The organism is Nocardiopsis codii, assembly GCF_036327455.1.
Lineage (GTDB): Bacteria > Actinomycetota > Actinomycetes > Streptosporangiales > Streptosporangiaceae > Nocardiopsis > Nocardiopsis codii.
In genome coordinates this window covers 1-56,334 of sequence record NZ_JAUZMY010000017.1, presented here as the reverse complement: position 1 = coordinate 56,334, position 56,334 = coordinate 1, and the positions used below count along the sequence as shown (strand labels likewise).

53 protein-coding genes and 1 pseudogene (1 of these 54 only partly in view) are annotated in these 56,334 nt (G+C 72.1%); 23 read left to right on the top strand and 31 right to left on the bottom strand.

The annotated features are described in order from the left end of the window. Positions 1-1,323, top strand: partial view of a dihydrolipoyl dehydrogenase gene (gene lpdA, locus Q8791_RS17730; RefSeq protein WP_330092836.1) — the 3' portion only. Its footprint begins 84 nt before the window's first position; only the last 1,323 of its 1,407 coding nucleotides appear in the window; its start codon lies beyond the left edge, outside the window; its stop codon occupies positions 1,321-1,323. Between the two features lie 72 nt (positions 1,324-1,395). Here lpdA and Q8791_RS17725 read toward each other — a convergent pair whose 3' ends face one another. From Q8791_RS17725 to Q8791_RS17690, 8 genes are all read right to left on the bottom strand, one after another. After that, on the bottom strand, positions 1,396-1,911 hold the full coding sequence (locus Q8791_RS17725; protein ID WP_330092835.1) for a 2,4'-dihydroxyacetophenone dioxygenase family protein: 516 nt from the start codon (positions 1,909-1,911) through the stop codon (positions 1,396-1,398). Between the two features lie 293 nt (positions 1,912-2,204). Continuing rightward, a complete protein-coding gene (locus Q8791_RS17720; protein ID WP_330092834.1) occupies positions 2,205-2,954 on the bottom strand; it encodes an SDR family NAD(P)-dependent oxidoreductase in 750 nt (249 codons plus the stop codon). A gap of 344 nt (positions 2,955-3,298) precedes the next feature. Continuing rightward, the gene (locus Q8791_RS17715) at positions 3,299-3,655 is read right to left on the bottom strand and encodes a hypothetical protein (RefSeq protein ID WP_330092833.1); all 357 of its coding nucleotides are present in this window, start codon (positions 3,653-3,655) and stop codon (positions 3,299-3,301) included. Continuing rightward, on the bottom strand, positions 3,621-4,439 hold the full coding sequence (locus Q8791_RS17710; protein ID WP_330092832.1) for an ABC transporter ATP-binding protein: 819 nt from the start codon (positions 4,437-4,439) through the stop codon (positions 3,621-3,623). The genes Q8791_RS17715 and Q8791_RS17710 overlap by 35 nt, the downstream gene beginning before the upstream one ends. Next, a complete protein-coding gene (locus tag Q8791_RS17705) occupies positions 4,436-5,302 on the bottom strand; it encodes an ABC transporter permease (RefSeq protein ID WP_330092831.1) in 867 nt (288 codons plus the stop codon). The genes Q8791_RS17710 and Q8791_RS17705 overlap by 4 nt, the downstream gene beginning before the upstream one ends. Next, a complete protein-coding gene (locus tag Q8791_RS17700) occupies positions 5,299-6,153 on the bottom strand; it encodes an ABC transporter permease (protein ID WP_330092830.1) in 855 nt (284 codons plus the stop codon). The genes Q8791_RS17705 and Q8791_RS17700 overlap by 4 nt, the downstream gene beginning before the upstream one ends. After that, a complete protein-coding gene (locus Q8791_RS17695) occupies positions 6,150-7,289 on the bottom strand; it encodes an ABC transporter substrate-binding protein (RefSeq protein WP_330092829.1) in 1,140 nt (379 codons plus the stop codon). The genes Q8791_RS17700 and Q8791_RS17695 overlap by 4 nt, the downstream gene beginning before the upstream one ends. Positions 7,290-7,499: 210 nt before the next feature. Next, a complete protein-coding gene (locus Q8791_RS17690) occupies positions 7,500-8,501 on the bottom strand; it encodes a LysR family transcriptional regulator (RefSeq protein WP_330092828.1) in 1,002 nt (333 codons plus the stop codon). Positions 8,502-9,139: 638 nt separating this feature from the next. Between Q8791_RS17690 and Q8791_RS17685 the strand changes: the two genes are divergently transcribed. Beyond that, positions 9,140-9,844, top strand: a complete 705-nt coding sequence (locus tag Q8791_RS17685) for a hypothetical protein (protein ID WP_330092827.1) — start codon at positions 9,140-9,142, stop codon at positions 9,842-9,844. Between the two features lie 112 nt (positions 9,845-9,956). Here the strand turns inward: Q8791_RS17685 and Q8791_RS17680 are convergent, their stop codons facing one another. Next, the gene (locus tag Q8791_RS17680; protein ID WP_330092826.1) at positions 9,957-10,193 is read right to left on the bottom strand and encodes a hypothetical protein; all 237 of its coding nucleotides are present in this window, start codon (positions 10,191-10,193) and stop codon (positions 9,957-9,959) included. A gap of 400 nt (positions 10,194-10,593) precedes the next feature. Continuing rightward, positions 10,594-12,198 carry an OmpA family protein gene (locus tag Q8791_RS17675; protein ID WP_330092825.1) on the bottom strand — a complete coding sequence of 535 codons (1,605 nt, stop codon included), beginning with the start codon at positions 12,196-12,198 and terminating at the stop codon, positions 10,594-10,596. A 521-nt stretch (positions 12,199-12,719) separates the two neighbouring features. Here Q8791_RS17675 and Q8791_RS17670 point away from each other — a divergent pair. From Q8791_RS17670 to Q8791_RS17645, 6 genes are all read left to right on the top strand, one after another. Continuing rightward, positions 12,720-12,992, top strand: a complete 273-nt coding sequence (locus Q8791_RS17670) for an HU family DNA-binding protein (protein WP_330092824.1) — start codon at positions 12,720-12,722, stop codon at positions 12,990-12,992. A gap of 265 nt (positions 12,993-13,257) precedes the next feature. Further along, positions 13,258-14,979 (top strand): molybdopterin-dependent oxidoreductase, encoded by a 1,722-nt coding sequence (locus tag Q8791_RS17665; protein WP_330092823.1) that lies wholly within the window; start codon positions 13,258-13,260, stop codon positions 14,977-14,979. A 77-nt stretch (positions 14,980-15,056) separates the two neighbouring features. Continuing rightward, on the top strand, positions 15,057-16,856 hold the full coding sequence (locus Q8791_RS17660) for a molybdopterin-dependent oxidoreductase (RefSeq protein ID WP_330092930.1): 1,800 nt from the start codon (positions 15,057-15,059) through the stop codon (positions 16,854-16,856). Positions 16,857-16,925: 69 nt separating this feature from the next. Beyond that, on the top strand, positions 16,926-17,573 hold the full coding sequence (locus tag Q8791_RS17655) for a fasciclin domain-containing protein (protein WP_330092822.1): 648 nt from the start codon (positions 16,926-16,928) through the stop codon (positions 17,571-17,573). A gap of 128 nt (positions 17,574-17,701) precedes the next feature. Next, entirely contained in the window at positions 17,702-18,316 is a 615-nt protein-coding gene (gene sigK / locus Q8791_RS17650) for an ECF RNA polymerase sigma factor SigK (RefSeq protein WP_330092821.1), read from the top strand. Further along, the gene (locus tag Q8791_RS17645) at positions 18,313-19,053 is read left to right on the top strand and encodes an anti-sigma factor (protein WP_330092820.1); all 741 of its coding nucleotides are present in this window, start codon (positions 18,313-18,315) and stop codon (positions 19,051-19,053) included. Before sigK ends, Q8791_RS17645 begins: the two co-directional genes overlap by 4 nt. A 231-nt stretch (positions 19,054-19,284) precedes the next feature. Here the strand turns inward: Q8791_RS17645 and Q8791_RS17640 are convergent, their stop codons facing one another. The 3 genes from Q8791_RS17640 to Q8791_RS17630 form a co-directional block, all read right to left on the bottom strand. Then, positions 19,285-19,575 carry a hypothetical protein gene (locus Q8791_RS17640; protein ID WP_330092819.1) on the bottom strand — a complete coding sequence of 97 codons (291 nt, stop codon included), beginning with the start codon at positions 19,573-19,575 and terminating at the stop codon, positions 19,285-19,287. Between the two features lie 228 nt (positions 19,576-19,803). After that, complete coding sequence (locus Q8791_RS17635) at positions 19,804-21,096, bottom strand: MFS transporter (RefSeq protein WP_330092818.1); 1,293 nt, start codon at positions 21,094-21,096, stop codon at positions 19,804-19,806. 388 nt (positions 21,097-21,484) lie between these two features. After that, the gene (locus Q8791_RS17630) at positions 21,485-22,801 is read right to left on the bottom strand and encodes an MFS transporter (protein WP_330092817.1); all 1,317 of its coding nucleotides are present in this window, start codon (positions 22,799-22,801) and stop codon (positions 21,485-21,487) included. Positions 22,802-22,992: 191 nt separating this feature from the next. Here Q8791_RS17630 and Q8791_RS17625 point away from each other — a divergent pair. The 5 genes and pseudogenes from Q8791_RS17625 to Q8791_RS17605 form a co-directional block, all read left to right on the top strand. Continuing rightward, a pseudogene (locus Q8791_RS17625) lies at positions 22,993-23,133 on the top strand (Lrp/AsnC family transcriptional regulator); the annotation flags it as partial. A gap of 3 nt (positions 23,134-23,136) precedes the next feature. Next, positions 23,137-23,475 (top strand): Lrp/AsnC family transcriptional regulator, encoded by a 339-nt coding sequence (locus tag Q8791_RS17620; RefSeq protein ID WP_330092929.1) that lies wholly within the window; start codon positions 23,137-23,139, stop codon positions 23,473-23,475. 156 nt (positions 23,476-23,631) lie between these two features. Next, positions 23,632-24,471 carry an EamA family transporter gene (locus Q8791_RS17615; RefSeq protein WP_330092816.1) on the top strand — a complete coding sequence of 280 codons (840 nt, stop codon included), beginning with the start codon at positions 23,632-23,634 and terminating at the stop codon, positions 24,469-24,471. Between the two features lie 196 nt (positions 24,472-24,667). Continuing rightward, a complete protein-coding gene (locus tag Q8791_RS17610) occupies positions 24,668-25,552 on the top strand; it encodes an amidohydrolase family protein (protein ID WP_330092815.1) in 885 nt (294 codons plus the stop codon). A gap of 43 nt (positions 25,553-25,595) precedes the next feature. After that, the gene (locus tag Q8791_RS17605) at positions 25,596-27,167 is read left to right on the top strand and encodes a long-chain-fatty-acid--CoA ligase (RefSeq protein ID WP_330092814.1); all 1,572 of its coding nucleotides are present in this window, start codon (positions 25,596-25,598) and stop codon (positions 27,165-27,167) included. Positions 27,168-27,250: 83 nt separating this feature from the next. On the opposite strand, the gene Q8791_RS17600 is transcribed toward Q8791_RS17605, so the two are convergent. The 7 genes from Q8791_RS17600 to Q8791_RS17570 all read right to left on the bottom strand — a co-directional run bounded on the left by Q8791_RS17600 (position 27,251) and on the right by Q8791_RS17570 (position 31,653). Further along, positions 27,251-28,039 carry a VOC family protein gene (locus Q8791_RS17600; RefSeq protein ID WP_330092813.1) on the bottom strand — a complete coding sequence of 263 codons (789 nt, stop codon included), beginning with the start codon at positions 28,037-28,039 and terminating at the stop codon, positions 27,251-27,253. 86 nt (positions 28,040-28,125) lie between these two features. Further along, positions 28,126-28,920 carry a VOC family protein gene (locus Q8791_RS17595; RefSeq protein WP_330092812.1) on the bottom strand — a complete coding sequence of 265 codons (795 nt, stop codon included), beginning with the start codon at positions 28,918-28,920 and terminating at the stop codon, positions 28,126-28,128. Between the two features lie 204 nt (positions 28,921-29,124). Continuing rightward, positions 29,125-29,643 (bottom strand): GNAT family N-acetyltransferase, encoded by a 519-nt coding sequence (locus Q8791_RS17590; protein WP_330092811.1) that lies wholly within the window; start codon positions 29,641-29,643, stop codon positions 29,125-29,127. An 82-nt stretch (positions 29,644-29,725) separates the two neighbouring features. After that, the gene (locus tag Q8791_RS17585) at positions 29,726-30,004 is read right to left on the bottom strand and encodes a type II toxin-antitoxin system RelE family toxin (RefSeq protein WP_330092810.1); all 279 of its coding nucleotides are present in this window, start codon (positions 30,002-30,004) and stop codon (positions 29,726-29,728) included. Beyond that, complete coding sequence (locus Q8791_RS17580; RefSeq protein ID WP_017572915.1) at positions 30,004-30,282, bottom strand: type II toxin-antitoxin system prevent-host-death family antitoxin; 279 nt, start codon at positions 30,280-30,282, stop codon at positions 30,004-30,006. Before Q8791_RS17580 ends, Q8791_RS17585 begins: the two co-directional genes overlap by 1 nt. Before the next feature lie 49 nt (positions 30,283-30,331). Beyond that, positions 30,332-30,583 carry a Smr/MutS family protein gene (locus Q8791_RS17575; protein WP_330092809.1) on the bottom strand — a complete coding sequence of 84 codons (252 nt, stop codon included), beginning with the start codon at positions 30,581-30,583 and terminating at the stop codon, positions 30,332-30,334. 80 nt (positions 30,584-30,663) lie between these two features. Then, the gene (locus Q8791_RS17570; protein WP_330092808.1) at positions 30,664-31,653 is read right to left on the bottom strand and encodes a hypothetical protein; all 990 of its coding nucleotides are present in this window, start codon (positions 31,651-31,653) and stop codon (positions 30,664-30,666) included. A gap of 99 nt (positions 31,654-31,752) precedes the next feature. On the opposite strand from Q8791_RS17570, the gene Q8791_RS17565 reads away from it, so the two are divergent. Further along, positions 31,753-32,394 (top strand): MerR family transcriptional regulator, encoded by a 642-nt coding sequence (locus Q8791_RS17565; protein ID WP_330092807.1) that lies wholly within the window; start codon positions 31,753-31,755, stop codon positions 32,392-32,394. A gap of 24 nt (positions 32,395-32,418) precedes the next feature. Here Q8791_RS17565 and Q8791_RS17560 read toward each other — a convergent pair whose 3' ends face one another. Further along, positions 32,419-33,234 (bottom strand): TIGR02452 family protein, encoded by an 816-nt coding sequence (locus tag Q8791_RS17560; RefSeq protein ID WP_330092806.1) that lies wholly within the window; start codon positions 33,232-33,234, stop codon positions 32,419-32,421. 224 nt (positions 33,235-33,458) lie between these two features. Between Q8791_RS17560 and Q8791_RS17555 the strand changes: the two genes are divergently transcribed. Then, positions 33,459-34,019 carry an RNA 2'-phosphotransferase gene (locus Q8791_RS17555; RefSeq protein ID WP_330092928.1) on the top strand — a complete coding sequence of 187 codons (561 nt, stop codon included), beginning with the start codon at positions 33,459-33,461 and terminating at the stop codon, positions 34,017-34,019. 27 nt (positions 34,020-34,046) lie between these two features. Here Q8791_RS17555 and Q8791_RS17550 read toward each other — a convergent pair whose 3' ends face one another. The 3 genes from Q8791_RS17550 to Q8791_RS17540 all read right to left on the bottom strand — a co-directional run bounded on the left by Q8791_RS17550 (position 34,047) and on the right by Q8791_RS17540 (position 36,938). Continuing rightward, positions 34,047-34,883, bottom strand: a complete 837-nt coding sequence (locus tag Q8791_RS17550; RefSeq protein ID WP_330092805.1) for a class I SAM-dependent methyltransferase — start codon at positions 34,881-34,883, stop codon at positions 34,047-34,049. A 29-nt stretch (positions 34,884-34,912) separates the two neighbouring features. Next, a complete protein-coding gene (locus tag Q8791_RS17545; protein WP_330092804.1) occupies positions 34,913-35,728 on the bottom strand; it encodes an SURF1 family cytochrome oxidase biogenesis protein in 816 nt (271 codons plus the stop codon). A 172-nt stretch (positions 35,729-35,900) separates the two neighbouring features. Then, positions 35,901-36,938, bottom strand: coding sequence for a chaplin family protein (locus tag Q8791_RS17540; RefSeq protein WP_330092803.1), 1,038 nt, complete (start codon positions 36,936-36,938; stop codon positions 35,901-35,903). Between the two features lie 995 nt (positions 36,939-37,933). On the opposite strand from Q8791_RS17540, the gene Q8791_RS17535 reads away from it, so the two are divergent. Further along, positions 37,934-39,067, top strand: coding sequence for a CapA family protein (locus tag Q8791_RS17535; protein ID WP_330092802.1), 1,134 nt, complete (start codon positions 37,934-37,936; stop codon positions 39,065-39,067). A gap of 123 nt (positions 39,068-39,190) precedes the next feature. Here Q8791_RS17535 and Q8791_RS17530 read toward each other — a convergent pair whose 3' ends face one another. Both Q8791_RS17530 and add read right to left on the bottom strand, forming a co-directional pair. Then, positions 39,191-41,296: an APC family permease gene (locus Q8791_RS17530; protein WP_330092801.1), complete on the bottom strand. Its 2,106-nt coding sequence runs from the start codon at positions 41,294-41,296 to the stop codon at positions 39,191-39,193. A gap of 404 nt (positions 41,297-41,700) precedes the next feature. After that, complete coding sequence (add, locus tag Q8791_RS17525; protein ID WP_330092800.1) at positions 41,701-42,753, bottom strand: adenosine deaminase; 1,053 nt, start codon at positions 42,751-42,753, stop codon at positions 41,701-41,703. Positions 42,754-42,890: 137 nt separating this feature from the next. Between add and Q8791_RS17520 the strand changes: the two genes are divergently transcribed. Next, positions 42,891-43,583, top strand: coding sequence for a hypothetical protein (locus Q8791_RS17520; RefSeq protein WP_330092799.1), 693 nt, complete (start codon positions 42,891-42,893; stop codon positions 43,581-43,583). A 70-nt stretch (positions 43,584-43,653) separates the two neighbouring features. On the opposite strand, the gene Q8791_RS17515 is transcribed toward Q8791_RS17520, so the two are convergent. After that, positions 43,654-45,111 carry an aldehyde dehydrogenase (NADP(+)) gene (locus tag Q8791_RS17515; protein WP_330092798.1) on the bottom strand — a complete coding sequence of 486 codons (1,458 nt, stop codon included), beginning with the start codon at positions 45,109-45,111 and terminating at the stop codon, positions 43,654-43,656. 473 nt (positions 45,112-45,584) lie between these two features. Between Q8791_RS17515 and Q8791_RS17510 the strand changes: the two genes are divergently transcribed. The 3 genes from Q8791_RS17510 to Q8791_RS17500 all read left to right on the top strand — a co-directional run bounded on the left by Q8791_RS17510 (position 45,585) and on the right by Q8791_RS17500 (position 47,871). Continuing rightward, entirely contained in the window at positions 45,585-46,175 is a 591-nt protein-coding gene (locus Q8791_RS17510) for a TetR/AcrR family transcriptional regulator (protein WP_330092797.1), read from the top strand. After that, positions 46,169-47,044 carry an alpha/beta hydrolase family protein gene (locus Q8791_RS17505; protein WP_330092796.1) on the top strand — a complete coding sequence of 292 codons (876 nt, stop codon included), beginning with the start codon at positions 46,169-46,171 and terminating at the stop codon, positions 47,042-47,044. Before Q8791_RS17510 ends, Q8791_RS17505 begins: the two co-directional genes overlap by 7 nt. 203 nt (positions 47,045-47,247) lie before the next feature. Next, positions 47,248-47,871 carry an HD domain-containing protein gene (locus Q8791_RS17500; RefSeq protein WP_330092795.1) on the top strand — a complete coding sequence of 208 codons (624 nt, stop codon included), beginning with the start codon at positions 47,248-47,250 and terminating at the stop codon, positions 47,869-47,871. Between the two features lie 139 nt (positions 47,872-48,010). On the opposite strand, the gene Q8791_RS17495 is transcribed toward Q8791_RS17500, so the two are convergent. From Q8791_RS17495 to Q8791_RS17485, 3 genes are all read right to left on the bottom strand, one after another. Then, positions 48,011-48,769 carry a sulfite exporter TauE/SafE family protein gene (locus tag Q8791_RS17495; RefSeq protein ID WP_330092794.1) on the bottom strand — a complete coding sequence of 253 codons (759 nt, stop codon included), beginning with the start codon at positions 48,767-48,769 and terminating at the stop codon, positions 48,011-48,013. 225 nt (positions 48,770-48,994) lie between these two features. Continuing rightward, positions 48,995-49,918: an SPFH domain-containing protein gene (locus Q8791_RS17490; RefSeq protein WP_330092793.1), complete on the bottom strand. Its 924-nt coding sequence runs from the start codon at positions 49,916-49,918 to the stop codon at positions 48,995-48,997. Positions 49,919-50,207: 289 nt separating this feature from the next. Beyond that, positions 50,208-50,993, bottom strand: a complete 786-nt coding sequence (locus tag Q8791_RS17485; RefSeq protein WP_330092792.1) for an ABC transporter ATP-binding protein — start codon at positions 50,991-50,993, stop codon at positions 50,208-50,210. A 56-nt stretch (positions 50,994-51,049) separates the two neighbouring features. On the opposite strand from Q8791_RS17485, the gene Q8791_RS17480 reads away from it, so the two are divergent. Then, entirely contained in the window at positions 51,050-51,832 is a 783-nt protein-coding gene (locus tag Q8791_RS17480) for a hypothetical protein (RefSeq protein ID WP_330092791.1), read from the top strand. A gap of 104 nt (positions 51,833-51,936) precedes the next feature. Here Q8791_RS17480 and Q8791_RS17475 read toward each other — a convergent pair whose 3' ends face one another. After that, entirely contained in the window at positions 51,937-53,544 is a 1,608-nt protein-coding gene (locus tag Q8791_RS17475) for a serine hydrolase domain-containing protein (RefSeq protein ID WP_330092790.1), read from the bottom strand. A 279-nt stretch (positions 53,545-53,823) separates the two neighbouring features. On the opposite strand from Q8791_RS17475, the gene Q8791_RS17470 reads away from it, so the two are divergent. Both Q8791_RS17470 and serB read left to right on the top strand, forming a co-directional pair. Next, positions 53,824-54,480, top strand: a complete 657-nt coding sequence (locus Q8791_RS17470) for a DUF1707 SHOCT-like domain-containing protein (protein ID WP_330092789.1) — start codon at positions 53,824-53,826, stop codon at positions 54,478-54,480. 113 nt (positions 54,481-54,593) lie between these two features. Continuing rightward, a complete protein-coding gene (serB, locus tag Q8791_RS17465) occupies positions 54,594-55,847 on the top strand; it encodes a phosphoserine phosphatase SerB (protein ID WP_330092788.1) in 1,254 nt (417 codons plus the stop codon). Positions 55,848-56,334: the final 487 nt, after the last annotated feature.

Sequence of the window (56,334 nt, the reverse complement as noted above, 5' to 3'; positions counted from 1 at the left end):
CTCAAGGCCGCCGTCGTCGAGGAGAAGTACTGGGGCGGCGTCTGCCTCAACGTAGGCTGCATCCCCTCCAAGGCGCTCCTTCGCAACGCCGAACTGGCCCACCTCTTCAACAACGAGGCCGACTTCTTCGGCATCAAGGTCGACGGCAAGGTCGAGTTCGACTACGGCAAGGCGCACAGCCGCAGCCGTGAGGTGGCCGACGGGCGCGTCAAGGGCGTCCACTACCTCATGAAGAAGAACAAAATCACCGAGATCGAGGGGCGCGGCACCTTCACCGACGACCGCACCATCGAGGTGCGCGGCGGCGACGGCTCCACCGAGACCGTCACCTTCGACCACGCGGTGATCGCGTCGGGCTCCTCCACCAAGCTGCTGCCCGGCACGGAGCTGTCCGAGCGGGTCGTCACCTACGAGCAGCAGATCCTCGACGAGAACCTGCCCGGGAGCATCGTCATCGCGGGCGCGGGCGCCATCGGCGTCGAGTTCGCGTACGTCCTGGCCAACTACGGCGTGGACGTCACCATCGTCGAGTTCCTCGACCGCATCGTCCCCATGGAGGACGAGGAGGTCTCCAAGGAGATCGCCCGCGCGTACAAGAAGCTCGGCGTCAAGGTCATGACCTCCACCCGCGTGGAGTCGGTCGAGGACACGGGCAAGGGCGTCCGCGTCCACGTCACCACCACCGACGACAAGAAGCAGACCCTGGAAGCCGACAAGCTCCTCCAGGCCATCGGCTTCGCCCCCAACGTCGAGGGCTTCGGCCTGGACAAGACCGGCGTGGAGCTCACCGACCGCGGGGCGATCGCCATCGACGGCCGGGGTCGCACCAACGTCCCGCACATCTTCGCGATCGGCGACGTCACCGCCAAGCTCATGCTGGCCCACACGGCCGAGGCGATGGGCATCGTCGCCGTGGAGACCATCGCGGGCGCGGAGACGCAGGAGATCGACTACAAGTTCATCCCCCGCGCCACGTACTGCCAGCCGCAGATCGCCAGCTTCGGCTACACCGAGAACGAGGCGCGTGAGGCCGGATACGACGTCCAGGTCGCCAAGTTCCCGTTCATGGCGAACGGCAAGTCGCACGGGCTCGGCGACACCCGCGGCTTCGTCAAGGTGCTCTCCGACGCCAAGTACGGCGAGATCATCGGCGCCCACATGGTGGGCCCGGACGTCACCGAGCTGCTGCCCGAGCTGACGCTGGCCCAGCAGTGGGACCTGACCGTGCACGAGGTGTCGCGCAACATCCACGCGCACCCCACGCTCAGCGAGGCCGTCAAGGAGGCCGTCCACGGCCTCTCCGGGCACATGATCAACCTGTAGCCCGCACACACGGAACCGCGCAGTGGTCCCCCGCCCCGCCCCCGAGCGACGGCGGGGGACCCTGCCGCGCGGTCAGCGGATCAGGTCGTCGACGACGTTGCCCAGCCCGACGCTCTCGTAGTGCGCTCGGGCCATCTCGATCTTGGTGAACACGTCCTCGTAGCCGGTCTGGACGCCGTCGTCGTCCACGTAGACCATGGCCCCGCTGATGTTGAAGAACGTGACCATGTAGTCGCAGTCCTCGGGGACCGCGAGCGTGTGGATCTCACCCGGCGGCTCGTACACGAAGTGCCCGGCCTCGGCCACCCAGGGGTGCTCGTGGTAGTGCCACTTGCCCTCGATGACGTAGCCGAACACGGCGCCGGGGTGGCGGTGCCGGGACACGATCCCGGACGCGGTGACCTTGAGCAGGTTGCACCACTGGCCCGTGACGGTGTTGAGCATCAGCGGCCGGAACCAGACGTTCGGCGCCTGCGGGACCCACATGCGCGGGTCCTCGGGGACCGCGGGGATCGCGATCTCGGCGGGGATGCCCGGCGACGGTGCGATGCGCACGGGCTCGTTGGCGGATGCGGCGTTCGGTGACACGGTGTCCTCCCTGGTGTGCCACCCGGCCCTGGGGCCGGGATGGCGCGGTGCGGCTGGGTTCTCTGGTGCTGCGTCCTGCGTTGTCGCGCCTGCCGTTGCTGCTTCGTGGAAAGCACCTGAGGAGCTGTCCGCCCCGCCCCACCGGGTGACCCGGTGATGGTGGGAGCTCCCCAGGGCGTCTGTGGTGCGCGGTTCAGGGACCGCGCCGCCCCCGCGGTGCGGGCGCGTGCGCCCGTCAGCCGGTCCGGGGATCTGCGGGGACCGCGGGCCCGGGGCGGCCGCGGTCCGGCCGCTCAGGCGGCCAGGTACCCGCCGTCGACGGGTATGACCGCGCCCGTCACGAACCCGGCGTCGGGCCCGCACAGGAAGTCCACGGCGCCCGCGACCTCGCTCGGGCGGCCCCAGCGGCCCATCGGCGTCCGGTCGAGGATGCGCGCCTGGGCCTCGTCGTTCTCCCGGATCCCCGCGGTGAGGTCGGTGCTGATCCACCCCGGCGCGACCGCGTTGACCCGGACGCCCTCCGCCGCCCACGCGACCGCGAGCGACCGCGTGAGCTGCGAGACGCCGCCCTTGCTCGCGCTGTAGCCGGGCACCATCGGACCGCCGAAGTAGCTCAGCATCGACGCGATGTTGACGACGCACCCGCCGGAGGCGGCCAGCGCCGGACGGGCCGCCACGCACGCGCGCATCACGGACGTCAGGTTGACCTCCACGACCCGCGCGAACACGGCCGGGTCGAACTCGTCCCCGCGCCGGATGATCCCGACCGCGTTGACCAGGGCGTCGATCTCCGAGAACCCCGCCAGGTACGCCTCCAGGGCGTCGCCTCCGGTCACGTCGACCTCGGTGACCGCCGCCCGCTCGCGGAGCGCGGGCGGGGCGTCGGCGGCCCGCAGCCCGCCGACGGCGACGCTGTCACCGCGCTCGACGAACCGCTCCGCTATCGCTGCGCCGATGCCGCTCGTGCCGCCGACGACGACGACCGTGCGGGGGCGGCGTGCGTCGCCCCGGCTCCCTTCGGGGCCCGGGTGCTGGCCTTCCATGGCTCCTCCGACTCTGCGGCCGGCGGTCTCCCGCCGGCGTGGGGTGTGTGGGGATCTCGGTGCTGGGGGTCTGGGGTGGTGGTCTGGGGTGGTGGCCTCCGTGGGGTTCCACCGCGTGGCCGCCGGGCCCGTCCTCCCGCGGCAGCGGTCCACTGGGAGCCCGGTACCGCTGGGGGTACCGGGTGTCTCTCGACGTCGATGTCGTTGTGGTCGGGGTCGGTGGGGGTTCGACGGGCCGCCGTGCCCGGTGCGGGCGCGGCCGTCGGGGGGCGCCCGCCGGCGCTGTCAGGAGCACCGGCGGGCGTCCTCGCCGGCGTGGACGGTGCCGGCGGGTTCGTGGGGTCCTACTCGGGTTCGGGGGCGACCAGGGCGTCGATCCAGTACTCGCGTGCCAGGGCGTCCACCCCCGAGGGCGAGACGCCGCGCAGGTGGACGACCATGTCGTCGGTACCGGCGATGCGCCCGTGGTTCTGGAGTTGGAGGATGTGGTAGCGCTCGGGCACGAACCCGAGGACCACGTCCACGTCGAACCTGCCTCGCTCGTCGGGGGTGTCGCCCAGTCCCGGCTCGGCCTTGCCGATCGCCTGGAACCCGATCCACCCCTGGTAGAGGAGCACCGCCAGGACCACCACGGCGATCCTGCGCAGGGTCGCGCTCCTCAGAGCCCTAGCCCACGTCGACGGGGCTGTCCGAGTCGACACGGGCCCCACCCCCCGTCCCCGCCCCGCCCGAGAGCAGGTCGTTGATCCGGGCGACCTTCTCCCGGAACTCCGGGAGGTCCACCGCCTCGCGCCAGGTGCGCGGGCGGGGGAGGTCCACCGTGACGATCTCCTGGACCGTGCTCGGCCGTCCGGAGAGGACCACCACCCGGTCGGAGAGGAACACCGCCTCGTCGATGTCGTGCGTCACGAAGAACACCGTCGGCCGCCGCTCCTCGAAGATCCGGGTCAGGTCCTCCTGGAGCCTGCGCCGGGTCTGCGCGTCGATGCTCGCGAACGGCTCGTCCATGAGCATGACGGCGGGCTCGTTGGCCAGGACACGGGCGACGCCGAGCCGCTGCTGCATGCCGCCGGACAGCTCGTGCGGGTACTTGCGCTCGAACCCGCCCAGGCCCACCAGTTCCAGGTACTCCCGGCCGCGGCGCTCGCGCTCGGCGCGCGGGACGCCCTTCATGCGCAGGCCGAACACGGCGTTCCCGAGCACGGTCTTCCACGGGAAGAGGGCGTGGCTCTGGAACACCACCCCGCGGTCGGGCCCCGGATCTGACACCGGGCTCCCGTCCACCTCGACCACGCCGCCGGTGGGCTTGACGAAGCCCGCGACGGTGTTCAGCACCGTGGTCTTGCCGCAGCCGCTGGGGCCGAGGACGGAGACGAACTCACCGCGCTCCACGGCGAAGGACACGTCGCCGATCGCGGTGACCTCCTCCCCCGAGTAGGCGTCCGTGTAGACCTTGTTCAGGTTCTCGATCACCAGTGCGGTCATCCGTCACCCTCCATGCTTCGCACCATCCCCCACCGTTCGACGGTGGCCTTCTCGAACGGCGCCAGGATGAGCGCGTCGAGCATGTACCAGAGGATCCCGAGCACGATCATGCCCAGGAAGACCTGGCTGACGTCCCCGACCCGGCGGGCGTCGAACATCATGAATCCGATACCGCTGGTGCCCACGATGATCTCCGCGGCCACGAGCGCACGCCATCCGTAGCCGAGCCCGGTGCGGACACCGCTCGCGACCGCGGGCAGCGCCCCGGGGAGGATGACCTCCACGAACACCCTGATGCGTCCCGCGCCGAGGCTGCGGGCCGCGCGGATCAGTTCGCCCGGGACCTGCTCGACCCCCGCCACCACGCTGAGCATGAGCGGGAAGACGATCGTGTACACGATGACGAACGTGACGGAGGTCAGGCTGAAGCCGAACCACACGATCACGATCGGCAGCCACGCGATGTCCGCGATGGCCTGGAAGAACAGCAGGATCGGCCAGACGGCCTTGCGGACCCGCAGGGACATCGCGGTCAGGAACCCCATCGGCAGGCCGATGAGCAGACCGAACCCGACCCCGTAGCCGAGCCTGGTCAGGGAGTCCGACAGGTAGCCGGGCAGGATGCCCTTGCGGAGCAGTTCGCCGATCTCGGCGACGACCCGGTCGGGGCCGACGAAGAAGGCGTCCGGGAAGACCCCGGCCTCGGCGACCAGCCACCACAGGGCCACGACGGGCACGAACGGCCCGAGGGTGCGGAACGCGCTGTTGCGGGACAGCACCGCCCAGAACCGCTTCGCCAGGGGCGCGCGGCGGATCCCCGGGCGGGCGCCCGCGGGCGCCCCCCTCTCGCGGGTCGCGGTCATCGCGCACCTCCCGTCATGCCCCAGCGTTCGATGGTGCGCCTCTCCAGCGGGGCCAGGAGGAGCCGGTCCATGATCAGCCACAGGACGCCGATGATGACCATCGACGCGATGATGACGTCCGTGGAGAAGGTCTTCTGGGCCAGGAAGAGCGCGTACCCGAGACCGGCGCTGCTCGCGATGATCTCGGCGGCCACCAGGCCGCGCCAGCCGTAGCCGAGCCCGATCCGCAGTCCGCTGACCACGCTGGGCAGCGCCCCGGGCAGGAGCACCTCCCAGAACATCCGCCACCGGCTCGCGCCCATCGACCGGGCCGAGCGCAGCAGGGTCGTGGGGATGCGCCGGACGCCCAGCATCGTGTTGTAGGCCAGGGCGAAGAACATGGCGTTCCACACGATGAAGATGACGGCGCCGTCCCCGTATCCCAGCCACAGGGTGGCGATGGGGATCCACGCGATCCCCGCCAGCGCCACGGAGAACCGCAGCAGGGGCGAGAAGAACGCGGACAGGGCCGGGCTGGCGCCGAGCGCGATACCGAACGGGAGTCCGGTCGCGATGGCGATGGTGCTTCCCATGAGCACCCGGTACAGGCTCGCGCCCAGGTGCTCGGCCAGCTCACCGCTCGCCGCCATGTCCGCCAGGGCGAGGGCGACGTCGTCGACCTGCGGGAAGATCCGTTTGGGGACGCCGGTGACCTCGACGATCACGGCCCAGACGGCGACCAGGACCACGAACGGGAGCAGGAACCACAGCGTGGGTCCGACGAACCCGGCCCGGGGGCCGCGCCGGGCCCTCCGGGCCGCCCGGCCGCCGGGCGCGTGACGCCCGGCGGCGGGCACAGGGTCGGGGGTCATACCGCGCACGACTCCTGGGCGATCTCACGCACGAAGTTGTAGTCGGCGTCGACGGCCGCGGCCTGGGGGATCTCCGCGAGGTCCTCGAAGAGCTCGGGGTTCTCCTCCATGACCGACACGATCGGGCCGGGCTCGAAGTAGTCGTTGATGTCGAAGTCGAAGTCGATCTGGCCCTGGTTCGCGAGCAGCTGGCCGACCGTGTCGAGCGCCAGGTAGTTGCAGGCGGAGAAGCGGGGGTCGAGCTGCGCGACGTTGTACTGCATGGCCTCCTGGGCGACCTCGGGGTCGGTGCCGGTGAGCCACTGGACGGCCGAGGACGCGGCGTCCTCGGGGTTCTCACGGATCCACTGGTCGGAGGCGGCCCGCGCGGCGAGGAACTCCTCGACGGCCTCGGGGTTCTCCTCCAGGAAGGTCGGCGTGGTCACGATGTAGCCGATGAACGGGATGTAGCCGCCGCCCCTGAGGATGATCTCCGAGCCCTCGACCTGCTCGGTGATGGTGATCGGCCAGGGGTCCCAGATGACGGCCGCGTCGATGCCGCCGGTCTCCAGGGCCACGGCCATGTCCGGCGGGGCGGTGTTGACGAGCTCCACGTCGTCCGTGTCGATGCGGAGGTCCTCCAGCAGCCCGAGCAGGTAGAGGTGGTTGATCGAGCCGACGGAGACGCCGATCGACTTGCCCTCCAGCGTGGACAGGTCCTCGGAGTCGATCTCGGAGCCCTCGGCGGCGACGATCGCCGCGGTCTCGTCGATGCTCCGCTGGGTGGCCGAACCGGTGTAGTTGCCGATCAGGCTGAGCTCGGCGCCCTCCTGGGCGGCCGCGATGGCCGGGGTGCCGACCTGGATGATGTCGACGTCACCCGCCTCCAGGGCGTTGATCGCGTCGACGCCGGTGGGGAAGGGCTCGGCGAGGGTGACGTCGAGGTTGCGCTCCTCGAACAGCCCCTGCTCGGTGCCGATCGGCAGGCCGATCTGGTCGATCGCGGAGACGTATCCGGCGTTGATGCTCGTCAGGGAACCCGCGCCCGCGTCGGCGCCCTCGACGTCGTCGTCGACGGTCGAGCCCCCGGTACATGCGGTGAGCAGAAGCACCGACGAACACGTCGCGGCGAGGGACAGCTGGGAAAGTCGAGGCATGGACTTCTTCCGATCACGCAGGGTGGCACCCTCGCAGACCCCGGTGGACCACGACCTACCAGGGGAGATCGAGGAATGGCTGTCGCCAACCACGAACGGGGGTAGCGGAGAGTGAAAAAGGGGGAGCTCGGAAGGGGATGACGGTTCACGCCGGTCTGAATCCCCTCCGCCGTTTCGCGTGCATGACGCTACATCCGCACAGCCTCGGCGTTAAGTCCTATTCCTTGATGACGGTATTCGAGAAGTGAATACTGTGTCTGTTGCACGTTTACGGGGCGCGATGACCCTCACGGTGCCTTTGGGACTCGGCTGCTCCGTGATGGTCCGCAGGACACTGCGGGCGGCCGGCGTGAGCGGGCGGGTCGAGTCCCAGCACACGGCGACCCTGCGCTCCGGCGGCCCCTCCAGACGCCTGATCCTGACACCGCTGGTGTCGGCGATCGACGCCGCCAGCCAGTTGGTGACGCCGACGCCGATGCCCTCGGCGACCATCGACACCAGCGTCTGCGGCTGGTTGGTGGCCTGGATCGGGTCGATCTGCAAACCCCGCTCCTGGAACACCCGGTAGGACTCGAACTCCGAGGTCTCCGGGGCGTCGAGCCGCCCGATGGACACGATGGGGTGCTCCGCGACCGCCTCGACGGGAATGGGGTCGGGAACGCTCCCAAGTGGATGGCCGTCCGCGTGCAGGACCACGAGCGGCTCGGACCACAGGGGAAGGCTGGTGACCGAGGGGGACGTGGGCCGGGGCGACATCGGGCGCAGGTAGAGGTCGATACCCCCGGACGCGAGGGCCTCGTCGAGTTCGAGGGTGGAGCGCTCCACCAGGACCACCTTGACGTCGGGGTCCTCGGCGATGAGGTTCTTGAGGAGGCCGGGGACGAACGCGGCGCTGGCACTCGGGTAGGAGCCGAGGGAGACGATGCCGCGCGTGCCGCCGCGCCAGGGCGCCATGGCGGACTCGGCGGCCTCCAGGGCGCGGAGCACGTTGCGGGCCTGGACGGCGAGGGCGTGGCCCGCCTCGGTGAGGCGGACCGGGCGCTTCTTCCGGTCGAACAGGGGCTGGCCGATCTCGCGTTCGAGCGCGGCCACGTGCTGGCTGACACGCGGCTGCGATCTGCGGGTGGACTCGGCTGCGGCGACGAAGCTTCCGGTGTCGATGACGGCCAGGAAGGAGACGAACCACTCCAGCCGGATGTCCGCGTCGAGCACGGTCGGATCTCACTCTCGAAGATGTTCGGGCGGGCGGGCGCGGGGCCGCGGCTCCGCCCGGGGCGGCGACCGGAGGCTGCGCGTCCGGGAGGGGCGGAGCCGGGAGTCGGGGAAAGAGGCGCGGCAGAACTCGGAAAAGCCGAGATCAGAGGCGTGGAAAAGGGGGTCGGGGGGTTCGGGAAGGGGCGTTGCGGCGCTCGGGGAATCGGACTTCCGGGCCCCGGGAAGGGGGACGCGGGGGAGGTTTCGCGTGGGTCGGGCGTGACACACGTTATATCCATCAGAAGCAGAAAGTGTTCACCGTTTCGCCCCATAAGTACATAAAACGGACTTCTCTCGTCAACGGTGTCGACTATCCAGGATCCTGATCCCGGTATGCCGAAAACAGGCACGGAATCCTCCGCCGCGGGCCGGTGCAGCGGGCCGGTGCCGGGCCCTCCGCCCGCCCCCGCGCGACCGGTCGCCGGAGGACGACACGGCCGAACCCCCGTTCGCCCGCCCCCGCGCGACCGGCCGCCCGCAGCGGGGGGCGTGACGGCGTCCGCTCGATGGGGGGACGGGGAACTTGCTAGGTTTCCGTGTGTCCCCCGTCGGCGCCACTCCCGTCAGCCCGGCGCTCCCCGAACCGAAAGCCACCCATGCGACTGATCCCGTCCTCTCCCCTGTCGTGCCTGGGCACGGCCGTCGTCGCCGTCGTCGTCGGCGGATTCGTCCTCGTCGGCTGCGACGTGGTCGACACCGACGAATTCGACATGGACTTCAGCTTCTTCTCCGGAGACGGCGAGGAGTCACCGGACGAGGACCCCAGCGCCGGCCCCAGCCCCGGGGAGGGCGAAGAGGAGGAGGCGGACCAGGAGGCCTCGTCCTACGGGCTCCCCGAGTCGTGCGAGGCCGCCGGCGCCGCCGAGGTCGTCGGGGACCTGGCCCCCGGCCCCGTCCTCGCCGAGGACGTCGGCCCGGTGGAGGGGATCGACGACGCCGAGCAGGTGGTGTGCTCCTTCAGCGACGGCAGCGGGACGGCGGGCTCCCCCTCGCTCACCCTGGTGTTCACGGCCAACGCCGACCCGAGCACCAACCCGGACGTCGTCCAGGTGCCCGGCGCCGAGGAGGAGATGAACTGGGAGGTGGACATCGACGTGGACGTGGACAGCTACCACACCGACGAGTCCGACTCCCTGGGCGGCGACCTGGAGTACGTGGGCACCGTGGACGGGTCGAGCCGCAACCTGTACCTGTCGCTGCCGGGCGACCTGTACGTGACCGTGATCGCCTACGGCGAGGAGGTCCCCCGCGAGGACCTGGAGCGGATCGTCATGCAGGCCGCCGAGCGCGTCCGCGGCTGACCGGGGACGGGGCGGGACCTCCCGGGCCGGCGGGTCGCGGACCGGGGCCACCGGCACAGCCGGTGGCCCCGGCGGCGTCCCTCGGGCGCTCAGCCACCGGAGATCGGCCGTCTCACAGCTGATCGGCCGGATCGGCCTTCGCGGAGGGGTCGGACGGCTCGGACGGCTCGGGCTGCTCGGACTGCTCGGACCGCGTCTCCCCCTCGACCGACCCGTACCCGCCACCACCGCCGTCGGAGCCCGATCCGGGACAGCCCGCGGTGAGGATGGTGACGGCCGCTGCGGCCAGCGCCCCACCGAGGACCCGGGACGCGCTCCGGAGCAGGGCGCCCCGCCGATCGTCGTACATGACTCTTCCCGTCCGTGGCCTGCCGGTGTTCCGGTCACGCGGGCGGGACACCATCGAACGCCACCAATAGTAGTTAATGCACTACTGATCGTAATCACACGGGGTGCGGTGACCCCGGACGGACGCCCCGTGTCGGGGTCCGGTATCGGCCGCGGCCTCGAAACCCACCCCGGGAAACCCGCGAGGGGCCGCCGGCGCGATGCTGACGACCCCTCTCGGACCTCCGTGGCCCCCGGGCCGGGCCTGGTCCACCCCGGGGCTCCCGAAGCTCTCAGAAAGCCTCACAAACTCCCGAAGCCCCGGGAGTCACACATTCCGCGTGGAAACGGATGTCTCCCGGAGGGCCCGAGCCCTCGGCCCCGGCCCTCACGTCACACGGGCGACGTCTCCGGCCGACCCGCTAGTACTCGACGGGGACCTCCTCGAACTCACCGAACGGCCCTGCCCGCAGGGTCAGCTCCTCCACGTCCACCGGCGGAGCCGGGAAGACCGCGACGAGGTTGTAGGTGTTGCCCGGCTGGAGCATGTGGACCTCCTCGGCGAAGCTGCTGTAGCGGCCCTCCCCGAAGTCCATCTGCGCCACGTAGCGCACCAGCCCGCTCTCCGGCTCCAGGAGCTGGAAACCGCCGAGCGTGCCCTTGTTGAACTGCTCCGGACCACCGGCCTGGACGGCCTCCTGGCCGCCCATGTCCGGGATGGTCGGCTCGTCGGTGGTGTTGGTCAGCGCCACGGTGCCGATCACGTACGCGCCGTCGCGGCGCAGCGGGTAGACCTCCAGGCGCACGCCGTCGAGCTCACCCTCGGCCACCACGGACCCCGGGTCGGCGTCGTACGGGGCCGGCCAGGTGACGTTGCGCTGCGCGACGCCCAGCCCGTCGTCGTCGTACTCCTCTTCCTCCGTCGCCTCGACCGTCGTGTTGAACACGTACGAGAACTCGACGCGGCGGTTGCGGGCGCGGGCCTCGTCGTCGTCGGGCCCTCCCTCGCGGGCGACCGGCTCACGCTTGCCCCGGCCCTCGACCTCCAGGGTGAAGTCGGTGCCCAGCTCCTCGGCGAGGAGGTCGCGGACGCTCTCCGCCCGCTGGACCGAGAGGGTGTCGTTGTAGGAGTCGTCACCGATGCCGTCGGTGTGCCCGATGACGGTGATGGTCGGCTCGTCCGGGTCGACGTTCGAGGCCAGGGTGGTGGCGGCCCGGCGCACCACGTCCTCGGCGTCCGCCGTCAGGTCGGAGCGGTCGAACTCGAACATGACGTCCGAGTGCAGGGAGATGATCTCCCGGTCGCCGTCCCGGGTGGTGGAGGCGATCTCGGAGTCCACGAAGCTCTGCACCCAGCCCTCGTCGGCCACCGCGTCCTCGTCGGGGCGGCGGTTGACGAAGGTGAGGTTCTCACCGCGGGGCGGCGGGTTGTCCAGGCTGAGGTGGTCGGGCCCGTTGGGGCTCTCCGGGTCCGGCCGCTCCTCCTCCACGTCCTGGACGGGGATGCCCGTCATCGCGCCGAGGCCGCTGCCGACGAAGGTCACCTGCTGGACCTCGTCGGGGATACGGGGGAAGTAGCGCACGTACTCGTTGGTGACGCCGTCGTGGACCGGGTACAGGCCGTCCTCGTTCGGGCTCTCCGACCCGTACTTGAGGCCGCCGTCGTCCAGGAACTGGCGGTAGACCCGGCCGCTGAGCGGGTCGACGAGGGTGTGGGCCATGCTCAGGTTCCGGTTGGGCCCGGAGAACTCGTCGGGGTAGGTCACCTCGTAGTACATGACGGTGTAGTCGTCGGTGCGCTCCAGCCCGGTCACGGCGAAGTGCATCTCCGTGTCCTGGCCGGTGTCCTGGAAGATGCGCCCCTCGCGCACGTAGGGGAACTCCTCCCTGACCGTCGGAGGCCCCGACGCGTCTCCGAACGTCTCGGACCACCAGTCGGATATGTCCGCGGTGATCGTGCAGCCGCTGAGCAGCAGGCTGCCCGAGACCATCAGCGCGACCACGGTGATGGGCGTCTTCCGCGCCATGTGGGGGAACTCCGATCGTTGAGGGAGGCGTACCGGCAACATCCTCCAGCACTCGGAAGGCCGAACCGACCGCCCCGTCCCCGGTTGGCGGGATACCGGCCGCTCGGAGGGGGGATGTCCGGGAATCGGGAGGACGTGGCCGGGGAGGAGCACCAGGGGGCCCGGCGTCCACGCGCCCGGAGTGCGGGACCCTCTCGCGTGGCCGGGCCCGGACACCCCCGTGACGGTCGGCTCCGGTCCCTGATCCGCTCGATGAGCGCCGGACAGCCCCCGGAGCTGCACCAACCGGGGCGTCCTCGGCCGAGAACCCGCCCCGGGAACCCCGCCCGCCGATGGCAGAACATCTGTGAGCTGCGAAGACACCAAGGGCGGGTGGCATACCGCCATCAAGGTCCGCGAGTCTCCCCGGGCCCGGCGACCCGGCCGGCCACCGGCCGGGGCGAGAAACATCTCCCTACTCGCCGCAGGTCCCGGGCGTGTCGCGTCCTTCAGGGCGGCGTGAGCCCGGTAGGCAGGAGGGTATGAACAAGAACGAACTCATCGACTCCATCGCAGAATCGGCGGACCTGCCCAAGTCCGTGGCCTCCAAGACCCTGGACGCCACCATCGAAGCGATCACCGGCGCTCTCCAGCAGGGCGACGACGTCACCCTGGTCGGCTTCGGCACCTTCAGCGTCAAGGAGCGCGCCGAGCGCACGGGCCGCAACCCCCAGACCGGCGCCGCCATCAAGATCGCGGCGGCCAAGGTGCCCTCCTTCAAGGCCGGCAAGGGTCTCAAGGACTCGGTGAACTAACCCCGCAACCCGGAGATCACGGGACTGCCACGACCGGCCCCCGGCAACGCGACGTTGCCCGGGGCCGTTTCTGTGCCGTCCGCCGTGCCGGACGCTGCGCCGCCCGCTGTTCCGGACGCCGACGAGGTCCGCTCGTCAGCGGCCGGAGAACCGCCGTCGCCCCCGCGCACGTCGCCGGGCCGCGCCCCGGCGACGCCACGGATTGCGGCGGCGGCAACGGCGGCGGCCCTGGCCACGGACGCCCCGGTGGGAGATTCTTGGTGCCATGTCCACACAGAGGTCCCCCAGGTCGTCCGAGCCCCCTTCCCCGCCGTTCCCCGGGCGGTGGGCGGGGCCGGTCGTCGGCCTGCTCGTCGTCGGCGCGGCGCTGGGGACCGCCCAGCTGGCCGCCGCCGTGGTCCGGGCCTCCTCCCCCGTGGTGGCGGTGGGCGACGCCGTCGTGGACCTGAGCCCCACGTGGCTGGTGGAGACGGCGATCGGGCTGTTCGGGACCGCCGACAAGGCGGTGCTGCTCGCGGGCGTCGTGGTCCTCCTCGCGCTGTCCGGCTGCGCACTGGGGACGGTGGCGCTGCGGCGCCCCGCCGCCGGGTACGCGGGGCTGGCGGTGTTCGCGGCCGCCGGGCTGGCGGCGACCTGGGTGCGCAGGGCCGACGACCCCGGTGCGGCGCTGCCCGTGGTGTGCGCCGCCCTGGCCGGGGCCGCCGCGCTCGCGGTGCTGCTGCGGAGCCTGGGCGGGCCGACGGCGGGTTCGAGTGCGGGCCCGGGTGCCGGGGAGGTCGAGGACCGTGGCGCTGACGCCGCCGCCGGAGAGAGCGGAGCCGGTGGGGGCGACGGGACCGGGGAGAGGGCGGAGCCCGAGGGGACCGGAGGGCGGTCCGGGACCGACGGGGCAGGAGAGGCCGCGGCCGGGACAGCGCCGACCGGCACGGGGCGCCGCTTCGTCCTCACCGCCGCCGGGGTCCTCGCCGCCTCGGGCGCGGCGGGCGCGCTCGGCCTGCGACTCCCGTCCCTCCTCGGCGGGCCCGCCGGACAACCCGCCCTGGCCCTGCCCGCCGCCGCCGAACCACTGCCGGCCCTCCCTGCGGGGACGGACCTCGGCATCCCCGGCCTGGCGCCGTTCACCACACCCGCCGACGACTTCTACCGGATCGACACCGCGCTCTCCGTCCCCCGGATCGACGCGTCCCAGTGGGTTCTGAGGATCCACGGCATGGTGGACCGGCCGTTCGAGATCGACATGGACGAACTGCTCGGGCTCCCCCTCGTCGAAGCCGACATCACCCTCTCCTGCGTGTCCAACCCGGTCGGCGGCCAACTCGTCGGCAACACCCGCTGGCTCGGCCACCCCCTCGCCGACCTGCTGCGCCGCGCGGGCGTCCACGCCGGCGCCGACCAGATCCTCAGCACCTCGCAGAACGGGTGGACCTGCGGCACACCCACCGAGACCGTCATGGACGGGCGCGACGCGCTCCTCGCCGTGGGCATGGAGGGCCGGCCCCTCCCCTACGAGCACGGGTTCCCCGCGCGGATGATCGTGCCAGGCCTCTTCGGCTACGTGAGCGCCACCAAGTGGGTCACCGACATCAAGCTCACCCGGTTCGCCGACGAGGACGCGTACTGGGTGGACCGCGGGTGGGCGGAGCGCGGCCCGGTCAAGACCATGTCGCGCGTGGACGTGCCCGGTGACTTCACGCGGACCGCGGCCGGGGACGTCGTCCTGGCCGGTGTGGCCTGGTCCCAGCACACCGGGATCGAGGCCGTCGAGGTCCGCGTGGACGACGGCGAGTGGCGGCCGGCCGAGCTGGCCCGGGTCCCGGGCCCCGACACCTGGGTCCAGTGGGTCGCGGAGACACGGGTCGGCCCGGGGATGCACGCGGTGGAGGTGCGCGCCACCGACGCCACGGGGTACACGCAGTCCTCGGAGGAGGTGGAGACGATCCCGGACGGCGCCGAGGGACGCCACCGCATCCGCTTCACCGCGGAGTAACCCCAGCTCAGGGGCCTCCGCGAAAAACTCCCGAAAAAAGTTCCCGATCGACCCATCCGCCCGGCCACCGGGCCCGAATACCCCACGTGACCACCGAGACACGCGGGACGACGATCCCGCCACGCGACAGGCGACGGACCGTCGTCGGGACAGTCGTGGGGCTCCTCTCCGTGGGCGCCTCACTGGGCGCCGCCGAGTTGGCCTCCGCGCTGGCCCGAACCGCGTCACCGGTGGTCTCGGTCGGCGACGCTGTCGTCGACAACACACCGCCGGCCCTGATGGAGCTGGCGATCTCGCTGTTCGGAACAGCCGACAAGGTCGTACTGGTCTCCGGAATCGTGATCGTGCTCCTCGGTGTCGGGGCCGTGCTCGGCGTCGTGGCGCTCCGGCGCCCGGCGGCCGGGTATGCGGGGCCGGCGGTGTTAGCGGCGGCGGGGCTCGCCGCCGTGCTCCTGCGCCGCGCCGACGACCCGGGGGCCGCGGTTCCCGTGCTCGTCGGCGCGGCGGCAGGGGCCTCGGCTCTCGCGCTGCTCCTCAGGAGTGCGCGGGGCCGCCTCCGTCCGGCGCCGGCGGAGGACGGGCCGGGGGACGCGAGCGGACCGGGCGCCCCGGACGTTCCGGACGTTCCGGCAACCCCCCGAACCACACAGACCACACAGGCCGACGAGGGCGCGCAGGCGGCGGAGAACGCGCCGGGCGAGCCGGTCGCCCGCGGGGCGACGCATACGGAGAACACGCCGGACGGGCAGGACACGCCGGCCACGGCGAGGCCCCAGGACGCCGCCGACCCCCGGCCGGGACCGGCCCGGGGACCGGGGAGGCGCGGCTTCGTCCTCACCGCGACGGGGGTCCTGGCCGCGTCCGGGACGGCCGGCGCCCTCGGGCGGTGGCTGCCCCCGGTCCTCGGCGACGCGGGCGGGCCGTCCTCGCTCGCCCTCCCCGCCGCCGCGGAGCCCCTCGCACCTCTGCCCTCGGGAGTCGACCTCGGCGTGCCGGGCCTGACACCCTTCAGCACCCCCAGCGCCGACTTCTACCGGATCGACACCGCCCTCACGATTCCCCGGGTGGACGCCGAGCGGTGGACCCTCCGCGTGCACGGCCTGGTCGACCGGCCCTTCGAGATCGACATGGACGAACTCCTCGCCGCAGAGCTGGTCGAGGCCGACATCACCCTGACCTGCGTGTCCAACCAGGTCGGCGGGGACCTCGCGGGCAACACGCGGTGGCTCGGGTTCCCCCTCGCCGACCTGCTGCGCCGCGCCGGCGTCCAGTCGGACGCCGACCAGATCCTCAGCACCTCGCAGGACGGGTGGACCTGCGGCACTCCCACCGAGGTCGTCATGGACGGGCGCGACGCGCTCCTCGCCGTCGGCATGGGCGGCGAGGCACTGTCCCCCGTCCACGGATTCCCGGCGCGCATGGTCGTGCCCGGCCTGTACGGGTTCGTCAGCGCCACCAAGTGGGTCACCGACATCAAGCTCACCCGGTTCGCCGACGAGCAGGCCTACTGGGCGCAGCGCGGCTGGGGCGTGCGCGCGCCGATCAAGACCATGTCGCGCGTGGACGTGCCCGCCCCGCTGGACCGCGTCGACTCCGGCGAGGTCGTCCTGGCCGGGGTGGCCTGGGCCCAGCACCGCGGGGTGGAGGCCGTGGAGTTCCGGGTGGACGACGGCGAGTGGGAGACCGCCGAACTGGCCAAGGTCCCGGGCATCGACACCTGGGTCCAGTGGGTCGCCGAGACCGCCGTCGACCCCGGTCGGCACAGCGTCGAGGTGCGCGCGACCGACACCACCGGCCACACCCAGCCCTCGGAGCGGGTCGACCCGGTGCCCGACGGCGCCACCGGCTGGCACCGCGTCCGGTTCACCGCCGAGTAACCACACTTCCGCTGCCCTCCAGGCAGTGGTTCGAGCCAAGCGAAGTTCACACAGTTGAAGGAGAGAACCATGATCCGCAAGAACGCTCTCACTGCCACCGCAGCCGCAGCCGTCCTCGCCTTCGGTCTTTCGGCCTGCGGCGGGATGGAAGGCGACACGGAGGCCGAGACCCCGGCCGCGGGCGGCGCCGAGAGCCCGGGCACGGAGGAGAGCGAGGGCGCCGGCGGCGAGATGCAGGAGGTCGGCGAGAACTTCGGTCCCGGTTGTGCCGACGTGCCCGCCGACGGCGACGGCAGCTTCGAGGGCATGGCCCAGGACCCGGTCGCGACGGCCGCGTCCAACAACCCACTGCTCTCCACCCTCGTGACCGCCGTGGGCGAGGCCGACCTCGTCGACACCCTGAACTCGGCCGAGGACATCACCGTCTTCGCGCCCAGCAACGACGCCTTCGAGAAGATCCCGCAGGAGGACCTGGACGCCCTCCTGGCCGACCAGGAGCAGCTGACCGAGGTCCTGACCTACCACGTCGTCGAGGGACGCCAGGCCCCCGCCGACCTGGAGGAGGGCACGTTCACCTCGCTCCAGGGCGGCGACGTCCTGACCGCCGGCTCCGGCGAGGACTACACGGTCAACGACGACTCCGCCGTCGTCTGCGGCAACGTCCAGACCTCGAACGCGACCGTCTACATCGTCGACACGGTGCTCATGCCCTCCTAGGCTCCGAGCACGGAACCCCCGGGCGGCCCGCGCGTTGACGCCGGGCCGCCCGGGGCCCGTCTTTCCCACGGCCCCCGGAAGCGGAGCCGGAAGAGCACGACCGCGTACCGACCAGGAACGAGGAGCGGATGAACGAGGAAGCCACGGCACCCCGTGGTCCCCGCCGCGTGGAGGGGGCGGAGGTCTCCGGACCGTCCGACCAGGGGCTCACGCGGCTGCTCCGCGATGTGGCCCGCGGCGACCAGGACGCTTTCGGCGAGGTGTACGACCTGGTCAGCCCGGCCGTCTACGGCCTGGTGCGACGGGTCCTGCGAGATCCGGCCCAGTCCGAGGAGGTCGCGCAGGAGGTCATGGTCGAGGTGTGGCGCACCGCCTGCCGCTACGACGAGCGGCGGGGCAGCCCGCACGCGTGGGTAATGACGCTCGCGCACCGGAGAGCCGTGGACCGGGTGCGGTCCGAACAGGCGGCCACGGACAGGGAGGCCCGCGCGGCGGCCGCCGACACGCACCGCCCCTACGACGAGGTGGCCGAGGAGGCCACCAACCGTCTCGAACGGGAACGCGTGCGCCGGTGCCTGGACACGCTGACCGAACTCCAGAGCCAGTCCGTGCGCCTGGCCTACTACGGCGGGTACACCTATCGTGAGGTCGCCCGTCTGTTGTCCACACCGTTGGGCACCGTGAAGACGCGGATGCGCGACGGGCTGATCCGCTTGCGCGACTGCCTGGGGGTGGAGTGGTGAGCAGGAGACTGGGCCAGGACCAGCACATGCTCTCGGGCGCCTACGCCCTGGGGGCGCTGTCGCCGAGCGAGAGCCTGCGGTTCGAGGACCATCTGGCCGACTGCGACTCGTGCGTGCAGGAGGTGCGCGGGTTCGCCGAGACGACGGCCCTGCTGGGTTCCGCGGCGGCGCTCACGCCCCCGGCGGAGCTGCGACGCCTCGTGCTGGAGGAGGTGGCGCGGACACGCCAGCTCGCACCGCCGCCGAAACCACTGCCCGACCCCCGCCCCAGGCGCTGGGGCTGGGGGACGGGCCTGGTGCTGGCCGCGTGCCTGGCGCTCATCGTGGCCCTGGGCGCGGTGGCCGTGGACCAGGTCCGCGAGGTGGAGCAGCTGCGGCAGAACGAACGGCAGATCGCGGCCGTGCTCTCCGACCCGAGCGCCGACCACACCACCGCCGAGCCCATGGAGGGCGTGTCCGTGACCGTGGTGCACTCGGAGGCCAACGGGCAGCTGGTGTTCAGCGCGCACGGCCTGGACCGGTTGGAGGACGAGGACTACCAGCTCTGGCTGACCCGTCCCGACGGCACCGTCTCCTCGGCGGGGGTCCTGTCGGTGGACGAGTCGGGGTTCGTGCTCCCGGTGCTGGCGACCCCGGAGGACGAGGCGACCGACGGCGTGGCCGTCACGGTCGAACCGGAGGGCGGCTCCGAGCAGCCCACCTCCGAGCCGGTGATGGCGATGCCCTTCACGGGCTGACCTCCGGCCGGGGAGGCGGGGCGGCAGCGCCCCGCCGGACCCGGGTCGGGCCGATCGACGGAAGGGGCGGCCCGACCGGGGAGACGCCTGCCGGACCCGTCCGGCCGAAGGACGCGGAAGTGACCCGACCGGGGCCCGCGCGGGGGCGGGGCCCCGGTCGGGTCCCACCGTCCTCGGACGGCGTCCGGCCGGACATCCCGGCCCCGGCCACGCGCCGGGGCCGGGAACGCCTCACGGGACGTACACGCTGAAGGTGGAGAAGCTGTTCCCGAACTCCTCGGTCGCCTGCGGCCGGACCTGGCCCACGACCTCCCCCGAGCAGTCGCGTTCGTAGTAGACGGTGGCCGTCTCGTTCGTCAGGTTGGTGACGGTCTTCGGCTCGAAGGGGCGGAAGTTGTAGCACCCGCCGGGGTTCTCGAAACTCCTCTGACCGATGTCCAGCGTGCCTTCGGCGGCGTGGGCGGGTGCTGCGGTGACCAGGGCCAGCGCGGTGGCAGCGAGAACGGCGGCGATACGCTTCACGTTCGTCCAATCACAGAGTGTCATTACCTGGTGTGTTCATCCCACCGGCCCGACCCCCCGAAACCCCACCGAAAACACCCACAACACCCACCCCCACCTGCACAGATACCGGGACCACCGGGATCTCCCGCGCGCCCGGGCATCCAGCAGCCCGCCTCCGGACGCTGAACGGGGCCGGGTCACGGCGGAGGGTCGGCGCCACGGCCGGGCGGGGAACAGTCCTCGGGGTCAGGCGTCGGCCAGCTCCTCCGGGCGGGGGAGGTCGCGCATCACCGGCGAGAGGGTGAACAGGGCGGCGAGCGCCGACACGAACGCCATCGCCAGGAACACCCGGGTCGGACCCGCCAGGTCGAAGACCATCCCGATCCCGAGGATGCCGACCGGCTGGGAGACCAGCGCCATGAACATCACCGCCCCCAGCACCCGGCCCTGGTACTCGTCGGTGACCGACGCGGCGACGTAACCGTAGAACAGGGCGTTCACGCACGGCACGACGGCGAACACGAGCCCCAGCAACACCCCGAGCGACACCAGGTTCGGGGCGACCGCCAGCCCGAGAGCGCACAACGGGGCGGACCAGGCCGCGGCGAAGAACGTGGAGGACGGCCGCGCCCGCTTGACGACCGCACCGGCGGCGAGAGCACCGACCAGCCCCCCGGCCCCGGCCAGGGAGACCGTGAGCCCGATCTGCACGTGGGTGGCGCCCTGCTCCTCGGCGGTCGCGATGAGCGCCAGGAACGCACCCGACTGCGTGAAACTCAGGTTGAACCCGACGATCCACAGGATCATCGGCCGCAGGATCGGGTGCCGGGCCAGCAGGACGAACCCGCTGACGGTGCCGCGCAGGGTCCACCGTTCGCGCACCGGCGGGCGGCGTGACTGCAGCGGGCCGCGGATGAACAGCACCAGCGCCGCCGACACCAGGTAGGCGAGGGCCTCCGTCACGAAGGGCAGGGCGCGGCCCAGACCGAACAGCGAACCGGCGAGGGGCGCCCCGAGCGCCGTGGTGGTGGAGAACCGGATCTGGTTCTGGGCGGCGGCGTCGGACACCTGCGAGGCCGGGACCAACTGCTTGACGGACGCCATGGCGACCGGGGTGGAGACGCCCATCATCGCCGACGAGCCGACCGCGACCGCCACGATGACGGGAAACGTCACGTGCCCCGTGAACAGCAGGAACGCGAAGAGGCCGAGAAGTGCCAGGCGCCCGACGTCGCAGACCAGCAGGACGGCCCTGCGGTCGAACAGGTCGGCGAGGGCTCCCCCCGCGACGGCGGCGACCATGGCGGTGGCGACCTGCACGGCGCCGATGACACCCGCCTGCGTGGCCGAGCCCGCGAGGAGGAGGACGAGGAGCGGGTAGGCGACCTCACCGCTCTCCTTGCCCAGGCCGGCGAAGAAGCGGCTGGCCCAGAGCGTCTGGAAGTCGTGGTTCCGGAGGAGGGGCCGGATCCCGTCCGAGCCGATCACCGGAGGGGCCCTGTCGGGGAGCGGAGGCGTGCGGTCCCGGTCCGCCGTCATCGCGATCGACTGCCCCGCTCGCAGGCCGGTGGGAGCGGCCTGGCGAGGGGTGGAATTGCCATGCCGTCATTATGCGCATATTGCCCGCATTAGCGAGCTTTGTTGCCTTGGCGGCGGCACCGGGAACCCCCGGCAGCGTCACGAGGGCGCATGAACCGGCCCCACCGCGTCGGGGAACGGGCCGCGAGAGCCCCTCGCACGGGCTCCGACCAGCCGGTCGCCGACCACGGGCTCGGGTACCGCCGGGGTTCGTCGGGTCCTCCGGGGCGGTGGTCCGTCCTCGCCCACCACCCCCCACCAGAACCCCGGCGGCGCACCAGCCCGCGGTGCGGGAGGCCGTGCCGGTGGGGTCGGCCGCGCGGGCGCCGGGGGGACCGCGCGCCGGCGCTCAGCCGGGTCGGCGCCCGGCCGCCGCGGCCTCGATGGTCCACGGCGTGCGCTCGACGTAGGCCACGACGACCGCGACCGCCAGGGAACCACCGGCGACCAGCGCGTACGAGGCGGTCCAGCCGCCGGTCAGCTCGCCGAGCAGACCGAACAGCAGCGGGCCGCCCAAGGCCATCCCGCTGCCCGCGCCCTGCACGAACCCGGACAGGGCCGCCGACCCCTGCGCGGTGGTGCTGCGCGCGTTGATCATCGTCATGGTCACCACGAACAGACTGGTTCCCAGGCCCAGGCAGACCACCCACAGCGGCGCCAGATGCGGCGCCAGTGCCACCCCCAGGTAGCCGACCGCGTACCCGGCGAGGCCGAGGGCCACGATCGGGAAGGTGTTCACGGCGCGCAGGGTGAGGGTCGGCGCGATCAGCCCGAACAGCAGGCTGGAGCCCACCATGAGGGACACCATGGTCCCGGCCATGGCCGCGGTGTGCCCGGCGTCGGTGAGCAGCGCGGGAAGCCAGGTGAACAGGGTGAAGACGTTCCAGGTGACCATGCCGAACAGCAGCGCCATCCGCCAGGCCATGCCGACCCGCCAGATCGGACGGGCCAGGCCCGCGCCGGTGCCGGTGCCGCCGTCCGTGCTCGCGACGCCGGTCCGAGCGCCCCCGGCGCCCGGACCGGCCGCGGCGCCGACGGTGAGGGCGGCCGGGGAGTCCCGGAGGACGCGCCGCCGCTGGAGCACCCACAGCAGTGCGGCTCCCAGGGCGATCACCGACCAGGCTCCCAGGGCGAGGCGCCAGCCCACCGCCTCGGCGAGGGGCACGGCGACCAGGGGCGGGAACAGGGCTCCCGCGTGGATCGCGACCATCTGGACCGTACTCAGGGCCGCCAGGCGGTCGGGGAAGTACTGCTTGATCAGCGGCGGGAGCACGACGTTGCCCAGCGCCGCACCGGTCAGGGCGATGCCGGTGAGGACCAGCAGGGTTCCGGTGTCGGGGGCGAAGGCGCGCACGACCTGCCCGGCACCGGTGAGCAGCATGCTCAGCGCGGCGGTGGCCTCCGGGCCCAGCCTGCGCATGATCGCGGGCGTGACCAGCCCGAACACCGCGAAGGCGATCAGGGGCAGGGTGCCGAAGACACCGACGACGACGGCGGTGAAGCCGAACTCCTCCCCCACCGTGGTCAGCAGGGGGGACAGCGAGGTGACCACCAGGCGCAGGTTGAGTGCCGCGCAGATGATCGCGATGAGGGCCAGGGTGCGGCCACGGGTCTGCGGACGCGCCGACGATCGGTCGGCGGCGGTCGCGACGGAGGAAGGTCTCACGGTACGGACGTCCCTTGTGTTCTGCGGTGGCGCTTCCTCGCGCCAGAGCTGGGCCGAACGGCGGGGCGACGGTGCCTGCTCCGGAAGGATCTTCTTCCTCGGCGAGCCAAATACGACCTTTTCGCTCAAATGTTAATCATAACCCGGCTGTATACACAAGATTCCGTACTTAATACGGATACAATGCCTGCATGCCTGATCTTGACGAACTTGATACGGCGATTCTGGCCGAACTCCAGTCGGACGCACGAAAAACCAACCGGGATGTGGCCGCCGCGGTCGGCGCATCACCCACGACGACCCTGGATCGGACCCGCGCACTGCGAGAAAAGGGTGTGATTCGCGGCTCAATCCTGGACGTGGACCTGGAGAGGATCGGCCGCCCGGTGCAGGCGCTCATCACCGTGAGCGTCGTGAAGCCCTCGCGCCACAACATCGAGGCCTTCCGGGACTGGGTCCGCTCCCTGCCCGACACCCTCTCCGTGTTCGTCACCTCGGGCAGCGAGGACTTCCTGGTCCACGTCGCGCTGCCCGACAACAACAGCCTGTACGCGTTCGTCATCGACAAGCTGACCGAGCGGCCCGAGGTCGCGGACGTGCGCGCGTCGATCGTCTACGAGCACCTGCGCAACGACCGCATCGCCCCGTCCACGGCGCCCACCCGCCGACGCTGAACCCGGCCGGCCCCGGCATCGCGGTGCCGGGGCCGCGGTGCCGGGGCCGGGACCCCGGGTCGGGGCCCCCGCACCCGGCGGGGCCCCGGGTCGGAGCGGGCCGGGTACGGGGGGCTAGCCTTTCCGGGTTCCCCACCCGACCCCCGGAATCACCCAATGACCCCCTCCGTCGTGGCCGCAGTGCTGGTCGCCGCCCTGCTCCACGCCGGGTGGAACGCGATCGCCCACGCCATCACCGACCGCCTGCTCGGCTTCGCCCTCATCGGGCTCGGCGGGATGCTCGCCACCCTGCCCCTCCTCGCGGTGGTCGGCCCGCCGCCCCGGGAGGCCTGGCCCGTCCTGCTCGCGTCCCTGGCCACCCACCTGCTGTACATGACCCTGCTGATGGCGTCCTACCGCACCGGGGAGTTCGGCCAGGTGTACCCGGTGGCGCGGGGCACCGCCCCGTGGGTGGTCGCGCTCGTCGGCGTGACGCTCCTCGGCGAGTCGATGCCCCTCCCCGACCTGGTGGGAGTCCTGACCGTCTCCGCCGGACTCATGACCCTCGTGTTCGCGGGCGGGCGTCCCACCCGCGCACAGGTCCCGTCGCTGGTGGCGGCGTTCGCGACCGGGCTCGGCATCGCCACCTACACGGTGGTCGACGCCTACGGCGTACGCCTCACCGAGGACCCTCTGGGCTACATCACCTGGATCATGCTTCTCCAGGGACCGGTGTTCTTCGTGGTGGCGGTGTTCACCCGGAGGGGCGCGCTCCTTCGCCAGCTCAGACCGCTCTGGAAGGCCGGCCTCCTCGGCGGCGCCGTCAGCGCCGCCGCCTACGGGCTGGTCCTGTGGGCGCAGCTCAGCGGGGCGGTGGCGGGCATCGCCGCACTGCGCGAGACGAGCATCGTCTTCGCCGCGGCGCTGGGCGCGCTGCTGTTCCGGGAGAGGTTCGGCCCGGTGCGGATCGCGGCCTCCGCCATCGTGGTCGCCGGGGTTCTCCTCCTGGCGCTCTGAACCGCCGCCCCGACCCCCGTGTGCCCGTGCGCGGGCGGCGGTGGCGGGGGCCGACCGGAGCGCGACCGGCGCGGTGCGGGCCTCCCACGTGCGCGGCAGCGGGCACCCCGCCACGGACCCCGCGCCACCGCCCCTCCGGACGCTCCGCCCGGGGTCCGTACGGACAGCGGAGGGACAGCCACGTATCGTATTCGATGTGACCCGAGTCTCATCGCATTCCGCACCCCAGTTCGCCGCCGCCCGAGCGGTCTGGCAGAACCTGGGCCTCCCGGGGCTCATCGACGTCCACACGCACTTCATGCCCCCCAACGTGCTGCGCAAGGTGCGGAACCACTTCGACGCCCTCGGCGGGCTGTGGCCCCTGACCTACCGCGGGAACGAGGACGAATGCCTCGCCCTGCTCCGGGGGTTCGGCGTCCGGCACTTCACGGCACTCTCGTACCCGCACCGCCCGGACATGGCCGCCTGGCTCAACGGCTGGGCGGGCGGCTTCGCGGACCGGACTCCGGACTGCCTGCGCAGCGCCACCTTCTACCCCGAGCCCGACGCCCACGACTACGTGTCCGCCGCCCTCCAGGCGGGCGCCCGCGTGTTCAAGGCCCACCTCCAGGTCGGCGGCTACGACCCGCGCGACCCCCTGCTCTCCGACGTCTGGGGCACCCTCGCCGACAGCGGGACACCCGTGGTGGTCCACTGCGGTTCCGGCCCCGAACCGGGCCGCTTCACCGGACCGGGGCCCTTCGCCGAGGTCCTGGGCGAACACCCCCGGCTGACCGCCGTCATCGCACACGCCGGGGCCCCGGAGTACACCGCGTTCCTCGACCTCGCCGAGAGGTACGACCGCGTCCACCTCGACACCACGATGGTGTTCACCGACTTCGCCGAGGCACGGGCGCCCTTCCCCTCCGACGCCCTGCCCCGCCTGGCGGACCTGCACGACCGCGTCCTGCTGGGCACCGACTTCCCGAACATCCCGTACCACTACCCCGAGCAGCTCCACGCCCTCGCCGGCCTCGGCCTGAGCCCGGACTGGCTGCGGGCCGTCCTCCACGGCAACGCGGCCCGGCTGTTCGGGCTGTGAGCCTCCAGAACCCGGAGAACCGCAGACACAGAGAGAAGGCACCATGGAACTCGCCCTCACCCCCCTGGAGTTCGCCCGCCGGACACGAAGACTGCACCCGGACCGCGAGGCGGTGGTCGACCGGGACCTCCGGCTGACCTACGAGGAGTTCTTCGACCGGTGCGACCGCTGGTCGTCGGTCCTCCAGCGCATGGGGGTGGCCAAGGGCGACCGGGTCGCCTACATCTCCCCCAACACCCACGCGCAGCTGGAGTCCTTCTACTCGGTACCGCAGCTCGGGGCGGTCCTGGTGCCGGTGAACTTCCGCCTGTCCGCCGACGACTTCGTCTACATCGCCAACCACTCCGGGGCGAAGGTCCTGTGCGTGCACGCCGACCAGCTCGACGCCGTCGACGGTGTCCGCGACCAGCTGCCGGACGTGGAGCGGTTCGTCGCCCTGGAGGGGGCACGGCCCGGCTGGGAGGACTACGAGGCCCTGGTCGCGGAGGCCTCACCGGAGTTCGACCCCCCGGTCATCGAGGAGACCGACCTCCTCACCGTCAACTACACGAGCGGGACCACCGCGCGCCCCAAGGGCGTGATGATCACCCACCGCAACGCGTACATGAACTCGGTGGGCACCCTGCTGCACCTGCGGATGGGCATCGGCGACCGCTACCTGTGGACCCTGCCGATGTTCCACGCGAACGGATGGACCTACACGTGGACGGTGACGGCCGCGTCCGCCACCCACGTGTGCCTGCCCGCGATGGACCCCGCCACCGTGTACGACCTGATCCGCGACGAGGGCGTCACCTGGCTGTGCGCCGCTCCCACCGTGCTCATCATGCTGTCCAACGCCCCGGAGCGGGTGCGCGGCAAGGTGCCCTCCGGCGTGCACGTGGTCACCGCCGGGGCGTCCCCGGCCGCCGACACGATCGAACGCCTGGAGGACGGTCTCGGGTGGACCGTCACCCACGTCTACGGGCTCACCGAGACCACGCCCTTCATCAGCGTGTGCGAGCCCCGCGCCGAGCACGACGGACTGTCCGTGCGCGACCGCGCCGCCGTCAAGGCCCGCCAGGGAGTCGAGCTGATCACCTCCGGGGAGCTGCGGGTGGTCGACGGGACCGGGAGGGAGGTCCCCTGGGACGGCACGACCGTCGGGGAGATCACCGTGCGCGGAAACGTGGTCATGAAGGGGTACTACAACGACCCCGCGGCCACCGAGTCGGCGATGGGCGACGGCTGGTTCCACACGGGGGACGCCGCGGTCACCCACCCGGACGGGTACGTGGAGATCCAGGACCGGATCAAGGACGTCATCATCTCCGGCGGCGAGAACATCTCCTCCGTCGAGGTGGAAGGGGTCCTGCTGCGGCACCCGGCGGTGCTGGAGGCCGCCGTCGTCGGGGTCCCGCACGAGCGCTGGGGCGAGACGCCGAGAGCGTCCGTGGTGCTGCGCGAGGGCGGGTCGGTCACGGAGGAGGAGCTGATCGCCTTCGCGCGCGACAACCTGGCGCACTTCAAGGCGCCCACGCAGGTGGAGTTCCTGGACCGGCTCCCGAAGACCGCCACCGGCAAGATCCAGAAGTTCGTCCTGCGCGGCGGCGCCTCCGCCGTGTCACGGCAGTAGGCGGCCGGACGGGGCCGGTGGCCGGCGCGACCACCGGCCCGCGCCGACGCGCCCGGCGGGCCGCGCCACGGCGCCCGGTCGCGTCACTCCGACGGGCCGAGCACCATGAACCCGGCTCCGAAGGGGTCCGCGCAGTTCGCGATCCGCCCCACCCCCGGCGTGTCCTCCGGCTCCGTGTACACCTGTCCGCCCGCGTCCCCGACCCGGGCCACGGCCGCGTCGCAGTCGTCCACCCGGAACACCGGGATCCAGAGCGCGGTGCCCGCGGCGTCGGACAGCCTGGCCGGATCGACCGGCATGATCCCGCCGTGGACACTCTCCTTCCCGGTGCCCTCCGGCCCGACCAGCGTGTACTCGTCCGCCCCGGCCAGGGCGAAGTTCCGGAACGCCCACCCGAAGAGCCCGCCGTAGAAGGAGCGCGCCCCCGCGCCGTCGGGAGTCCACAGGTCGAGCCAGCACAGGGAGCCGGGACGGTCGGCGGCGTCGAACCCGGCGAACGTCCCCTCCTGCCAGACCGCGAAGTGCCCTCCCTGCGGGTCCAGGAAGTGGGCCATCCACCCGAGCCCCATGACGTCCAGGGGCTCGACCAGCACCGTCCCGCCGAGCCGGCGCACGGCGTGCGCCGCGGCCCCCGCGTCCGGGACGGCGAAGTAGACGGTCCACGAGGGCTGCTCGCCCTCCTCCATCAGCGGGCCGAGCCCGCCGACGTTGTTTCCGGCCAGCCGCGCGAAGCGGTAGCCGCCCGTGTTCGGCCCCGCCGAGGTGTCGGTCCACCCGAACACCTCCCTGTAGAACGCGGCGGCGGCGCCGACGTCCGGTGCGGCCAGCTCCAACCAGCAGGGCGAACCGGGTGTGAAGTGGTTGGTGATCATGGCAGTCCCCTCCGTGGTCCTCCCCGGCCGCGGCCCTCGCCGGGCCCCGGCCTCGCGGTACGGCGCACCCCGGCCGCCGGTCGGGTTCACATCGGCGAGGGGGCGAGCAGGACGAACCCCGAGCCGAACACGTCGGCGCACACGGCGAGCCGCCCCACCCCGGGCGTGCTCTCCGGCCCCATGTACACCTGTCCGCCCGCCGACCGGACCCTCTCCACGGCCGCGTCGCAGTTCTCGACCGCGAACACCGGGTGCCAGTCCGCGGCCCCGCCGGTGGCGGCGAGCCCGTCGGGCTCGACCTGCATGATCCCGCCGTGCGCCCGCTCCTGCCCCAGCCCCGCGGGGGTGAGGATCGTGTACGTCCCGGCCTCCCCCGGCAGGGCGAAGTCGGTGAAGCCCCACTTGAAGAGCTCACCGTAGAACTCCCGTGCTCCGGCGGCGTCGGGGGTCCACAACTCGACCCAGCACAGCGTCCCCGGCCGGTCGACGGCGTCGAAGCCCTGGAAGGTGGCGGCCTGCCAGGTCCCGAGGTAGCCGCTCTGGGGATCGGTGAACTGCGCCGTGCGGCCGAAGCCGAGGACGTCGAACGGCTCCACCACGAGGGTTCCGCCCAGCCGTTCCACGGCGAGGACCGTGTCGTCGACGTCGGGGTCGGCGAAGTAGACCGCCCAGGCCGGCCGCTCGCTCTCACCCATCACCGGGCCGAGCCCGGCCACGATGGTGCCGTCCAGGCTCAACATCCAGTACCCGACGCTCTCGGGGCCGGTCGGGACGACCTCCCATCCGAACAGCTCCCGGTAGAACGCGGCCGAGGCACTGGCGTCGGGCGAGGACAGCTCGATCCAGCAGGGCGAACCGGGCACGAAGTCGGTGGTGATCATCGGAATCCCTTCTCCGTTATACGCACACCACTTCCGAGTGTGACGCCGATGGCGGGCCCCCCGGGGATCGGGGCGGCAAAGTCTCCGACAACTCACCTTGGCGGGGCCACGCCCCCGGAACGCGGCCGGGAACCGCGCAGGACGGAGCCGCACGGGCCCCGCGCCCGGTGGGGACCGCGACGCCGCGCTCCGGAGCCCCGGGCGTCAGGAACGGCCGGGGAGGGCGACGTGGACGCGGTGCGGGCCGCCGTAGTGGCGCCCCTCCCCCACGGGCAGGAACCCCAGGCGGGCGGCGAGGCGGAGGCTGGGGGCGTTGTCGACGTGGACCAGCGCCCAGACCGAGCGCAGGCCCAGGTCGTCGAGGCCGTGGCGGAGCAGGACGCCGGCCGCCTCGGTGGCCAGGCCCCGCCCGCCGTGGTGGGCGGCCAGGTACCAGCCGATCTCCGGCAACCCGCCGGGCAGTTCGGCCGAGGGCCTCAGGTGCGCGAGGCCGACGAGGTCGCCGCCGAGGAGGACCGCCCAGTGGCCGAGTTCCGACGGCCCGTCGTAGGCGAGCCGGTTGCCGACCATCTGACGGGCCAGGGCCGGGTCGGAGAGGTCGGCCCCCAGGAGGGCGCTCATGGCCGGGTCGGCGAACAGGTCCACGACGGCGTCGGCGTGCCGCTCCACGAGAGGTTCCAGGACCAGGCGGTCACCGGACAGGCGCTTCTGCTTCCCCACCATGCGGCCACCCCGGACTCAGCGCTTGAAGTGGACGTACAACCGGCCGAAGTTCTTACCACGATGCACGTACGAAGGGGCCATCTCAGAGCTTGCGGTAGACCTCGCGCCGATGGGTCACACGCAGCGCCACCACAAGCAGGCGACCATCGTCGATCGAGTACACGACGCGGTGATCGCCCACGCGGATACGCCACAGTCCCGGATAGCCGCTGAGCTGACGACATCCGTCGGGACGCGGCACCTCCGCCAACGCCATCACGGCCGCGTACACCCGGCGAGCAACGGGTTTGTCCAGTTTGCCGAGCTCTTTGCGAGCTCGACCGTCGAACCCGACCTCGAACGCACGCGATCCTTCATGCATCACAAGCCGAGTTCCCTGGCCACATCCTCAGCGGACACGACTTCAGCGTCACCGGACCGGATCTCCTCCAGCCTCTGGTGGGCGATCCGCCCGTCTTCGAGATCGATCATCTCCTCGTAGGCCTCGACCAGCTCGATCGGAACGATCGCGGCGACCCGCTCATGCTTACGCCCACGTGTCACATAGGTGACCTCGTCTCCATAGGCGGCTCTGTTCACACGTTCGGAGAAGTGGTCACGGGCTTGGGCCACGGACAGCTCGACACGATCAACACTCATGCCATCATTATGCGCCAAGTTGGCCAACTTGGCGACCCTTGGGTGCGCGTCAATGACGAAAATGGATCCAAAGGCGGCCGAAGTTCTTGGAGTCCTTCTCGATCCGGTGGTAGCGCGCCTTGACGTCCTTGCGGTCGAGGTAGCGCAGGACCCGCTTCTTCAGCTGGCCCGACCCCTTGCCGGGGATGATCTCCACGGTCCTGGCCCCGGTGCGCTCGGCCTCGTCCATGATGTCGCCGAGAGCCTTGTCGATGTCACGGCCCTTGTTGAAGATGTCGTGCAGGTCGAGTTTGAGCCGCACCGTGGCCTCCTCCGCGTCCGGTCAACCGGATGATACGGGCTGCCGGACGCCGCGTCCGCTCGGGCCCGGCCGACCGCCCGTCACTCCCCACCGCCCTCACCCCCGCGTCCGCGCAGCGCCCACCACAGACCGGCCGCGGTGGCGACGGCCAGCAGCCCGGCCGCCGTGAGGGTGGCGGAGTCCGGGCGCACGACCGACTGGCCGCGCAGCGCCTGCCAGGCGGTCAGGACCAGGAGTGCGGCGTGGGCCGATCCGGCCACGACGACCACGCGCCACCGCAGGGCGTCCGGTTCCAGCCTCGGGTAGCGGCGGCCCAGCACCACCAGGACGAGGGCGAGCAGGATGAGCGTCTGCAGCCCGTGGATGCCGACGAAGTGGGCGACCCGCAGGTCCCCGGCGACCGTGCTCCAGCCGACGACGGGCAGCCCCGGCCCCCCGTCGGCCATGCCGACGGTGTGCGCTCCGATCACGTCGTCCGGGCCGCCGCCCTCCAGGGCGACCATCTGCTCGTCGGACGGGACGGTCATGAAGAAGGCGGCGGCCATCCCGGCGAGCGCGATCGCGGTGCCGATCCGGACGGCCCAGGTGGTGGAGCGCTCTCCGACGCGCTGGACCAGCAGGATGGCGCCGATCCCGAGGTTGGCTGCCCACGCGGTGACGATCATGGCGGCCATGGCGTTGTAGACGACCGCGTCGAAGGCGGTGGCGTAGTTGAAGTGGCTGAGCTCGCCCCGCCAGGCCTGGAGCCCGATCGCCGCGAGTTCGCCGAGGACCATGACGGAGACGATCGTGCCCAGCCACCAGCCGGTGCGCCGCCACCGGACGAGCATCGACAGCAGCCACGCCAGAGTGACGTTGTAGACCGCGATCGACAGGGCGAACTTGGCCGGTTTGAGCCAGATCGGCTGGCCGACGAGGGTGCGGTCGTCCACCGCGAGGCCGACGACGGCCCCCGCCAGGATGACGGCGCACAGGACCGCGGTCGCCATGAGAGGGCGGTGCCAGTCCCACCCGGTCCTCAGGAACGAGTCGGGGGCGGGCACGGCGCGGGGGATGGTCGGGGGGTTCACGCGACACCTCTTTGGATACTTAAACTATCCACTATGGATACCTTGACTATCTACCAAGGGCTGGGACCTGGCAAGGGGAATAGGCGCGAGGATGGGCCCATGCGTATCGGCGAGCTGAGTGAGCGGTCCGGAACCCCGGTGCCGACGATCAAGTACTACCTCCGCGAAGGACTCCTGCCCAGAGGCGAACGCACCGGCCCCAACCAGGCGCACTACGGAGACGAGCACCTCCACCGGTTGCGCCTGGTCCGCGCCCTGACCGACGTGGGCGGACTGCCCATCGCCACCACCCGCGAGATCCTCGCCCGGGTCGACTCCCCCGAACCGCCGATCACCCACGAACTCCTCGGCCACGCCATGCACGTGCTCCCCCCCGCCACCAAGGGCGGCTCCACGGCCGACGCCGAGGACCACGAGCGCGTGCGGGCCCTGTCCGAGCGGCGCGGCTGGCAGATCCACCCCGAGGGCCGCCCCTCCGCCGACCTGGCCGAGGTGATCGCCACCTACCGCCGTGCCGGGCACCTCCTCGACGACGACGCGCTGGACGGCTACGCGGCCACCATGGAGCAGGCGGCCAGGGTGGACCTCGACGTGATCGGAAGGGTCACCGGCACCGACGAGATCCTGGAGAGCGCCGTCGTGTACACCGTGCTCGGCGACACCCTCATGGCCGTCCTGCGCAGGCTCGCGCAGGCCAACGAGTCCGCCCGCCGGTCCGGGGCGGCACCGCAGGACGGCTGACCGCGGGCCCGCCGCGAAACCCGGTCACAGGGCGGAGGCGAAGGCCTCGCGCACCGTGTCGTCGCGGTCCAGCACCGCGAACACCACGTGCTCGAACTCCCCCGCGAACACACCGCCCCGCCGCAGATGCCCCGCGAAGGCCGCCGCCACCTCCGCCGGGTGGTTGCCGAACACGCCGCACCCCCACGCTCCGAGCACCAGCCGGGTCACCCCCTGCTCGGCGGCGACGGCGAGCACGCCGCGCGCCCGCGCCGCCAGGACGAGGGGGATGGTGTCGGCCGGTTCGACCCGGTTCCGCTCGATCATCCGGCGGTTCGGCGCCGCACAGGTGAGGAAGGAGACGGGCAGGGGCTCCGGCAGCCACCCTCCCCGGTCGTCGCGGTACACCGGCACGCCGGGCGACCAGATCACCCGGTCCGTGTAGAGCAGGCTCTCGTGGTCGCGGTGGTGGTCGTAGTACTCCGGGCACAGCACCAGTGAGGCGTACAGCGCGCTCGACCTGGCCAGGCTCTCCTCCTGCGCCCGCGCACCGTTGGCGACGCCGCCGCCGGGCTTGCGGGCGGAGGCGAAGTTCAACGCCGCCACGTGGGACGGTCCGGGCCCCGCCACCAGGCGCCCAGCGGCTTCGAGCGTGCTCTCGCGGGTCACCTCGAACCGGGTCGTGCGCCGGGCTCCCGGCGCGGACGGGGCCGCCGGCTCCCCCGGGAGGTAGAGGCGCGTGCCCTCCCTCATCGCCGCCAGCGCCCCCGACAGGTCCACCAGCCGCTCCCCGACCCGGTAGTGCCCCTCCTCGAAGGCGGCACGGGTCTCCCGCCACACGGCACGCAACCTCTGGGACACGGTCCCCTCCTCGTCCGGTCCACGGCTCCGACGCCCGCCCCGCGCCAGGACCCCGGCCCCGCCTCCGGGGCACGGGGACGGGCACCGCACAGGCCCCGGGTCGGACCTCGCAAACTACTCTCCCCGGCCCCGCGCGCCAAGCAGGTTTCCGCGTCCTGGCCCACCCCCGAAAACCCCTGGCCCGGGGGAGGCCCGCGCGGGATCATCTCCCCATGAGCAGACCCATGACCACCGGGGAGCTGGTGTGCGCCTCCAGGTTCCTGGCACGCGTCCTGCGCCACGACCCCGCCCTCGCCGGGCTGCGCCTCGATCCGCAGGGGTGGGCCGGGGTGGACGACCTCCTCGCGGGCTGTCGCGGGGCCGGGGTGCGACTCACCCGTGCGTCCCTCGCGGAGGTCGTCGAGACCAACGACAAGAGGCGTTTCGCCCTCAGTCCGGACGGCACCCGGATCCGCGCGCAGCAGGGCCACTCCGTCGACGTCGACCTGGGGTGGGAGCCGAGCGTTCCCCCCGCGCTGCTGCACCACGGGACCGTGGGCCGGTTCCTGCCCGCCATCACCGCGGAGGGCCTTCGCCCGATGACCCGCCACGACGTCCACCTGTCCCGGGACGCGGAGACCGCCCGCCGGGTGGGGGCGCGTCGGGGCGCACCCGTGGTGTTCACCGTCGCCGCCGGGCGCATGCACGCCGACGGCCACGTCTTCCGGGCGACGGGGAACGGAGTGTGGCTCGTCGCCGCCGTGCCCCCGGAGTACCTGGGCGCACCCGTCACGCCGTCCCCCTGAGACGGGGCCGCGGCACGGCCCGCCCGATCAGCCGCCGTGCTTGACCGCGGAGAAGATCGCGGTACCGGGGATCATCCGGCCGCGCACCGGGCCCCAGCCGCCCCACACCCGGTCGAGCCCCTCGGGCCACTCCGGTTCGACCAGGTCCCGCAGCGTCAGTCCCGCGCGGGCGATCCCCCGCACCCAGTCGCCCACCGTGTGGTGGTGCTCGACGTAGATCGCGTTGCCGTGGTCGTCCTCCTCCACGTAGGCGCGGCGGTCGAAGTAGGACTGGTGGACGGTGAACCCCTCCTCGCCCGGGTCGTCCGGGAAGCCCCACCGGACCGGGTGCGTCACCGAGAAGACCAGCCGACCACCCGGCCGCAGGACCCTCGCCGCCTCGCCGAGGGCGTCGTCCGCCGACGGCACGAACGGGAACGCGCCGAACGACGAGAACACCGCGTCGAACGACGCGTCGGCGAACGGCAGCCGCTGCGCGTCGGCCTGCACGGTCGGCAGCCTGTGCCCCGTCTCCCCGTCGATCCTCCGCGAGTGCTGCAACTGGCGGAACGACAGGTCGAACGCGACCACCTCGCGCACGCCCCTCGAACGCAGCCACCGTCCGCACTGGCCCGCGCCGCAGCCGACCTCCAGGACCCGGGACCCCCGCAGCTCCGAGAGGTCGCCGAGCAGGCCCGCCCGGTCCTCGGTCAGCCCCTCCGGGCACCACACGAAATCGGCGTCGCCCAGGAAGCCGCCGTGTTCGGCCTGGTAGGCGTCGGCGGCGCCGTCCCACCACAGGCGTCCGGCGCGTGAGCTCTCGCCGGCGTCCACGGTGCGGCGCTCCACGTGCCCGGGGGCCGGATAGTCGCTCTCGTCGTGCATGGGGCTCCTCGTGCCGTGGCCGTGACGGTTCAAAGGTCGGTGCCGCCGCCGGCGCCGCTCGCGGCCTCCGACGGTTCCCGCTCCCGCCCCGGAGCCTGTTCGGCCTCACGGGCGTCGCGCAGCTCGCGGCGGACGAGGAAGATCCATCCGGCGACGGCCACGACGGCGAACACCCACCACTGCACGGCGTAGGACGCGCTCATCCCGGAGTCCACCTCGCGCAGCTCGACCGGCTCGGGTGCGGGATCGGGTGCCGGGTCCTGCCGGGTGAGCTCGACGTACCCTCCGTGGACCGGGTAGGGCAGTTGCTCCGCGATCATGCCGACGTCGACCATCATGAGCTGCCCCTCGGGCAGGTCGTCGCGGTTGCGCAGGCCGCTGTTCTCCTCCGTCTCGGAGAAGTGCAGCCAGCCGGACACGTCCACGGCTCCCTCGGGCGCGGCCGGGGGCTCGGGGGCGTCCAGTGCGGTCTCACCGCGCTGGATCCAGCCGCGGTTGACCAGGACGGCCGTACCGTCCTCGCCGACCAGGGGGGTGAGGACGTGGAATCCCACTCCGCCCGAACCGTCGCGGTTGCGCAGGAGGATCTCGTGTTCGGTGTCCCAGGTGCCGGATGCCTCGACGGTGCGCCACCGGTCGTCGGGGTCGACGTCCTCGCCGACGGCGGTCAGCTCGGAGACGGGCACGGGGTCGGCGGCGAGGTTGCCCTGCTGGAGGTTGACGGACGCGCTGCGCAGCTCCCAGCGGTCCAGCTGCCAGAAGCCCAGCCAGACGAAGCTGGGCACGATCACCAGGACCAGCGCGTGGAACGCCAGCATGCGTTGCGACAACAGGACTTTGAGCACGTCTTCGAGGTTATGAGACGCTCCGGGCCGCGTCGCACCGACCCTCGGGAACGGCTGCGGGGCCGCCGGACAAGCGGCGGCCCCGCGTGGGCGACGGGTCGCGGGGAGCCTCCCCTCCCCGCTTCCCGCGCCCGTGCCCGGGGGCCGGATCGCTCCGGCTCCCGGTCCGGGGCTACTCGTCGTCGCCGGCGGCGGCGGCCTTGCGCTTGCGGGCGAAGTACAGACCGGCGCCGCCCGCGCCGATCGCGGCGACCGCGGCGGCGACGAGGCCGCCGATGGCGGTACCGGTCACGGCGAGCTGCTCGTCGGCCTGCGGCTGGGGGGTCGGCCGGTCATCGCCGGTGCTGGAGTCGTCCTCGCCCTTGTCCTCCTCGCGGGGCACCTCGGGGCCGGTGGGCTCCTCGGGGTTCTCGCCGCCCGGCTCCTCCGGGGTCTCGCCGCCCGGCTCCTCGGGCTCCTCGGGCGTCTCGGGCTCGGGGGCCTCACCGTCGGAGATGGTCTGCATGCAGGCGGCCTGGGCGAGGCCGAGCACGGAGACGGCGTTGCCGCAGATGTCGACGGCGGCGTCGACCGGGACGAGGACCTGGTTACCGCTGCCGACACCTCCGGAACCGTCGGTGGCGGGCCCGCCCTCGTTCTCGGGGGAGGCCTGGATGATGTTGATGATGGTGGTGCACTTGGAGCTGGAGCCGCCGAGGATGGCGACCGAGTTGCCGCAGACGTTGATGGCGGCGTCGACCGGGACGACGATCTGGTTGCCGCTGGCGATACCGCCGGAACCGTCCGTGCGGGTGCTGGGCGCGTCGGCGCTCTCCTCCTCCAGGACCTCGACCACCTCGATGCACTCGGCCTCGGAGATGCCGCCGACGGCCAGGGAGTTCCCGCACGCGTCGATGGCCGCGTCGACCGGGACGATGATCTGGTTGCCGCTGCCGATACCGCCGGAACCGTCCGTGGCGGGTCCACCGTTGCCGCTCGCCTCGTAGAGGACCTCCGAGACCTGCGTGCACTTGGCCGAGGAGATACCGAGCACCGCGAGCGAGTTTCCGCACAGGTCGGCCTCGACGTCCACGGGGACGATGATCTGGTTGCCGCTGCCGATACCGCCGGAACCGTCGGTGTTGGCGTCGGCGAACGCCGCCGCGACGGGGGCGATGACCAGCCCCGCGGTCATCACGGTGGCGAAGGAGTAACGGAGTGTGTTGCGCATGTGCGGCTAGGACCTTTCACGGAGACAGCCTTGGGTTCGCGCCGGTCGTGGCGCTGTGCGTCGTGGGCGGACCGGGTGTCCGCGGCGTGGCGGAGCACTCGTCGGTCCCGCCGTCACGACCGTGCGGGCCCGTCACCGACGAACGGTGAAACGGCGGGGTGACCCGCAGCACGTGGGAGTCGTGGTCCGACATCCTCCGAAGTGGGGCTCCGGGGACGAACCTCCGACGGACCGAAACGTTAGCAAGCCAGCGGAGACTCGCAGGCGTTTTCGGAGAATGTCCACCACTGGCACAAATACTCTCCGCTTATACTTTATTACCCTGTGATATAGCCGCTGCTCACAAGCTCCATGTCAACTACACAGAGTACATACTTGACAACACAAAGACACGGTGGATGATGAATTTTTTTCGGGTAAACCTCACTTCGTAAACCACTAAGCACCTTAGTTGATTCGTTTCGACGGACTTCACGAACGCCTTATACCTCACATCCACATTCATGAGTTATGCGATCAATGCACCTTTCGACACAAAAGACTGGATAGTGAAAATCCGAGCCGGGAAGAACCGCACCCGCCCCCCGCACGCACGAACGAACCCGGAGCGTCCCGGTTCACCCCCTTCCTTCCGCCAGACCGGAAAAGCGCAAAGGGCACGAAGAACAGCCGAATCAAAGGCCCCATTGCCCAACTCAGACCACTCTCGCAACTCGGACAACTCAGGCACCACCCCTCCCAGGTTCGATCAAAAGCGCTGGTCAACCCCGCGTACCCTGGTCACGACGGGTCTCCTCCCGACCGACATCCCGTCCATGTCGAAACCGACGAACCAGGGACTGTCGGCCCTGACCTGAGCACGAATAGAGACCACCGGTGACGGGTCGGGGCGCCCTTGGCATCCAATCCAGTCACAAAGGCCAACCGGAAGCGCGCGAAGTGCGTCCCAACCACAGGACGTGCCCTCGGTTTCCCCCGCCCCACTGGAGCATGCAATGCAGCCCGTACCCCCGCGTCTCCGTACCCGCACGACGCTGTCGGTCAGCGCCGCGACGATCGTCGTCCTCCTGGTCGCCGCCGCCTGCGCCTCGCCCGGCGACGCGCCGGAGGAACTCGCGGGGGCGGTGTCCCCCAGCGAGGACTCCTCCGCCCCGCCGTCCCCCAGCGCGGAGCCCGAGCCCGCCTCGGAGCCGTTCACCATCGCCTTCGGCGGCGACGTCATGTTCGACGGGATGCTCGAACCCCGCCTGGCCGACCCCGCCACCGCGCTCGGTCCGATCTCCGAACAGCTCTCCGCCGCCGACCTGGCCATGGTCAACCTGGAGACCGCCATCACCGAGGGCGGTACCCCAGCCGACGGCAAGGAGTACCTCTTCCGGGCGCCCGCCAGTGCGCTGGAGGCCCTGGCCGCCGGGGGCGTGGACGTGGCCACCATCGCCAACAACCACGGCATGGACTACGGCACGGACGGGCTGATCGACACACTGGAGAACGGTGAGGCCTCCGATGTCGCGCTGGTCGGCGCGGGCCGCGACGCCGCCGAGGCGTACACGCCCCACGTGGCCGAGGTCAACGGACAGAGCGTCGCCCTGTTCGGGGCCACCGACGTCATGGACGACCACCTCATGGCGGAGTGGACGGCGGGCGAGGGCAAGCCCGGCATGGCCTCCACCAAGAACGAGATGAGGGAGCGGATGCTCACCGCCGTCTCCGAGGCCGCCGCCGAGCACGACAACGTCGTGGTCTTCCTCCACTGGGGCCTGGAGGGGGCGCACTGCCCGCTGCCGCACGCGCCCGCCCTCGCCGAGGAGCTGGTCGAGGCCGGAGCCTCCGCCGTGGTCGGCGGCCACGCGCACGTGCTGTCCCCGGGAGGGTTCACGGGCGACTCCTACGTGCACTACGGACTGAGCAACTTCGTGTTCTACAACTTCGAGGGCCCCACCGCCGAGACCGGGGTGCTCACCCTCACCTTCGACCGGGGCAGCGTGACCGCGGCCGACTGGGCCCCCGCGCAGATCCAGGGCGGCGTGCCCGTCCCCTACGAGGGAGAGGCCGCCGAGCAGGCCACCCGGACCTGGCTCGACATGCGCATCGCGTGCGGGCTCCCGCTGACCGACTCGCCCGCCTGACCGACCGGCGCCCCGGGGGCCGCCGCGGAGTCCTCCGACCGGCGGCCCCCGGTGTCAGTGCCTCCCCTGCGGGGCCCGCGGGGCACCGGCGCGGGGTCGGCCCGGGTCGGGCGGGCCCGCCGCTCAGCTCACGTGGACGACCGGACGCCGCTTCGGGTCCTCCTCCGCCTCACGCAGGATCTCCCGGGTGAACGACGCGGTCTCGCCCTCGCCCAGGACCCCGAACCGGAACAGCAGTCGGAGCGGTGACCCCTCCGACCAGGCGAAGTAGCAGTGCGGGATCGCCTCGGTCCGGTCACGCAGGCACAGCAGGACCGCCGCGAGCGCGTTGGGCGCCGCCGGGCTGCGCACCCGCAGGACCCGGTGGCCGTCCACGTCCACCCCGCGCACCCGCAGGACGCACGCGAACTCCGACGGATGGTGGACCTCGACCTCCACGAACAGGGGCGGCGTCCGGAGCGGGATCGGGTGGAGGAGCATCTGCTCGTGCTCGGTCTCCTCGTACTCGGCCGCCCCGCCGGCCCGGGGCCGGTTGGCGAACACGTGCAGCCTGCCCCGGAGCACGGCCTCCCGGGCGAACCGGACCGCCGTCTCGTCCAAGTGCACGCTGCTGGTCCGCAGCTCGGTGCTCCTCAGCGCGCGCGAGACCGACGACACCAGGACGGTTCCGAGGACGAACGCCGACGCGATGAGCAGACCGTCCGGCCTTGCCACGACGTTGTCGGCGAGCGCGTAGCCGAACACCGCCGTCAGGACCCCGAAACCGGCCGTCGCCCACCGGCGCCCCGAGCGGTGGGCGAGGATCGTCACCGCGAGGGCCGACGTGACCAGCATGGCGAGGATGCCGGTGGCGTACGCGCCCGACTGCTCCGTGACCCCGGCGTCGAAGACCACGGTGATGACCATGGCGACGGCCGTGTACACCAGCACCACGGGCCGCACGGCCAGCCCCCACGCGGGCGCCATCCCGTAACGGGGCAGGTAGCGCGGCACGATGTTGATCAGACCGGCCATCGCCGACGCCCCGGCGAACCACAGGATGAGGACCGTGCTCGCGTCGTAGAACACGCCGAACCCGTCGCCGAGCAGGTCGTACGCCAGATAGGCGAGCACGCGGTCGGCGGCGGGCCCCCCGGGTTCCACGGCCTCCCGGGGGACCAGGACCCCGGTGACGAACGTCGTCGACAGCAGGTAGACGCTCATGATCACGGCGGCCGTGGTCAGCATGCGCCGTGTGTCGACGACGCGCGACCGCAGGCGTTCCTCGTGGGTGGCGCCCTTCGACCGGATCAGGGGCATCATGCTGACACCCGTCTCGAACCCGGACAGCCCGAGGACCAGCAGGGGGAAGGCGACCAGGACGGTGGCCGCCATCGACGGGAACCCCTGGCCGCGCCCCAGGACGGCGCCCTCCCAGTCGGCGAGGGTCGACGGATCCGCCGCGATGTGCGCCAGTGCGGCGACCACCACCACCGCGTTGAGCAACAGGAACACCAGCACCAGGGGGATGGCGATCCGCACCGCCTCACGGAACCCCGCCAGGAACACCGCCCCCAGGAGGGCGAGGAGGACCAGGGTGACCGGCACGGGGTGGTCGGCCAGGGTGTCGGGGGTGTACGGGTTGGCGGCCAGGTGCGCCGTGGCGTCGGCGGTGGACAGCGTGATGGTGACGATCCACGACGTCGCCACGAAGCCCAACAGGCACAGGACGAGGAGCTTGCCCCTCCACTCGGGGAGCAGGTGTTCCAGCATCGCGACCGACCCCTGACCGTGCGGGCTCCGCTCGGCCACCCGCCGGTACACGGGGAGCATCCCGCACAGGGTCAGGACGACGATCAGCAGCGTGGCCACCGGGGAGAGCGCGCCCGCGGTGAGGATCGCGATCGCCGGGAGGTAGCTGAGGGTGGAGAAGTAGTCGACGCCGGTCAGGCACATGACCCGCCACCACGGGTGCTGGCGCTCGGCGTGCGGCGCGGAGCCCGGGCCGCCGACCTCGTCCACCCGCTTGCTCAGCAGCCACCTCGACAGGGCGTTCCGCGGCCCGTGCCCGTCCGGGGACGGGGCGTCCCACACGTAGGCCGCGGCGTCCGGGTCCGCACCGCTCCCGGTGTCCGCACCGGTACCGTCCCCGGCCGGCCGACCGGAGTCCCCGCCGGCGTCGTGGCCGGAGTCCCCGCCGGCGTCGTGGCCGGAGTCCCCGCCGGCGTCGTGGCCGGAGTCCCGTCTCATCGCGTCTCCCCCCGGCGCCGCCCGGCCACGGCCGTGACCGTGCCCGGCGCACCTCCCAAGTCTGCTGCTCGGAGGCGCTGCGGGCGGTCAGCCCGGCGACCGCGTGTCGGGCCCGGCCCGACGGGGTCCAGGGACCACGACGGCCGTGACCGCGCCCGCGGCGGGCCGGAGGCGCCGGGGTCCCGTTCCCGGGCGCCGGCGGGGTTCCGGGAGCGGCCCTAGGCCGCGTTCCGCGGATCATTCCGGGCTCGCGTCCCCCAGGCTGCCTCTCGCTACGCCGACTGCGCTTGGACAGCCAAACCCGGGCTGACCTGCGCTACTCGTCTTGCGAGAGATGGCCTGGAAGCCGCTCGCGTCGATCGGCGCAAGCGCCGAGTCAACCGAAAGCATCCACAGAACACGCCCTAGAAGTTCCCGGCCTCGACCCCGTGGCGCGCGGCGACCGACGCGATCTCCGCCAGCAGTGCGCGGCGGCGCGCCACACCGAGGTAGGAGGCGCGGACGCCGTTCGCGGCGAGTCGCACCAGGCCGTCGGCGCCCAACCCCAACCCGTGGACGGTGCGGTACTCGCGGTTCAGGTCGGTGCCGAACATGGTCGGATCGTCGGTGTTGAGGGTGACCAGGATCCCGGCGTCGAGCATGCGGGGCAGGGGGTGGTCCCCGATTTCGTCCACCGCACGGGTGCACACGTTGGAGGTGGGGCTGACGTCCACCGGGATCTGCTCCTCCGCCAGTCGGGCCACCAGCTCCCCGTCGCGCATGGAGTCGATGCCGTGGCCGATGCGTTCGGCGCCGAGCACGTCGAGGGCCTCGCGCACACGCTCGGGTCCGCCGTGCTCACCGGCGTGCGGGAGACTGGCGAGCCCCGCGGCGCGCGCCCTGCCGAACACCCCCGCGTACTGCCCCAGCGGCGTCTCCACGCCGCCCACCCCGAAGCCCACCGTGCTGGGCGGGGCGTCGCGCAGAACCGCCTCCAGGGTCGCCTCGGCGCTCTCCAGGCCGAAGTCGGCGGGGAAGTCGGGGATCCACCGGAGCTGGAGGCCGTGGTCGCGCTCGGCGTCGCGGCGCGCCCGCTCGATCCCGTCGAACACCACCCGGGCGGGCACACCGCGCATCAGGTGCGTGTAGAGGCTGACGTGCACCTCCGCGTAGCGCACGTTCTGCGCGACCAGCCGCCGGGCGACCGCCGAGGTGAGGAGCGCGAAGTCCTCCTCCTCCCGGAGGGTCTTCACCGACGCCAGGTAGACCTCGATGAAGTGGGGGAAGTCGGTGAAGGAGTACCAGTCCCGGAGCTTCTCCAGGGTGTCCGGGATGTCCTCGGTACCGTGCCTGCGGGCCAGGTCGAACAGGGTCTCGGCGGGCATCGAGCCCTCGAGGTGGACGTGCAGCTCGACCTTGGGCAGGTCCCGGACGAGCGCGTCGACGCCGGTCTCGGCGGGGGCGGTGTGATTCTCCATGGCGCGAGGCTACGCGCGGGCCCGCACGCAGCCCAACCCCTTCCGGGCGAACCTGACGAGGACGTGTCAACCTTTCCTGGGGCGGGACCGCCCCGGGCACAACCGCCGACGAGGCCGCATCCGGGTACATTGCGGACATGATCCCCCAGGGCGACCCCCACCCTTCGACCCCCCGTCCCCCGCGCCCCCACCGGGGCGCCCGACTCCGGGCCTACCGGAAGGACAACCCCGGCCCATTCCTGATCCGGGCCTCGGGCAGCGTCCTCGTCCCCCTCGGTGCCCTCTGCCTGGTCTCGTTCATCACGTTCGACACCGCACGCGACCCGTGGGTACCGGGCGTCATGCTGGCCGTACTCCTGTTCGTGGCGTGCGCGATCCTCGTGGCCCTGTTCTCGGTGACGTCGGCGGACGCCCGAGGGGCCGAGCGGGCCTATCAGGCCGTCAAGCTGACGAACCTGCCGACGGGCACCGACCCCGCCAAGCTCGCGGAGGCCTGGCGCCTCGTCCGGGCGGGCGCCCCCGGCCCGGACCCGGAGACCAACCGGCTGGGGAGGACCGTCGTCGAGCAGGAACTGGGCAGGGCGAAGACGGTGTTCCCCTCCCTGCTCCTCATGCTGGGGATGGCCCTGGTCAACACCGTCTACTGCCTCAACCGCATCAGGTTGGAGGGGGTATCGTTCCCCATCGTCCTGATCCTGGGCCTGTCCGCGCTCATCGTGGTGCTCGCGTGCGTGACGCCCTCACTCGCAGCGCGACGGCGCCGCCGCGCGGAGGCGTTCCGCGACGCCTACGACCACGCCGACGGCGGGGCGCCCGACACCGCGGGGTAGAGGACGGCGTACCGGGCACGGGGCCGGGCGCGCCGCGGTCGGCGCGCCCGGCCCCCGGACCCCGTGGTGCTCAGACGGTGGGTGCCGCCCCGTTCACGCGGCGGGGCACGCCCAGCGGGTTGTCGTCGCGCAACTCACGGGGCAGCAGCGACTGCGGCACCGACTGGAAGGAGACCGGGCGCAGGAAGCGCCGGATCGCCGTGGTGCCCACCGACGTGTGCAGCGGCGCCGTGGTCGCCGGGTAGGGACCGCCGTGGGTCATGGCGTACGTGACCGCCACCCCCGTCGGCCACCCGTTCCAGATCACCCGTCCGGCCACGGACGCGCCCAGGGCGAGCAGGGCGGGCGCCACCGCGTCCTCCTCCTCCCCGTGCACGGTGACGGTGAGCTGTCCCCTCAGCACCCCCGCGGCCTCCAGGAGGCGGCGCTCGTCGGCATAGGCGACCACGAGGGTCGCCGGTCCGAAGCACTCCTCCAGGAGCGCGTCGGAGTGCTCCAGCAGCGAGTCCAGGTCGGTCCGGAGCAGGCTCGGGGACCAGTCCTCCCCGGTGTGCCTGCCCTGCACCAGCACCTCGGTGGCGGGGTGGCCGGCGAGAGCGTCCAGGCCCCGCTCGAACCCCTCGGCGACGCGGTCGTTGAGGAGCGGCGCGGCGGCCCGTTCGGCGAAGTCGGCGACCAGGGCGCCCAGGTCGGCGTCCTCGGGCACGAACACGACGCCGGGCTTGGTGCAGAACTGCCCGGCCCCCATGGACGCCGAGTCGGCGTAGCCGCTGAGGATGTGGTCGCCCCGGGCCGCCATGGCCGCCCGGGTGACGAACACCGGGTTCACGCTGCCCAGCTCGCCGTAGAAGGGGATCGGTTCGGGTCGGGAGGCGGCCAGGTCGAACAGGGCCCGCCCGCCCGGGATGGAACCGGTGAACCCGACGGCGCGGGTGAGCGGGTGGGTGACCGCCAGCTTGCCGGCCTCCATGCCCTCCACCAGGCCGAAGGAGCCCTCCGGCGCCCCGGCCCCGGTGAGCGCGGCGACGACGACCTCGGTGGTGGCGCGGGCCAGCCGGGGGTGGCCGGGGTGCGCCTTGACGACCACCGGGCATCCGGCGGCCAGCGCGGACGCGCTGTCACCGCCCGCCGTGGCGAACGCGAAGGGGAAGTTGCTGGCCCCGAACACGACGACGGGGCCGAGCGGGACGAGGAGGCGCCGCACGTCCGGGCGCGGCGTCCCCCACTCCGGGTCGGCGGGGTCGACGGCGGCCTCCAGGTAGGAGCCGTCCTCCAGGGTCTCCGCGAACAGCCTGAGCTGGAAGGTGGTGCGGCCCAGCTCGCCCTTGCAGCGGGCCTCGGGGTAGTGGGCCTCCTCCGCGGCGAGGGGCACGAGCTGGTCGGCGGCGCCGTCGAGGGCGTCGGCGACGGCGCGCAGCAAGTCGGCGCGCTCGTGCGGTGTGAGGGCTGCCAGGAGCGGAGCCGCGGCGGCGGCCCGTTCGAGGGCGGCGTCGAGTTCCTCCGGTGTGGTGTCCGGGGCGGTGGTCATGGCTCAGCCTCCAGGAGGGGTGCGTGCACTGCGTCGGGCACTGATCCAACCATGCCACGCCCCCTATAGGAAAGCGCTATCCCGCACGGCCCGCCCGTCCGGTGCCCGCGCGACCACGGACCGCGAAACAGACACGGACCGACGAACACGACGAACGGCGCCGACGCGTCCGCACTCCGCGCCCTCTCCCGCGACCTTCGCCAACGCCCCTGGTACGGGCGGCGCGGACGCCTCCGGAAGAAGCCGGGGAACGAAACTGGAATTTCCCCGGAACCAGGTGATTCCGGAAAGGCATCATAGGATCCGTGACGACAAATTCCCGAAGCTCAACGCCCCCGCGGTCGCGACGCTCCCCCGGCAGCGCCGGGAGCACCCACGCGCCACGCGAGAGCCGTGGACCAGCCGGCGTCGCCCACGACGAACTCGCGTTCGCGCAGGCCCCCCTCCGGAGGCTGCCCGCCCAACAGCGCAGCATGCTCAGAGTGCAGCGCATGCTCGACTGCTGCGCCGAACTCCTCGACGAGGTCGGCTACGACAACCTCTCCACCACCCGGATCGCCGAACGCGCCGGGGTCGCCATCGGCTCCGTGTACCAGTTCTTCCCGGACAAGAAGGCCATCACCCAGGCGCTCGGCCTGCGCTTCCTCGACCAGTTCAGCGCCCGGGTGACCGAGCGCCTCGCGGACGCGTCGTTCAGCCACTGGACCATCGCCGTCGACACCATCGTCGACGAGTACATCGACATGCACCGCCACGTGCCGGGCTTCCGCAGCCTGCACTTCGGCGACATCGTCGACCCCCGGCTCCTCAACGGCGGGGCCGACAACAACCGCGTCATCTCCATCCGCCTGCGCCGGATCATCGTCTCCGTCACCGGCATCCCCGACGACGACGAACTCGACCGCGCCGTGCACGTGGCCGTCGAGGCCGCCGACGCCGTCCTCAAACTCGCCTTCCGCGACGACGCCGAAGGCGACGCCCGGCTGATCCACGAGGCCAAGCGCCTGGTCAGCAGCTACCTGTCCGACTTCTCCGATCGCAACGGAGGCGACCACCCGTGGTAGCCGACTCCGGCATCCTCACCGGGCCCGTCGCCGGGACGGCGGCCGGGGTTCCCTTCCTGGCCCTGCCGCCCGCCGCGGGGGACACCCCGGCGCCGCTCGTCATCGGGCTGCACGCCTTCGAACCGCCCCGGGCAGAGGCCGCCCTCGCCGGGGCCGTACCCATGGCGTCGCTCCCGGCCTGGCGGGTCTACCTCGGGCTGCCGCTGTTCGGCGCCCGGCTGCCCGAGGGCGGCGTCCCCGAGATCAACCGCCGCGGCGAACGCGACTACCTCGTCGAACTGTTCGGCCCGGTGGTGGAGGAGGCCGCCGCCGAACTCCGCTCCGTCATCTCCGAGCTGCGCGCGGCCTTCCCCGTCACCGACGCCCCCGTCGGCCTGGTCGGGGTGGGGGCCGGGGCCTCCGCGGTCCTGCTCGCCCTGGCCGAGGGGCGCACTCCCGTCGGCGCCGCCGCCGTCGTCAACCCGGTCGTGGACCCGGCCCTGGTCGTCGCGGCCCGCGAGCGCCGCACCGGGACCCCCTACCGGTGGACCGACCGGGCCCAGCTGGCCCGCGCACGACTGGACTTCGACGGCCGCGCCGACGAGATCGCCCGGGGACGCGTCCCCCTGCTCGTCGTCAACGGCGGACTCGACGAGGTCGTGGACCCCGAGCGCGGCGGTTCACTGCTCGACGCGCTGGTCGCACACGCCCCTGAGCATGCGCTCCGTCACATCGTGGTGCCCGATCTGGCACACGCCATCGGACCGGAGCCCGGCCTCGAACCCGGCCCGCTCACCCCGGCCGGCGTGCTCACCGACCGGGCTCTCACCGAGTGGTTCCACCGGCACCTCACGTCTCCCCCGCAGGTCCGGGCGGGCACGGAGGCCTAGTCCCCGCCCCCGGCGCGCCCCTCCCGCCGCCCGGGCGGCGGCCGACCCGACCGTTCACCGGGTGCACCCCGCCACCTCCCCCCACGTCCCCTTGACGGACGCCGCCGCGACAGTCGGTGCGCGTTCCATGGGATCATCCAGTGGCGACCGCACCAAGCGGTCCACCTGACCGTTTCGACTCATCCTTCAGGAGGGCGAACCACGTGACGGAACCGGCACCGGTCTTTGCCAGCGGAGTCGACAACGAGCGGTTGAACGCACAGCTCCGCTTCCTTCTGGAAGTCGACAAGCTCAAGCGCATCCTGCGGCAGAACCTGCTGGTGGACGGATCCCGGCGGGAGAACTCGGCCGAGCACTCCTGGCACCTGGCCCTGTCCGCCCGCACCTTCGCCGAGTACGCTCCCGAGGGCACCGACATCGACCGGGTCGTCGAGATGCTGGTACTCCACGACATCGTCGAGATCGATGCCGGGGACACCTTCCTCTTCGACCAGGTGAACTCCGAGACGCAGGGGGAGCGCGAGCGCGCCGCGGCGGCCCGCATCTTCCCGCTCCTGCCCGAGGACCAGGCCGAGCGCGCCCGCGAACTCTGGGAGGAGTTCGAGGAGCGCGTCTCCCGCGAGGCCCGCTTCGCCCGCGCCGTGGACCGGCTGTCCCCGATGCTCGCCAACTGGCACAACGAGGGTGGTTCCTGGGTCCGCTTCGGCATCACCCGGGCGCAGGTCATGGAGAAGGTCAAGCTGATCCAGGACGGCTCCGAGGCCCTGGGCGCGTACGCGACCGCCCTGATCGACGACGCCGACCGGCGCGGCTACTTCCGCGCCTGAGCACCCCGCCGTCCCGCACCGTCCTCCCGGACCCCTCCGGTGCGGGCCCTTCGGCGCCCCGTGTGCCAGGTGCGCCGGACGCCGTGCGCGGCGGCCTTGCGGCGTCGGGTGAGTGGCAGGCCGGGGGTCGGCGGAGGCGTCAGATCCGGCCCATGACGAGCTGGGCCGCCGCCGTCAGCCCCACGACGACCAGGCACACGCGCAGCGCCGCCGGGCTGAGCCTGCGGCCGAAGTTGGCCCCCAGGTAGCCGCCGATGATGGTTCCGGCCGCGATGAGGCCGACCACCGGCCACGACGGCGAGGCCAGCACGATGTAGAACACGGCCGCCGTGCTGTTGGCGATCGTGGTCAGCGCGTTCTTCAACGCGTTGAGCCGCTGGAGGTCGTCGTCCAGGGACGCGCCGAGGATGCTGATCAGGATGATCCCCTGCGCGGCGGCGAAGTAGCCGCCGTAGGTCCCGGTCGCGTAGGCGCCCAGCGGCAGCAGGGGCCCCCCGTTCTTGGAGGCCGGCCGACGTGAGCGCGCCCACTTGGTGATCCGGGGCTGGAGGAGGATCAGCACGCACGCGCCGCCGATCATGAACGGCACGACGAACTCGAACACGCCCGCGGGCAGGTAGATGAGCAGGAGCGCGCCGGTCATCGCGCCGAGGAAGGACATGCCGCCGAGCCGGAGGATCCGGCCGCGCTGCCCCATCAGCTCGCGCCGGTAGGCGATGGTCCCGCTGAGCGTGCCGGGGGCCAGCCCGATGCTGTTCGACACGGTCGCGGTGACCGGCGGGAAGCCGAGGGCCAGGAGCACGGGGAACGTGAACAGGGTTCCCGATCCAGCGATCGCGTTGACCCCGCCCGCCGCCACGCCGGCCAGAAGGATGACCGCCGCCTCCCAGAGTTCCATTCGACCAGCTTTCCGGTTCCCGCACCCCGACCGTCGAGGGCGTCAACAGACTACGAGAGCGGATCATGGGCCCCTCACCCCGGGGATACGTGATCCAGGGCATAGTGACCGGCCCCACCGGGGAGTTCACGGCGGAGCCCGCAACGCACTCCGCCCCGCCGGGCGGCGCTGTGCGCGCCGCCGGGCGGGGCGGGGAGGAACGGGACCGGGGTCGCGGCGGCCGGGTCAGGGCACCCGCACGACCTCGTCACGCAGCCTGTCGAAGGCGGTGCCGACCCCCTGGAGGGCCTTGCCCATCTCGGACGGGACGATCCAGACCTTGTTGGCGTCGCCCTTGGCGATCTCGGGCAGCTTCTGGAGGTACTGGTAGGCCAGCACGTCCGGGTCCACCCGGCTGGTGTGCAGCGCCTTGAACACCATGTGGATGGCGTCGGCCTCACCGCGCGCCCGCAGCGTCTGCGCCTCGGCGTCCGCCTTGGCCGTGAGCATCTGCGCCTCGGCCGAACCCTTGGCCCGCAGCACCGCCGCCGCGCGCTCACCCTCGGCGCGCAGAACCGCGGACTGCTTCTCGCCCTCGGCGCTGAGCAGCTGCGCGCGCTTCTCGCGGTCGGCGCGCATCTGCATCTCCATCGCCTCCTGTACGGAGGACGGCGGCTCGATGCCCTTGAGCTCGATGCGGCTGATCTCGATGCCCCAGTCACGGGTGGCCTCGTCCAGCACCGCCTTGAGCTCGCGGTTGATCTCGTCGCGGGAGGTGAGCGTGCCCTCCAGGTTCATGCCGCCGATGACGTTGCGGAGGGTGGCGAGGGTGAGCTGCTCGACCGCCTGGATGAAGTTCGCGACCTCGTAGGTGGCCTTGTAGGCGTCCCGGACACGGATGTAGACCGCCGAGTCGACCTCCACCGCGAGGTTGTCCTCGGTGATCGCGGACTGCGGAGGGAAACTCACGACCTGGACGCGGCGGTCGATCCGCTCCCGTACCTGGTCGACTCCGGGGATGACGACGTTGAATCCCGAGCTCAGTGTTCGGTGGAACTTACCGAACCGCTCGACGACGTCCTCCATCGAGTGCGGAACGATACGCACGCTCCGCCAGAAGATGATCAACAGAACCGCGACGAAAAGCGCCACGATGATGATCATGGTCATTGACGCACCCCGGTCTCCGAACGAGGGGCGGCGTTCAGCATCGACATCTGGGCAGCTCCGGATCTCCTGACGGGGGTGGCAGGCGGTGGGGACGGAGCACATCCACCGGCGGCCCGCCCACCCGAAGATCTCGAAGCACGCCGAAATGGAGCGATCCGCTCACCGAACGCTGACGCTACCCCATATACGCCGGGGCGACCACATCTGGACAGGAATACTGTTTAGGGACAATAGATTTCTGTTATTACCGCAATCCCTATCGGCGTCAGATCGCTCGAAACTCCGCTGGTCACACCGCGCGGGCGTTCCAGCGGTCACCGTCGCGCTCCACCTTGAGAGAAAGACCGAAGGTCTCCGACAGGTGTTCGGCGGTCAGGACCTCGTCGATCGGGCCCGCCTTCACGACGGCGCCGTCCCGGAGCAGCAGCACGTGCGTGAACCCCGCCGGGATCTCCTCCACGTGGTGCGACACCACGACCAGCGCGGGCGCGGCCTCGTTGCGGGCCAACCCGCTCATACGGCGCACCAGGTCCTCCCGGCCGCCCAGGTCCAGCCCCGCGGCGGGCTCGTCCAGGAGCAGCAGCTCCGGGTCCGCCATCAGCGCGCGGGCGATCAGGACCCGCTTGCGCTCACCCTCGGACAGGGTGTGGAAGTCCCGGTCGGCCAGGTCAGCGACCCCCCAGTGGCCGAGCAGCGCACGGGCCCGCCCGTAGTCCGGGCTCCCGTACTCCTCGCGGAACCGGCCCACGTAGCCGTAGGCGGCGCTCAGCACGATGTCGAGGACGGGGGTCCCCGGCTCGATCCGCGACGCCACCGACGCCCCCGCGTAGCCGATGAGGGGCCGCAGCTCGAACACGTCCACCTGTCCCAGCCGCTCGCCGAGGATCTCCACGACGCCCGCGGTCGGGTGCAGCTGGCTGAAAGCCACATTGAGGAGAGTGGTCTTGCCCGCACCGTTCGGCCCGAGGACCGCCCACCGCTCACCCTCCAGCACCGACCAGTCCACGCCGTTCACCAGGGTGGCACCACCCCGCCGAACCGTGACCCCGCTCAGGCCCAGAACCCGCCCGTCCATCGTCCTCCCTCACATCACGCCCCACGCCGGTGCACGGGCCGACCTACCCTGAAGCAATGCAACTCACGTCCGCACCACTCGTCGCCTGGGGCAACGCCTGGCTGTCGGGCCACGTCGGGCTCGACGACGCCGTCGACGCGGTCGAACGGCGCGGCGGCCCCAACCTGATCGGGACAGTACCCGCCGCGGACCTGCCCTTCGACAGCGGCGTACCGCTGCGGTCGGCACTGGTACGACTTCGTGGCCTGGGACTGTCCGCGTTCCGGCTGTCCCTGCCGACCTGGGGAGACCCGCTCGGACTCGTCGGTCCGAAGGAACTCAACCAGGCCGCCATCGAGGCACAGGAGGGGGTGCTGGTGCAGCTCACCGACCAGCAGATGGGCCTGGTGCCCTCTCCCGACCGGCGTGGTTCATCCTATGTGGGCGTTTCGTGGGCGCCGTATCGGGCCAACGAGGCACTCCCCCAGGTACCCGGCCTCGCCGAGGCCGAGCAGGCCCTGAAGATCACCGTCATCGAGGTCGCCAGACTCCTGGAGGGCGTGGACGACATCGCGGCGTTCGCCCCGGGGGTGCACCGGGAACTGGGCGACCTGGGCGGCAGGGACGTGCCCTCGCTGGCGCACGGGTACCCGCCCCGGGCCCACCGGGTGGCGGCGCAGGCGCACCGGCTGGCGAAGGTGGTCAGACTGGCCGAACCCGCGTCGGGCCGGGGGATGAGCGCCCACCAGGCGGCAGCGCGGTCCGAGGCGCTGCGGAGGCTGGACTCGGCGGTGCGGCGGGCCCTGGTCGCCGCCCACGCGTCCATCGCCCTGCCGGGACGGGCTCCGAACGGCCGCTGAGCCGCCCGCGTCGGTGGAACGGTCCGGGGGGGCCGAGCGGGCGGGCACGCCCAGTCCCCACCCGCCCCCTGCCCCCTGGCCGCGTCGGCCCGCCCCGGGCCTCCTCACCGGGAGGGCGCCCGCTCCTCGGGACCGGGGCCGGCCGGCACGGCGCGACCGCCCCGCACACCCCGGTGCACCCCCACGAGATGGGCGCCGCGGACCGAGGCTACGACCACGCAGGCCAAGGCGACCGCGGCGAGCGCCACCCAGAACGACGTGAAGAGATAGGGCACCTGGAACCACGCCACGTCCCTCCCCCGGTACAGCCACCCGACCACCTCGTGCAGGACCCCCACGAGCAGCGGAGGTCCGGCGTAGGGCAGCATGCGCACCGCCACCGCCCACCGTGGCCGGCCCACCCGCGCCAGGGCCCAGCCGCTCGCCCGCCGCACACCGCGCCAGGCGAGCGGCGCCGCGGCGGCGCCGACGGAGAGCAGGAGCGCGTCCACGACCAGCGCCGCCGTGCCCGTCGGCGGTGCGGGCGCGCTGCCCGTGTCGATCAGTTCGACGAGCGCGGCGGCCAGGGCGTGGGCGCCGCCCCCCGCTCCGGTGTTGGCCATGACGGCCACGCCGTACCCGCTGTCCGGCAGCACGGCCTGGTGCGCCGTCGCGGTGAGCAGGTCTCCCCCGTGCTCCACGACCGGGGTCCCCGCGTCGGTCTCCCCCAGCGACCACCCCAGGGCATAGGAACCGGAGGCCGGGGAGGGGGTGTGCAGGGCGCGGACCCCCTCCTCGGACAGGACACGGACACCGTCCGGCCCCAGGCCGCCGTTGGTGTGGGCGACGAGCCACGCACCCATGTCCGCGGCGGTGCTGACGACCCCTCCGGAGCCGTTCCCGAACCCGGGCGGCTCATCGGCCGGGAACGAGAGGCCGAGGAGGGAGAGGTGGCCGTGCGCACTGGCCGGCAGGTCCAGGTCCGTGTCGATGGTGGTGCTGTCGTCCATCCCCAGCGGGGAGAAGACCTCCGCCGCCAGGTGGTCGGCGAAGGGCCGGCCGCCGACCACCTCGACCAGGCGGGCGGCGACCTGGGCGTTGGGGTTGTGGTACTCCCAGTGCGTGCCGGGCTCGGCCGCCAGGCGTACACCGCGCAGGTCCTCCACGGCTCCGCGCAGGGTGAGGGTGCTCCGGCCACGGCTGTAGGAGGCGAACTCCGTGTCCGACATCCCGGAGGTCTGGTCGAGGAGCTGGCGCACGGTGATCCGGTCCGCGCGGGGGTCGGCCATCGTGAACTCGGGCAGGTGCTCCCGCACGGGGTCGTCCAGGTCGAGCCGACCCTCCTCCGCCAGTCGGAGGACCGCCAGCGCGGTGACCGACTTGCTGAGCGAGGCCACCGCCATCGGGGTGTCCTCGGTGACGGCTGCGCCGCCGGGTGTCGTTCCGTACCCGCGGGCGTGCACGACCTCCGTTCCGTGGGTCAGGACCACCGCGGCGCCGGGTAGGCCGGTCGCCCGGCGGTACTCCTCCACGACGGCGTCCACGGCCTCGGCGGAGGGGGTGCCCGGGGCGGAGCGGGACACGGGCGGAGCCGCTCCGGCGGGGGCCGCGGACAGGAGCAGCAGCGCGGCGGCGCCGAGCGCGGACAGGACGGAGAGGGCGGGACGGGCGCAAGGAGCGGAGAGCCCGCGTGGGAGGCGGGCAGGGGCGTCGAAGGACGGGGAGGGGAGCATGGGGCAACGCTAGGAACACGGTCCCCGCGAGGGCCATCGTGTGCGCCTCCCTCCCGGCCGGGGGTTTTCCGCAGGGGCGCCCCTGCGGCCGCCACCACACCCCGGAGCCCTGGAGGGCTGGAAACACGGGGTGTCCTGGAGCACCCTGGGACGAGGGGCGAGAAGTCTCGGGGTAGGCCCAGGGGATATACCTGATCCACCGGGCCGGGAGAGTGTCGATACTGGATGAGTGGAAGGCCGGACCCCGGCCCCGCGGAGTGAACGAGGAGACCAGTCATCATGCAGCCCGAGCACATCCGAGCCTCCGACGCGGACCGGGACAAGGTTGCCGAGCGGCTCCGGGAGGCCGTGGCTGAAGGTCGGCTCACCCCCGTGGAGCACGAGGAGCGCCTGGACACCCTGTACAGGGCCAAGACCGTCGGCGAGCTCGCCCCGCTCGTCTCGGACCTGCCCGTCTCCGGCCAGGGCTTCGACTACGCGGCCATGGAGCGCCAGTCGGCCGAGTCCCCGAGCGGGATGGAGATCCTGGGCAGCGAGGCGCGCGACCTGGCCGGACAGAGCAAGGGCTCCGAGAACCTGGTCGCGGTGTTCGGCGGCTGCGAGCGCAAGGGCCGCTGGCTGGTCGAGCCCCGGACCAACGTCTCGGTGCTCTGCGGCGGCGTCGAACTGGACCTCCGGGAGGCGGTCCTCAGTCAGCACGAGGTGACCATCCAGGTCGCCGTCATCATGGGCGGAGTGGACATCACCGTGCCGCACGGGGTGAGGGTGATCAACAACACCTCGGCGATCCTGGGCGGTGCCGACATGCACGGCACGGACCAGGTCACCGACCCGAACGCGCCGGTCATCCGGCTGACCGGCACCTGCATGCTGGGCGGTGTGGACATCAAGGCCAAGGGCCCGCGCCGCAAGAAGAAGAACAAGGGCAACCGTTAGGCCCGAGAGTGACCTGTACCGCTCCTCCAGCTGTCCACATAGTGAACTAGCTGGGAAAAGGAGCTGCCCTGCGCGTCGGGACCGCACTGCGGCCGAGTACCGTGGGTGGCGCCATGAATGATGATTCCACGTTGTTGGTGACAGTGACCGGGCACGACCGGCCGGGCATCAGCGCGCGTCTCCTGAGCACCCTCTCCGTCTTCCCGGTGACCATCGTCGACCTCGAACAGGTCGTTCTGGCGGGTCGCCTGGTGCTGGGGACGGTTCTCGGGGTCGACGAGCGCGTGGCCCCCGGTGTGAGCCGCCGACGGGTCTTCGAGGAGGTGCGCAGCGCCCTCGACAAGACCGCGATCGACCTCGACATGGAGGTCGACTACGAGGACGGCAACGGCACCGGCCGCGTGAACGACTTCGCCGCCGGCCGCCTGCACCTGACCGTCCTGGCCGACCCCCTGCGCCCCGGCGCCCTCGGGGCGATCACGTCGTGCGTGGCCAGAGCGGGCGCGAACATCGACCGGATAGAGCGGCTCTCGAGCTACCCGGTGACCTCCGTGGAGATGGAGATCTCCGGAGGCAACGCCGGGCAGCTGCGGGCCGAGCTCGCCATGGAGGCGTCCACCCAGGGGGTCGACGTCGCCGTCCAGCCCAGCGGCCTCCACCGCCGGGCCAAGCACCTCATCGTCATGGACGTGGACTCCACCCTGATCCAGGGCGAGGTGATCGAGCTCCTGGCGGCGCACGCCGGCTGCGAGAAGGAGGTCGCCCGGGTCACCGAGGAGGCCATGCGCGGCGAACTGGACTTCGAGGAGTCCCTACGGCGCAGGGTCGCTCTCCTGAAGGGCCTGGACGCCTCCGCCATCGACGCGGTGCGCGAGGAGATCCAGCTGACCCCCGGCGCGCGGACCCTCATCCGCACCCTGAAGCGCCTGGGCTACGAGTGCGGGATCGTGAGCGGTGGATTCACCCAGATCACGGACGTACTGGTGGAACGCCTGGGACTGGACTACTCGGCTGCGAACACCCTGGAGGTCGTCGACGGGACGCTGACCGGCGAACTGGTCGGCCCCATCATCGACCGCAAGGGCAAGGCGACCACGCTCAAGCGGTTCGCCGCGGAGGCCGGCGTCCCCCTGGAGCAGACGGTCGCGGTGGGAGACGGGGCGAACGACCTGGACATGCTCCAGGTCGCGGGACTGGGCGTCGCGTTCAACGCGAAGCCGGTCGTCCGCCAGCAGGCCGACACCTCCGTGAACGTGCCCTACCTGGACACGATCGCGTTCATCCTGGGCATCACCCGCGAGGAGATCGAGGCCGCCGACCTTCACGGTCAGGCCACCGAACCGGCCTCCCCCACGACCACCGCCTGACCGGAGACCGACCCCGCCGACCGGACTCAGCCGATGGACCGGGTCCGTCGGCTGAGTTCCGTGCTGTCCCGTGGCTTGTCGTCCTGGCCATCTGGTTGTTTGTCGTCCTGTGGCTTGTCGCGCCGTGGCGCCGGGGAGCCGTAGGAGAGGTCGTGGGGGTCGATCCACGCCCTTGAGGGCTCGGGAACGCTCCCCCGCCTCCTGGAGCCGGTGAGCGTCCGCCGGCAGATGTCGGGGCGTGCGGTGGGTTGTCCACAGAACCCCACCACCCCTGGCACCACCCCACCCCCACACGCTTGACTGGAAACAAAGGGGGGCCACCCCAGCCCCCACCATGACCGCTGCCCGCCACACCCAGGCCCGCCCGACCCCCCACACCCCAGAATTCACAAACGCACAAACCCACACACAAAAAAAGGGGGCCGCCCACAAAGGCGACCCCCCCAAAGAAAAACCGTGGCAGCGACCTACTCTCCCACCCCACCAC

Coding starts and splice junctions, on each gene's coding strand:
- Q8791_RS17720 (WP_330092834.1), bottom strand. CDS start 2,954: ATGGAAGGCCAGCACCCGGGCCCCGAAGGGAGCCGGGGCGACGCACGC.
- Q8791_RS17710 (WP_330092832.1), bottom strand. CDS start 4,439: ATGACCGCACTGGTGATCGAGAACCTGAACAAGGTCTACACGGACGCC.
- Q8791_RS17705 (WP_330092831.1), bottom strand. CDS start 5,302: ATGACCGCGACCCGCGAGAGGGGGGCGCCCGCGGGCGCCCGCCCGGGG.
- Q8791_RS17700 (WP_330092830.1), bottom strand. CDS start 6,153: ATGACCCCCGACCCTGTGCCCGCCGCCGGGCGTCACGCGCCCGGCGGC.
- Q8791_RS17695 (WP_330092829.1), bottom strand. CDS start 7,289: ATGCCTCGACTTTCCCAGCTGTCCCTCGCCGCGACGTGTTCGTCGGTG.
- Q8791_RS17685 (WP_330092827.1), top strand. CDS start 9,140: ATGCGACTGATCCCGTCCTCTCCCCTGTCGTGCCTGGGCACGGCCGTC.
- Q8791_RS17680 (WP_330092826.1), bottom strand. CDS start 10,193: ATGTACGACGATCGGCGGGGCGCCCTGCTCCGGAGCGCGTCCCGGGTC.
- Q8791_RS17675 (WP_330092825.1), bottom strand. CDS start 12,198: ATGGCGCGGAAGACGCCCATCACCGTGGTCGCGCTGATGGTCTCGGGC.
- Q8791_RS17670 (WP_330092824.1), top strand. CDS start 12,720: ATGAACAAGAACGAACTCATCGACTCCATCGCAGAATCGGCGGACCTG.
- Q8791_RS17665 (WP_330092823.1), top strand. CDS start 13,258: ATGTCCACACAGAGGTCCCCCAGGTCGTCCGAGCCCCCTTCCCCGCCG.
- Q8791_RS17655 (WP_330092822.1), top strand. CDS start 16,926: ATGATCCGCAAGAACGCTCTCACTGCCACCGCAGCCGCAGCCGTCCTC.
- sigK (WP_330092821.1), top strand. CDS start 17,702: ATGAACGAGGAAGCCACGGCACCCCGTGGTCCCCGCCGCGTGGAGGGG.
- Q8791_RS17635 (WP_330092818.1), bottom strand. CDS start 21,096: ATGACGGCGGACCGGGACCGCACGCCTCCGCTCCCCGACAGGGCCCCT.
- Q8791_RS17615 (WP_330092816.1), top strand. CDS start 23,632: ATGACCCCCTCCGTCGTGGCCGCAGTGCTGGTCGCCGCCCTGCTCCAC.
- Q8791_RS17605 (WP_330092814.1), top strand. CDS start 25,596: ATGGAACTCGCCCTCACCCCCCTGGAGTTCGCCCGCCGGACACGAAGA.
- Q8791_RS17600 (WP_330092813.1), bottom strand. CDS start 28,039: ATGATCACCAACCACTTCACACCCGGTTCGCCCTGCTGGTTGGAGCTG.
- Q8791_RS17595 (WP_330092812.1), bottom strand. CDS start 28,920: ATGATCACCACCGACTTCGTGCCCGGTTCGCCCTGCTGGATCGAGCTG.
- Q8791_RS17590 (WP_330092811.1), bottom strand. CDS start 29,643: ATGGTGGGGAAGCAGAAGCGCCTGTCCGGTGACCGCCTGGTCCTGGAA.
- Q8791_RS17585 (WP_330092810.1), bottom strand. CDS start 30,004: ATGCATGAAGGATCGCGTGCGTTCGAGGTCGGGTTCGACGGTCGAGCT.
- Q8791_RS17580 (WP_017572915.1), bottom strand. CDS start 30,282: ATGAGTGTTGATCGTGTCGAGCTGTCCGTGGCCCAAGCCCGTGACCAC.
- Q8791_RS17565 (WP_330092807.1), top strand. CDS start 31,753: ATGCGTATCGGCGAGCTGAGTGAGCGGTCCGGAACCCCGGTGCCGACG.
- Q8791_RS17555 (WP_330092928.1), top strand. CDS start 33,459: ATGACCACCGGGGAGCTGGTGTGCGCCTCCAGGTTCCTGGCACGCGTC.
- Q8791_RS17550 (WP_330092805.1), bottom strand. CDS start 34,883: ATGCACGACGAGAGCGACTATCCGGCCCCCGGGCACGTGGAGCGCCGC.
- Q8791_RS17540 (WP_330092803.1), bottom strand. CDS start 36,938: ATGCGCAACACACTCCGTTACTCCTTCGCCACCGTGATGACCGCGGGG.
- Q8791_RS17535 (WP_330092802.1), top strand. CDS start 37,934: ATGCAGCCCGTACCCCCGCGTCTCCGTACCCGCACGACGCTGTCGGTC.
- Q8791_RS17530 (WP_330092801.1), bottom strand. CDS start 41,296: ATGAGACGGGACTCCGGCCACGACGCCGGCGGGGACTCCGGCCACGAC.
- add (WP_330092800.1), bottom strand. CDS start 42,753: ATGGAGAATCACACCGCCCCCGCCGAGACCGGCGTCGACGCGCTCGTC.
- Q8791_RS17520 (WP_330092799.1), top strand. CDS start 42,891: ATGATCCCCCAGGGCGACCCCCACCCTTCGACCCCCCGTCCCCCGCGC.
- Q8791_RS17515 (WP_330092798.1), bottom strand. CDS start 45,111: ATGACCACCGCCCCGGACACCACACCGGAGGAACTCGACGCCGCCCTC.
- Q8791_RS17510 (WP_330092797.1), top strand. CDS start 45,585: ATGCTCAGAGTGCAGCGCATGCTCGACTGCTGCGCCGAACTCCTCGAC.
- Q8791_RS17495 (WP_330092794.1), bottom strand. CDS start 48,769: ATGGAACTCTGGGAGGCGGCGGTCATCCTTCTGGCCGGCGTGGCGGCG.
- Q8791_RS17490 (WP_330092793.1), bottom strand. CDS start 49,918: ATGACCATGATCATCATCGTGGCGCTTTTCGTCGCGGTTCTGTTGATC.
- Q8791_RS17485 (WP_330092792.1), bottom strand. CDS start 50,993: ATGGACGGGCGGGTTCTGGGCCTGAGCGGGGTCACGGTTCGGCGGGGT.
- Q8791_RS17480 (WP_330092791.1), top strand. CDS start 51,050: ATGCAACTCACGTCCGCACCACTCGTCGCCTGGGGCAACGCCTGGCTG.
- Q8791_RS17475 (WP_330092790.1), bottom strand. CDS start 53,544: ATGCTCCCCTCCCCGTCCTTCGACGCCCCTGCCCGCCTCCCACGCGGG.
- Q8791_RS17470 (WP_330092789.1), top strand. CDS start 53,824: ATGCAGCCCGAGCACATCCGAGCCTCCGACGCGGACCGGGACAAGGTT.
- serB (WP_330092788.1), top strand. CDS start 54,594: ATGAATGATGATTCCACGTTGTTGGTGACAGTGACCGGGCACGACCGG.